The sequence below is a fragment of the Streptosporangium sp. NPDC005286 genome (genome assembly GCF_040607515.1).
In the GTDB taxonomy this organism is placed as follows: domain Bacteria; phylum Actinomycetota; class Actinomycetes; order Streptosporangiales; family Streptosporangiaceae; genus Streptosporangium.
Genome location: NZ_JBEXGU010000078.1, coordinates 1 through 41442, shown reverse-complemented (window position 1 = coordinate 41442; position 41442 = coordinate 1). Strand labels below are relative to the sequence as shown.

Sequence of the window (41442 nt, the reverse complement as noted above, 5' to 3'; positions counted from 1 at the left end):
GCTGGTGACTCCTCCGTCGATGTCGTAGTCGCCCGCCGCGGTGCCCGCGAGCCTGCCGGTGACCAGGTCGTTGGTGCCGCTGACCGTGGTGCCGAGCTGCTTGGCGCCGCTGGAGGTGGTGGCCTGCGGGACGCCGCGCTCCCACTGGCCCGAGGTGGCGGTGTCGGTGCCCGAGGGGTTGGTCGTCCAGCCGGCCGCCGTCTCGAACTCGTCGGAGTAGACGGTCACCGGCGGGGTGCCGGTGCCGCAGTACTGCGACTCCTTGCCGATGATGCGGTAGACGCAGTCGGAGTACTCCAGGAAGCGGAGCACGGCTTCGCGGTTACGGGTGGTCTGCGCGACGATCTGCTCGTCGGGAGGGTAGAAGCCCGGCGAGGAACCGGTCGGGTACATCTCGAAGGTGTAGCTGAAGATCTTGTAGACGCCCCACATCCAGTCGTCGATCGAACCGTCGGTGATGTAGAGGTCACTGGCCTGCTGGGGGGTGTAGTTGTTGGTGGTGGCCATGTTCTGGCCCAGCGTCGCGTGGGCGTCGCGGTCGTCCTGGGTCAGGCCGGGGCCGGTGTCGTTGTAGGTGTAGCCGTACGGCCACAGGATCAGCTCGCCGTAGGTGTGCCAGTCGATGTGCGACTTGATCTGCTGCACGCCGCCGACGACCCTGCTGCGCACCCAGTTGGCCACCGCCCTGACCTCGGGAGCCGACTCGGCCGCGGAACCCCGGTAGGTGTCGCTGGAGCTGGAGCCGGAGGAGCCGCCGCAGCAACCCCACTGGTGGCCCCAGTTGCGGTTGAGGTCGGTGCCCACGTACGACGAGCCGGAGTTGGGCTGCCGGTTCTTGCGCCAGGAGCGGTAGGAACCGGTGGCGATGTCGTACTCGCCACCGTCGGGGTTGAGGTCCGGCATGATCCAGATCTCGCGGGTGTTGACCAGGTTGGCGATGCGGCTGTCGGTGCTGTAGCCGTCGGTGAACAGGTTGAGCAGGTAGATCGCCATCTCGACGGTCATGTGCTCGCGAGCGTGCTGGTGGTGCGTGAACAGCACCTCGGGCTCGTTCTCGTCCGTGTTGACGTTGTCGCTGATCTTGACGGCGATCAGGTCGCGTCCCTCGTACGAGGTGCCATAGCTGATCTTGCGGGCGATCGTCGGGTGGTCGGCGACGATCTGGTTCACCGCGGCGGTCATCTCGGCGTAGTTGTGGTAGCCGGAGTCGGCCGAGGGGAAGTCCGAGCGCCGTTCGGCCCCGGTCGGGGATAAGGACCTGGGAATCCTCGTGACAGTGTGGCCGAGTTTCTTGATCTCGGCGACCTCGGCCTCGCTGGCGGTGACCACGACCGAGTCGGCATCGACCTGATCGATCGCGGCACCGGTGGCCGCGATCGCGCTTCGCTGCTGGGAGGTGCTCGGCCCCTGGACCTTGTACTGGCTGTTCGGTTGCGGCTCGGCCGAGGCGCCCACCCCATTCACACCAAGACATAACAGCGCCAAAGCAGCGAACACCACGATCAGACGGCGTCTCACCTGCGTCCTCCTCAGGCACGCACTCTAGGGATTTGTCGCGTGCCTCCACTGAGAGTCAGACAGGGAGGTTGATTAGCAAAGGCCCAAATTTTAGGAGCCGCACACCCTTCGTCCCGAGATCAGAAGACGACCTCGAACCAGAGCGTCCTGGCACCCTCGGGAGCGTCGTCCTGGATGCCCCAGTTGTCGGCGAGCAGGTCCACCAGGAACATGCCTCGCCCGCCCTCCGCCTCGGGGTCGTTGCGCACGTGCGGCATCGACGCACCGGACCCGGCGTCACAGACCTCGACCAGCACCGCGGCCGATCCCACCGCCACGGTCATCGCGACCTCTCCGCCCCCTCCGGAACCCGAGTGGAGCACGGAGTTGGTCACCACCTCGCTCACCAGGAGAATGACGTCGTCGGACGCGGGGTGTCCCTCGCCCAGAAGCTCCCTGACCCGGCTTCGCGCCATCGACACCGACTCCGGGACCCCTTTGAGGGTCACCGTGGATCGAGGTGAGACGGCCTGCCGTCCGGTCGTCATGGTTGACCTCACTCCCCGACACGCATATCTCATGCACATCGCCGTCTGAGATGGCACACTCACTCACGGTGAACTGTTCTATCAAGGACTGCAATACCTCATGTTGAGATTCCACAGATTTGCTATCAAAGGACGGAGGGAGGTAGATGCGTGGCTTCTCGACGCAGCCCCACGGCCCGTCATCGCCGCCTGATGGCTGAACTGAACCGTCTGCGAAAGGACAGCGGGCTGACACGGGTGGAGGTGGCCGAACGGATCGGCTCCACCGACACCACCGTCTGGAGATACGAGACGGGCCTGACCCGTCCCCGCCCCTCGGACGTGTCGGCCCTCACCGATGTGTACGGCGTGACCGGGGAGGCACGTGACTCCCTGATCCAGATGGCCGTGGAGGCCCGGCGGCGCGGCTGGTGGCATCCCCACCGCCAAGCCCTTAAACCGGGCTTCGACTCCTACATCGGGCTGGAGGCGGAGGCGTCGCTCGTGCGCTCGTACGAGCCGCTCGTCGTTCCCGGCCTGATGCAGACCGAACCGTACGCACGCGCGGTGATCGAGGCGACCTCCATTGTCCAGACCCCCTCCCAGGTCGAGGAGACGGTCTCCGTGCGCATCTCGCGCCAGCAGTTGCTGCACGGACCCGGTGACCCGATCCACCTTGTCGCGGTGCTCGACGAAGCAGTGATCCGGCGTCAGATCGGCGGGCGCGACGTCATGTCGGAGCAGTTGGAACATCTCGTCCACCTCGGCGCGCTGCCCAACGTGGAGATCCGGGTCGCCCCGTTCTCCGCGGGGGCGCACGCGGCGATGGACGGCAAGTTCTGCCTGCTCAGCTTCCCCGAGCCCGAGGTTCCCGACCTGCTCTATCTGGAGCAGGCCTCGAGCGGGCTCGTGCCGGACGACCCGGAGCAGGTCAGCCGATACGCCTCCATGTTCGAGAGCCTCTGCGAGATGGCACTCGGTCAGGAGGAGTCGGCGGCCTTCATCGCCCAGATGGCGAGAAGGTTTTCCTCCCCCTAGCCGTAGAAGGAAGAAAAAGTGCGAGGGTCCACGATGGATCTGTCCGACGCCGAGTGGCGTAAGAGCGGTCGCAGCACCAACGGAGGCGACTGCGTGGAGGTGGCGGTCGTCCCCGGTGATCCGGCCGTTGCCCGACACAAGGCCGACGCCGATCGGCTTTACCTCGTCCGCGACTCCAAGGATCCGGGCGGCCCGGCTCTGGCGTTCACCCGAAGCGAGTGGGACGCCTTCGTCGGCGGCGTGAAGGACGGCGAGTTCGACTGACGGGCCTCCGGGGGAACCGGCTCACCGGCTCCCCCGGAACCTCCCGACCGCGCAGCCCGCCCGCGGCCTCGGCCCGGCGGGCTGTGCGTGTTCGAAGCCCTCAGCGCGGGGGCCGCTCATCGGTGCCCTTGTAGCCGAGGACCCGCATGGCGATCTCGGGGTCCATCGCCGCGGCGAGCAACTGTGCCCGTTCCACGGCGCTGTCACGCTGGGCCTCGGCCCTGGCCCTGGCGGCCCGCGATCCCCGGGTGACCGCGGCGACGATACCCGCTCCCACGATCGCGGCCAGTACGGCGACGAGTACCACCGGGAGCGTGCCGGACTCCAGCGAGCCCGCCTCGCCCATCACGACACTCCCGCCATTGAGCAGGTACACGCCCAGCAGGGTGAAGGCCGCCAGCGCCACCAGGCTGGCCACGACCAGGAGCACCACCCTCAGCCGCCCACCCCGCGGCGCGGGAACGCCGGACGGCGGAGGCTGTGGCAACGGCACGGGCGGTGGCGGTGACAGCCGGGGCACCGGACCGCCGTCACCCCACGGCACGAAGTCCGGCTCGGCCGCGACCGCCGAGGCCGGCCCGGCCGACATCGTGGCGCCGTGGCCGTTGCCCGTCACCACCGCTCCCCGCACGACCGCGACGGCGGGTTCGAGCCTGAGCAGGGCCGCCGGGACGGGCAGGGTGCGCAACACGTGGCTGTGCTCGCGATGCGCCCGCGCCGCCTCCAGGTGATACTCCTCGATCTCGGCGTAGAAGTCGTCCGAGAGATAGACCGAGCCGTCGACCAGCGGCCCCTGCCTCTGCTCCAGGATCGCGACCACGTCGTCACCGTTGAGCGTCTTGTGCGTCTCCAGCGCGTGGGCCAGGCACAGGACGTCTCTCCGGTGCTCCCGCAGCAGTTCCTCGGTCCGGTCCAGCAGGCGCACCAGGTTGAACTCGATGCGCTCACCCAGCACGTCGGGGGCCGGCGACTGCCCGCCACCCGGCGTCTTGGTGAAACCGATGCCACCGCCGCCGGGCTTGGGCATCGACTTGCCTCCCATGATCTCCAGTTCCTGCAGCGCGGGCACCGAGGTCACCCCGCGTCCCATGCCCCAGTGCGCCTCCATCAGCGCGGTGAGGTACGTCGCCGAGAACAGGTCACCCGAGACGCCGGAGGAGTTGTCCTCGCCGAAGAACATCCGCTCCCCCGCCAGTGAGGCGAGCGAGACCATGATGTCGGCCTCGTGCTCGGACTTCCAGCGGGTGAACTGGTCCTCGGGCTTGATGCTCGCGACCATGCCGAGATAGTCGGCGCCCTTCTCTATCGTGGCGATGTCGATCTCGAGGTGGTAGCGGGTGCGGTAGGCCGCCACGGCGTGGCAGGCCTCGTGCACGGCGACCGCGTGCCGCTCGCGCTCGATGTACTCCACGTCCTCGGGCGGCCCGAGTTGCTTGAGCCGTTTGGCCCTGGTCACGTCCGACCAGGTGATGACCTCCCGGCCGTCGCGGATCGCGGTGATCAGCGACTCGTTCACCAGGTCCTTGATCGTGGCACCGGTGGCGTAGGGCGTGATCGTCGCCAGCTTGTCCAGCTGCTCGTCGGTCAGCTCGTGGTCGACCTTGTCGAAGTAGCCCCGGTAGGTGCGGACCCGGCCCGCCTTCGACGGGTAGCCCACCTTGTAGATGCGGTCGATACGGCCCGGCCGCAGCAGCGCCTCATCCAGCGAGTTGGGCATGTTGGTGGCCATCATGACCAGGATCCGGTACTTCGGCGGCGGCTTGGGCCGCATGCCGAAGAGCCTTCTCACATGCCGGTTGACGATGCCCCGGGGCTTCTTCAGGCCCGACAGCTCGGTGAGCAGCGCCTGCAGCGTGCCCGGGTCGCCGCCTCCGCCGCCCATGCCGCCCATCATGAAGCGGCTGCGGCCGGTGTCCGGCTCCTCCCGCTCCGCCGCGCCCTTGCGGGTCAGCAACCAGCGGGTGTCCTCGCTGAGGTAGCCGAAGCCATGGCACCCGGCGGCGTGCGGGGAGAATCCGGGGCCGCCCCTGGGCCCCTGCTGCGCCAGCGAGCCACGCCGTCCGAGGGAGTCGGCCTCGTCGAAGAAGACGATCACGCCCCCGTACCGCAGCGAGAGCTTGCGGAGCTTCCTGAACAGCGACTTCACCTTCAGGATGCCGATGCCCATGAACATGTTGACGAACGCGCCGGGGTCGACGAACACGTACGGCTTGCCGGTCTCCCCGGCCACGGCCTCGGCCATCAGGGTCTTACCGGTGCCCGGCGGGCCCCACAGCAGCAGGCCGCTGGGCACGTAGCCACCGCGCTCCTCGATCGCGTCCGGCCGTTCCAGGAAGACGATGTTCTCCTTGACCCGCTCGACGACGTGGTCCTGGCCCCACACGTCGGTGAAGCGGGTCTTGATGTCGTCGGGGAAGTAGGTCTCCACGCCGCCCCGCGACAGCAGCCAGAACAGGCCGATGAACTGGAAGGCGATGAAGAAGAACGCGAAGGCGAGCTGCGCCATGTACGGCAGCGCCTGCCAGAGCAGCGCGGGCGCCTGGAACAGCGCGAGCGCGGGAGAGGTGTCCAGCACCTCGCCGAGGATGAGGGCGAGCACCGCGATCCAGAACAGCCACTTGATGGCACGTGCCATCCTGAAGCGATTCCAGTCGGAGAAGCGGCGGTGGGTCCAGCGCTCGAAGCCGCCGAACACGCCGCGCGTCCAGAACCGGTTGTATCCGGCGGAGCGCTCGCTGACGAAGAAGTGGAGCTGGCGCAGGAACTCGGCGCCCAGGAGCCAGAAGATCCACGGCGCCGCGACAGCGGTGGTGATCATCGCATCCTGGAACGTCATGATGCCCTCGAATGAGGCCATCTCACTCCACACCAGGATGAAATAAATGATCGTCAGGATGAGGAGGAATTTGATCCGATCCCAGAACGGCATCTTCTTACGCTTGTCGGGATGCGGGTCCGTCGGACCCGAGCCGGGAGCCCGTAGTCCTTCGAAGGTGGGGGGCTGCGGAGGTGACTTCATGTACGGGCTTCTCCTCACCCGGTGAGTCGTTTGACCTTGAAAGATTGCGCGATCCTGTCGAACTCCCCGGCGCGCTTCCGGTAGCAGGCGGCCGAGCAGCGGATCAGCAGGGTGGAGATCTGCTTGCCGTCCGGGGCCAGATAGGAGGTGAGGTCGAAGGTCTCCGTCCCGGCGCCCTCGATCGCGTAGTTGAACCGCACGTGCACCCCGCGCAGGCCGTCTCCGGGCTGGAGCACCTCGTCGGCGAGAAGCTCGAAGTCCTTCAGCGGGTAGCCGGGGATCTCCGCGTACTCCTTGCGCACCGTCTCGGTGACGGGCAGGACGGAGTTGCGCATGCTGTTCAGGGAGAGCGCGTCCTGCTCCTCGGGGAGGAGCTTGGCGATCCGGGCGAAGACGAATGGTTCGTCCTCGGTGCCGTAGCCGAGCAGGTGATCTGGAGACGGCTTGCTGTGGGCGTCGTAGGCGGTCGACCAGATGAGCTGTTTGCGCAGCTGCGCGGTGGCCGATTCGAGGTCGGCTCCGATGGTCGCCTTGTCCAGCGCCGTCTGGTCGACCTTCTGCCAGGCCGCCGGAACCTTGAAGTATGTCTGCCCGTCGTCGTGGCGGACGTAGGTGAACTCCGCACGTGCACATCCCGTGAGCCCGCCGACCATGGTGGAAACAACCGTCATGGCAACCAAGGCGAACCCGGCCCTCGATCTTCTCACCAGGGCTGTACCTCCGCTTTACGGGTTAACGAGGTGGTTGTGCCCGTTTTTTAAGCGCCTCTCTCCTGTCTCGGCTCATTCGTCTTAGGAATCTTGACCAAATCTTTCCGGGAACCTGGCTTCACTTGTTACAAAGCTCCGCCGTTGGCCCCGACACATCATTGAACTCTCAACCTCTGCCGTAGACCAGAGGCGGATGGGCGGTTATTCCACCCCTCGGCCCACGACGGGAATCCGGCCCCCGAGGGAGGCCCAGCCAGAGCAATATCCCTTTTATCCCCTTTTTGCCCATATGTGCTTTTATGGGGGTTTTCTAGGGTATGGGGAAATGAAATTGTGGGAACGGAATGCTCTTCCCACACTCACCGCAACGGGCGTCGACTCTGGTCAATGTCGTCTTTCTCCGTGGTGCGCCGGCGGGGTCCGGCCCCGAGGACTCGAAGAGATGAGACGGACTCCGCAGCAGGACAATCGACAAGGAGTGGTGATCGTGAACAACGCAGTGCGAATGGTCCTCGCCGTGGCCGGAGGTTACCTTCTGGGGCGCGGGAAATACCGACTGGCGGCGGCGCTGGCCATCGCCGGCGTGACCGGCCACCTGCGCGCCGGCAAGGGCGACCTGTTGCAGCAGGGGCTGAAGATGCTCACCTCCTCTCCGGAAGTGGAAAAGATCATCGAAAGCGTTCGCAGCGATCTCCTGGACGCGGGCAAGGACGCCGCCAAAGCAGCGGTGAGCACGCAGATCGACTCGCTGAGCAGCAGGCTGCACGACCGGGCCGAGTCACTGCGGAACCCTGAGCAGGCCGAAGAGGAAGAAGAGGAAGAGGAGCCCGAGGTACGCCGGAAGCGCCGCGGGAAGGCCACGAGAGCCCGTGAGAAGTCCCGGCCGAGGGACGAAGAAGAGGAAGAAGAGCCCGAGGAGGAGGAAGAAGAGGAGCTAGAGGAAGAGGAAGAGGAAGAGGAAGAGGAGGAAGCGCCGGCCAGGCCCAGGAGCCGGGCCCCCTCCCGCCGTGGATCGGCACCGCCGCGCACCAGGCGGGCACCCGCCAGGGCACGGGGGTGATCTCGATGGCTGAGACCTCAACGGACCGGCCCAAGCAGCAGAACGGCCAGGAATCCCCCATGGACCGGCTCACCCACGAGTTCCAGAATCTCCTCGGAGCCGCCGGGGAGCGGGCGCTGTCATCGGTGGGTGACAAGGTCAAGGGCGTGACCGGCCGGTTGACCGGCTACGCCGGAGGCGACGGATCGAGCCTGATGAGCGCCGTGACAGGTGGCGGCTCGAAAGGATCGATGGCCGGGGGCCTGATCAAGGGACTGGGCAAGATGGCTGTCGGCGGCCTGATGCAGAAGATCACCGGAGGCAAGGGCGGAAAGGGAGGTAAAGGCAAGAAGCTGAAGCTGATGAACATCGTCGAAACGATCGACATCGGTGTTCCGGTCCGGATGGCCTACGACCAGTGGACCCAGTTCGGCGACTTCCCGAAGTTCATGAAGAAGGTCGAGAACGTCGACCAGCCGTCCGACGAGAAGCTGCACTGGAAGGCACAGGTCTTCCTGTCCCACCGCGACTGGGAGTCGACGATCATCGAACAGGTGCCCGACAAGCGGATCATCTGGCGCTCGAAGGGTGCAAAGGGGTACGTGGACGGCGCCGTTACCTTCCACGAGATCGCCCCCGAGCTCACCCGGATCCTGCTCGTCCTGGAGTACCACCCGCAGGGCCTGTTCGAGCGCACCGGCAACCTGTGGCGCGCCCAGGGCAGGCGCGCGCGCCTCGAACTCAAGCACTTCCGCCGGCACGTCATGAACGAGGTGCTCCTGCACCCCGACGACCTTCAGGGCTGGCGAGGCGAGATCCGCGACAGCAAGGTCGTCAAGGACCAGGAGACGGCTCTCCGGGAAGAGGAGGAGGCCGAGGGCCCCGAGGAAGAAGAGGAACTCGAAGAAGAAGAAGAGCCCGGCGAGGAGGAAGCCGAGGAAGAGGAGAGCGAATACGAGGAAGAGGAGGAGCCGCCCAGGCGCCCGTTGCGACGCCGCGGTTCCGGCGCGTCCCGCAGATCGGAGGAGGAACCGCCCAGGCGTCCCGCCCGTCGCAAGACGGCCACCAGGGCGTGATCGAAGGAGGTACCGGAGAGGAACACCATGACCATTGTCCAACCTTCGGGGGGCGGAGCGAGCGGCTACCGATCCTCATCGGGTCTGGCCGACGTCATCGAGACGATCCTCGACAAGGGACTCGTGATCGACGCCTTCGTCAGGGTCTCCCTCGTCGGGATCGAACTCCTGACCATCGACGTACGGATCGTGGTGGCCAGCGTTGACACCTACCTGCGTTTCGCGGAGGCGGTCAACCGCCTCGACCTCTCCCAGGTCGGCAGCCAGAAGGGGCTGCCGGAGCTGATGCAGGACGTGACCCGGAGCGGCAGCAAGGCGAAGGTCAAGGGCGCGACGGACGGGCTGCTGGACGCGGCCGGAGAGAAGCTCCGCAGCCTGACCGGCGGGTCCAAGGAGGAGGAGTTCGAGGAGGAAGAAGAGCGCGAACCGGCCCCCCGGCGCAGACGACGGAGGGAAGAGTGAGATGCGCGATCCCAGCGGAAAGTCCGGGACCGCCCAGTCCGACAGGTCGAAGTCCGAAAAGCGCCAGGCACCCGGACGGCGTGGCACCGGTTCCGGTAAGCGGCCCAGGCCCACCGGGTCCAAGAAGTCCGGCGCCCCCGAGCGCGGAGCCAGCTCCTACATCTACGGGATCGTTCCCGCGGACGTCGAGCTGACCCCGGACACCCTCGGCGTGGGAGATCCTCCTGGCCAGGTCCGGCTGGTGCGGTACGGCGAGATCGCCGCCCTGGTGAGCGACGTCCCCACCGACCGCCCGCTGGGCAGGCCGGACGATCTCATGGCCCACCAGCGGCTGCTGGACGAAGCCGCCGCCGAGGTACCCGTGCTCCCGCTCCGCTTCGGGGCGGTGGTGACGGACGCGCAGGCGGTCGTCGACGAGTTGCTCACCCCATACCACGACGACTTTCTCAACACGCTGAACGAACTGGAGGGCCGAGCGGAGTACATCGTGAAAGGGCGCTATGTCGAGCAGACGATCCTGCGGGAGGTCCTGGAGGAGAACCCCGAGACGGCGAGGCTGCGCGACGAGATCCGCGGGCGCCCCGAAGAGGCGACGTGGGACACCAGGATGCGGCTCGGAGAGCTGATCAACACATCGATCGCGGCCAAGCGCGAGGCCGACACCGCCGCGCTGCTCGACGTCTTCACCCCACTCTGCGTCGCCATCGCGGTACGCGAGCCCACCCATGAGCAGGACGCCGCCCATCTGGCCCTGCTCGCGCAGACCGACCGGCAGCCGGAGATCGAAGAGGCCCTGGCCGAGTTCGGAACCCGGTGGGCGGACCGGGTCGGGCTGCGCCTGCTCGGCCCGCTGGCACCGTACGACTTCGTCAGGACCTGAAGGCAGGTGATCGACCATGGACCCACTGGGACTGATCTTCAGTCTGCCGCTCGCGCCGTTGCGCGGGCTGATCCGGCTCGCGGAGCTGCTTGAGGAACAGGCCGAGATGGAACTGCGGAGCCCCGCGGCGGTCAGACGCCGCCTGGAGGAGCTCGCGGAGGCCAGGGCATCCGGCGAGATCTCCGAGGAGGAGGAGTCCATGGCCGCGGAGCGGATCCTCCGAGAGATGATCACCTAGCCCGGACCGCCGCCGGTACGGCCGCGGCGGAGAGCGGAGAGACGACGAGGGGAGCGATCCCGTGCCTGTCAAGCGCAGAACCCGTGCGGAGCGCCCTGCCGACGACTCCTACAAGACCTCCGACGACGAGGCCTTCGACGAGGAGGACACGGAGGAGGAGGACACGGAGGAGGAGCCGGAGGAGGACGAGGAGTCCTACGAGGAGGTCGAGGACGAGGAGGACCTGGAGGAGGACAGGCCGCAGGCGAAGGCCCGCCGTCCGGGACGGCGCTCTCCTGCCCTGTCCGCGGCGACCGCGGGAACGACCGGGTTGCGGAACATCGCCGAGCTGACCTCGAAGGACACCGAGGGGGTGACACAGGTACGACCGACGGAGGGCGGCTGGCTGGTCGAGGTCGAGGTCGTCGAGGACCGGCACATCCCCTCGTCGGGCGACATGCTCGCGCTCTACCAGGTCGAGCTGGGCCCCGAGGGGGACCTGCTGTCGTACCGCAGGGTGAAGCGCTACCGGCGCGGCAGGGCCGACAGCGGCGAGGCGAGCTGACATGGCCGAGGTGGCACGCCCCGGCGGCGCGTTCTCCCAGCCCTACGGCCGGGGAGCGTCCGGCGGGCGGGAGCCCGCCAATCTCGCCGACATCCTGGAGCGGGTGCTGGACAGAGGCATCGTGATCGTGGGTGACATCCGGGTGAACCTGCTGGACATCGAGCTGCTCACCATCAAGCTGCGCCTGCTCATCGCCTCGGTCGACACGGCGCGGGAGCTGGGCATCGACTGGTGGGAGCACGATCCCTGGCTCACCGCGCAGGACCGTGACCTGGTCGAGGAGAACCGCCGCCTGCGCCACCGGCTGGCCGCCGCGGAGGAGGACTGGGAGACCCCGAGGCGCCGCTCCCTGGACAGACGGGGAGAGGGACCCCCCGAAGAGGTCAGGGAGTCGAGGGGTGCCGAAGAGCCAAGGAAGTACCGGGAGCCTCGCGAGCCCAGAAGGTCCAGAAAGGGGGACCGCGATGGCTGAGGCGGGCACGTACCTCTACGCGATCGCCCAGGACCTGGGCCACGCCCTCCCCGCCGGCGTGACGGGCGTGGCCGATGCGCCCGTACGTGCGATCACGCACGAGGGCCTGGTCGCGTACGTGAGCCCGGTGCCCCTGGACGAGTTCGGCGAGGAGCCGCTACGGCGCTCTCTGGAGGATCTGGACTGGGTCGGAGACACGGCCCGCGCTCACCATCACGTCGTGGAGGCCGTCGCGGAGGAGGCCCCCACCGCACCGGTCCGGCTGGTGACGGTCTACACCAGCGAGGAGCAGGTCCGCGACCTGCTGCGGCGCAGGCACGACGACTTCGCCGCGGTACTCGCCCACGTCACCGGGCGCAGGGAGTGGGGGGTGAAGGCGTACGCCGCCCCGGCCGCGGCCGACTCGCCGGTGGCAGGGGAGAGTGCCGCGGAGAGCGGCAAGCCGGGGACGGCCTACCTGCAACGCCGCCGGGCCAGCCTGCGCAACCGGGAGGACGCGTGGCGCCAGGCGGCCGAGCGCGCGGAGCACATCCACGCCACCCTGGCCGCCACCTCCGTCGCGAGCCACCGGCACCGGCCCCAGGATCCGGAGCTGTCCGGCCGCGAGGACCCGATGGTGCTGAACGGCGCCTACCTCGTCGACGAGGATCACGCCGAGGAGTTCGTCGCCGCCGTCGACGGCCTGCGCGGGCAGGGGATCGACCTGGAGCTCACCGGCCCCTGGGCACCGTACTCCTTCACCGTGCTGGATCTCGGCACGACCGGCCGGGAGGTGCCCGATGACACCTGACCGCCGCCCGCGCGGCGCCGCGCTCGCCGCCCAGGGACGCCTGCCCGCCGAACGCGTGGCACTCGTCGACCTGCTCGACCGGCTGCTGGCGGGCGGGGTCGTGGTCAGCGGCGACCTCGTGCTCTCCATCGCCGACATCGACCTCGTCCGCATCTCACTGCGTGCCCTGATCACATCCGTACGGGCGACCGACGCGATTCCCTCCGTGCACCCGCCGGGCGCGGTCACGGTCGTACGGACATCCGACGCGACCACCCCGGCGAGTGCGCTCGACCCACCGGACCACGGGTCCCCACGGTGAACCGTCCCGGCGACGGCCCGCCCACGGAGAACCTTCGCGAGACGGAGGACCCCGGCGTCACCCGGGAGAGGCTCCGCGCCGCCGCGGAGGACCTGCGAACCGCGCGGAGGACATCCGGCAGGGCGCGCTCAGTGACTCCGGCGAAAGGGACTCCGGCGAGCGGGCGGAAGGACTCCGTGAACACCTGGGAGGGCTTCCGGAACACCCGGAGAGCGGCGCGGGGCGGCCGGTGGCGGGTGAACACCGACCCCGAGGCGGTCGAGCGGGACCTGACCCGCCTCGTACTCACCCTCGTCGAACTCGTGCGACAGCTGGTGGAACGCCAGTGCGTGCGCCGGATGGAACAGGGGGACCTGACCGAGGAGCAGGTCGAGGTGCTGGGCCTGACGCTCATGCGTCTTGAGGAGGCGATGACCGAACTGTGCGAACGCTTCGGGCTCTCGCCCTCCGACCTCAACCTCGATCTCGGACCGCTCGGAACCCTGCTTCCCACGGACTGACCCCCGCGTCCCCGGCCCGGACCGGAGACGCGAGGGACGGGGCTCGGCGGCCGGACACCACCGAACCCCGTCCCTCGCGTCTCCCGTGTGCGAAGAGCCCTAGGTCAGGTCCTCACACTTCTTGGCATCGGGGTCGTTGGCCGCCTTCGGCACCCAGCGGACATTGGCGAACGAGGCGGAGAAGGCTCCGTCGGTGTAGACGAGGAACGGGGTGTTGACCACCTCAAGGTCGAGGCCCCCCGCGGCGAAGCAGGCGATAGGGATCTTGACCGTCGCCTTGCTCCCGGCCGGGAGTCCCTGGAAGAGGGAGGTCGCCACCACCTCGGAGAAGCACGGATAGACACAGTGCACGCTGAGCACGGTCCTGGCGGCCGGGGCCTGGTGGACGATCGTGTCGAAGACCAGAGCCGCCTCGGAGTTGAGATAGCCCCGAAGATCGGAGCCGCCCGCCGGGTCCTGCAGGTAGATCTGGGCCGGGCCCGTGCCGCTCCAGGTCGCCTTCAGGCCGTCCTGCTGCACGTTGACGTCTGACTGCACCACGGAGATCTCGGCGTGCGACGCCTGGCCGTCGGCGCCGATCTCGGTGCCGCCCCAGTTCTCCGCCGAACCGATGAAGCTCTTGTAGGGCGCGATGTCGGTCCGGTTGAAGATCTCCAGATCCTCGGTCGCCTCACCGCCGCCGCCCTGCCCGCCACAGCCGAACTCGGGCGCGGTCTCGTCGAGCGTGCCGACCGACCCCGTCTGGCCGTTGCGCAGGCCGTAGCCGAGCGGGAAGAGCGGGTCGTAGCCCTCGGTGCCCGCGTTGAGCGGCGTCTGGCAGGCGCTCTTGGGCCAGGAGTAGGGCAGCTTGCCGGTGAAACCGTCGCGGTACCTGCCCCGGACGAGCACGTCGGCGACGCCGCCGCCCTCGGTGCCCGGCAGCCACGCGGCGACGAAGGCGTCGGAGCGGTTGAGCTCCTTGTTGACCCAGAGCGGCCGGCCGCTGACATAGACGGTGACGACGGGCGCACCCTTGCCGCTGACCCGCTCCAGCACGGCGAGGTCGGCGGGGTAGATCTTGGCGGCCTCCAGCGAGCGCCGCGCGAGGTCCCCGACGCCCTCGGCATACGGCGTCTCGCCGATCACCGCGATGACCGCGTCGTACGCCGAGGGGTCGACGCCCTCGCCGGTCTCGTTGAAGGTGACGTTGGCCGCGCCGAGCGCCTCGCGCAGGCCGCCGAGGATCGTCGTGCCGTTGGGGAAGTCGGCGTTGACGTTACCGGTGCCCTGCCAGGTGAGGGTCCAGCCGCCGGTCTGGTTCTGCAGGCTGTCGGCGCTCTTGCCGACCACGAGGACCTTGGAGTTCGCGGCCAGCGGCAGGACCTTGCCGTTGTTCTTGAGCAGGACCTGCGACTTGCGCGCCGCCTCCCTGGCGAGCTTCCTCGCCTGCAGCGCGTCGGTGGAACCGGCGAAGGCGCGCTTGGAGGGCTTCGGCCCGTCGAGCACGTTGGTGCGCAGCTTCACGCGCAGGATGCGGGTCACCGCGTCGTCGATGCGCGCCATCGGGATCTCACCGCTCTGGACCTGGGCGATCGTGTTGGCGATGAACGCCTTCCAGTCGTTGGGCACCATGACCACGTCGATGCCCGCGTTGATCGCCTGCGGGCAGCTCGCGTTGGTGCACCCGGCGACCTGGCCGATGCCGTTCCAGTCGGAGACGACGATGCCGTCGAAACCGATCTTCTGCTTGAGGATGTCGGTGAGGGCTCGCTTGCTGCCGTGCAGCTTGCCCTCGTTGATACCCAGGTCGGCGTTGGTCCAGCTGTTGAACGACGCCATCACGCTCTGGGCGCCGGCCGCGAGCGCGCTGTAGTAGCCCTGGCCGTGCACGTTGATCATCTCGGCCTCGGACGAGGGGTTGACACCCTGGTCCACGCCCTTGACGGTGCCGCCGTCACCGATGAAGTGCTTCGCGGTGGCGATGACGCCGTCGGAGCCGATGCCGCGCGGGTGCTTGCCCTGCAGTCCCCTGACCGCCTCGTAGCCGTACGCGCGGGTGATCCGGGGGTCCTCCGAGAAGCCCTCGTAGGTACGGCCCCACCGGTCGTCCAGGGGAACGGCGAGGGTGGGCGCGAACGCCCAGTCCTGGCCGGTCGCGCGAATCTGCCTGGCGGTCGCCGCCCCGATGTCACGCACCAGGCACGGGTCCTGCGCGGCGCCCAGGCCGATGTTGTGCGGGAAGACCGTCGCGCCGTAGACGTTGTTGTTGCCGTGAACGGCGTCGATGCCCCAGATGACGGGGATCTTCGTCCGGGTGGCGACGGAGGCGTTCCAGTAGGCGTCGGCGAGGTCGAGCCAGGCCTTCGGCGCGGCGTGCTTGTCACGGTTGGGCCACGCACCGCCGCCGTTGAGCACCGAGCCGATGAAGTACTGCTTGACCTCGTCGGGAGTGATCGCAGTGATCTCCGGCTGGGTCATCTGGCCGACCTTCTCGGCGAGCGTCATGCCCGCGAGGATCTTCGCCACCCGCTTCTCGTCCGACCGGTTCTGATCGATGGCGCTGTCGACCTTGGGCCACTCGGCGAGGGTGGGCAGCTTCTTCTCGATGCGGGCGCAGCCGCGGGCGTCCAGGGCCGGTTTGCCGATCACCGGTTGCCGGCCGCCCGCCGCGGTCTCGGCGCCCGCGCTCGGGATTCCGGCGACACCGGCCGCCAGGACTGTGAGGCTCGCCAGTACCGCGAGCCGGCTCCGGTTGGCGCCCGGCCGGGCGAAGGGTCTGATCATCGAAGGTCCGTTCTCCAGGCACAGCGACGGTCGTGGCGGCCCCCGAGTCCGCACTTCGCAGATCCTTACGCTGTGACGCTGCCGAGTCAATAGTTTCGCGAGAGCGCTCTCTCGACTGAACACCTGTTCGATGCCTGACCCATGGCCTGCAAACCCCGCCCACCAGGCCATTCGCAACGCGATACAGCCACATCACCCCTGACCGGACGGCCCAAACTCCACCCTTCTGAGAGCGCTCTCAGAAGCTGGGCGGGCACTGTCCGAGCCGAGCGGGCCGGTCGGCCGTCAGGACATGGGCCGGCGACCGGCGCTCTCGCGACGGCTCGGACAGGGGCGCCGGGGGCACATGAACCGCGGGCCGGGAACAAGTGCCGGCCGGAAACGGGATCGACGCGTCCTGGAGGCGGGGCGGCGGTGGCCCGCACGCCTCAGGACATGGTGTTGCCGCCGTTGACCGCCAGGCGCTGACCGGTGATGAAACGGCCACCGGGCGAGGCCAGGAAGGCGATCGCGTCGGCCACCTCGGCGGGCACCCCCATCCGGCCCAGCGGCAGCCCCGCGCGGTACTCCTCGACGTCCATTCCCTCATGGCGCTCCACCGGTATCCAGCCGGGCTCGACGGTGTTGACGGTGATGCCGTACCGTCCGAGCTCGTTGGCCCAGGAACGGGTCAGACCGTGCAGCGCCGCCTTGGCCGCGACGTAGTGCCCCATCTCGACGTTGCCCAGGTCGACGACCTCGCTGCCCACGTTGACGATCCGGCCCCGGCCGGCCTCGCGCATCGCGGGCAGCACGGCCCGCAGGATCAGCAGCGGCGCCTTGACGAAGAACCGGAGCTGGTCGAGGTGATGCTCCCAGGTCTGCTCGGCGAGGGGGACCAGCGGCTGGGGCCCGGTCGCGTTGTTGACCACTATCTCGACCGGTCCCGCCTTCTCGACCACCTCCGCGATCCCCCGCCGTACCGACTCATCGTCCGTCACGTCGAAGCGGGCCACGCACGCCCGGCCCCCGGCCGCGGAGATACGCTCGGCGACGGCCGTGGCACCCGCGGTGTCGTGGGCGTAGTTGACGGCGACGGTCCAGCCGTCCTCGGCGAGCCGCACGGCGATGGCGGCACCGAGCCCCCGCGAGGCCCCGGTGACAAGCGCGCATCCCATCCGCTTCCCCTTTCCTGACTTCTCAGGATTTCACGGCTCTCCTGCCACAAGTGAAATCGCCCCCATTGTGGCGGGCCGCGGCACCCACGTGATCCGTGCGCCTTACAGGTCAGCTACGCGGTTCGGAAAGGAGTTCTTCGGGGATCACATCGGGCACGCCGCGCAGACCGGCGAGCGAGACCGCGGCGAGGACCGCGATCAGCACCGCGGCGGCGAGCGAGGTCACCCCGACCGAGGTGACGAAGGCCCGCCTGGCCGCCTCGGCGACGACCTCCCCCAGCTCGGCCGGGAGCGCCGCGGCGGCCCTCAGAGCGGTGGGCAGCGACTCCGCCGCGGCGGCGGTCACCTCGCCCGGCGCCCCCGCCGGGAGCCGGAGGTCGCCCCGGTAGACACCGGTCAGGATGCTGCCCAAGATCGCGATGCCCAGCGCGCCGCCCAGTTCGAAGGAGGTCTCGGAGATCGCCGCCGCGGCACCGGCCCGCTCCCTGGGCACGCTCGCGAGCACCGTGTCGTTGGTGACCGCGAACGTCAGCCCGATGCCCACCCCGCAGACGATCATGGGAACGAGAAAGTAGAGGTAGGGGGTGTCGAGCCCGACCCGGCTGTAGCAGGCGAAGGCCGCGGCGGCCATCGCCAGGCCCAGCGCCACCACCCTGGCCCGGCCCCATCGGGTGATCAACCCGGCCGCCAGCACCCCGCCGACCGCCGCCGACAGGCCACCGGGCAGTCCCGCGAGACCGGCACGCAGCGGCGACCAGCCCAGGACCAGCTGGAAGTACCAGGCGAAGATCAGCGACAGCGCGGACATGCCGAAGATGGCGATGAGGTTGGCGCCGACCGACGCGGTGAAGGCCCGGCGCCGGAAGAGACGAACGTCGATCAGTGGCTCGGCCAGCCGAGTCTGCCGCCGGGCGAACATCACCAGCGCGGCGATCCCCACGACCGCCGCCACCGGTACTCCGGCATCCGTGAGACCATGACCGGCTGCCTCCTTTACAGCGTAGATCAAAGAGGTGACGCCGACGAGGGAGAGCAACACGCTCGCGGGATCCACCCGCCCCGCGGCGGGGTTGCGTGACTCCGGCAGCACGGCGAGGCCCGCGACCACGATGAGCGCCATCACCGGCACGTTGATCAGGAAGACCGACCCCCACCAGAAGTGATCGAGTAGCAGACCGCCGACTACTGGCCCCAGGGCGAACCCCGCCGCGCCCATCCCGCTCCACAGACCGATCGCCGTGGTCCGCTGCCTCGGGTCGGTGAAGACGTTACGGATGATCGACAGGGTGGAGGGCATGATCGTGGCACCCGCCACGCCGAGCAGGACGCGGGCCGCGATGAGCAGTTCGGGGGTGGGCGCGTAGGCGGTCACCGCCGAGGCCGCCCCGAAGGCCGTGGCGCCGATGAGGAGCAGCCTCCTGCGGCCGATCCGGTCGCCGAGGTTGCCCATCGTGATCAGCAGGCCGGCGAGCGCGAAACCGTACGCGTCGCCGATCCACAGGATCTGGGTGGCCGAGGGCCGCAGGTCCGCGACCAACTGGGGAAGGGCGAGGTGCAGGACTGTGACGTCAACGGAGAGCAGCAGCGCCGCCAGGCAGGCGACGGCGAGGGTCGCCCGCCTGCGGCGGTCGGTGATCGGGAGGTGATCGGTCATGCCCGCCATCGTGATCGTCGGCGCTGACGGCCCGCGCACCTCGTGCTGACGGCCACTGACGACCGCGCGGTCGGAGTCACCCGGACATGGTCATGCCTCGAGCATCGAAAGCACCTCGCTCCGCGACATGCGGGTTCCCGCACGCCACTCCTTCTCGTACGCGGCGCCGCCGATCCGGGCGCGGACAGCTGCCGTGACCCGGGCCGCGTCCGGGTGCGCCGCCGCGGCGCCGCTGAGAGCCGTGGCCGCCCCCAGCAGCCGGGCCGCTCCCCGGACGTCGTTCTCCAGCAGCACGACCTCCGCCAGGCCCTCGATCGCCGAACCCGCCACGAGCAGGTAGCGGTGTAGCGCCGGTTCCAGCGCCTCGCGGTACCAGGCCCTCGCCCCGGCCCCGTCTCCGCTCGACGTGGCGATCCGGCCCAGTTCGACGGTGATGCGCAACCGCGTCTCCTCGGCGGCGTACCACTCCTGTGGACACAGGTCCAGTGCCTCGCGGGCGAGGGTGCGGGCCTCGTCCAGCTCGCCGCGGAGCCTGGCGACCTCGGCGAGCCCGTGCCGTACCTTGGCCATCACATCGGGCGTGCCCGCCCCGCGGGCGTACACGGCCGCGCGCAGGTACTCCGCGTGAGCGGTCGCGAGGTCGCCCTCACGCACGATTCCCAGGGCCCTGCGGCAGATGAGATCCGCGATGTCCTCGGCCGATTCGAGCTCCTCGGCCAGCCGGAGCGCCTCGTCGGCCAGCGCGCGCGACGCCGCCACGTCCTGCCGCAGGTCGGCGAGCTCGGCGAGTTCGGCCAGGGTGAGGGCACTGCCCCACCGCTCCCCGATGGAGCCGAACAGCTCCAGCGCGTCCTCGAAGGAGCGCTCGGCGCCCCCGGCGTCGCCGTCGTACAGCTGGAAGTAGCCGCAGCCGAAGTGGGACAGAGCCCGGACCCACGGGTCGGCGATGACCGGGATCCGCGGCAGGTGGGAGCGGAGGTCCGCGACCGGGCCGGTGAACATCGCCCGCAGCATGGCCAGAAACGGCCACCGGTACGGCTGGTCGATCGCCGGAACGAGCGGTGCGGCCGCCTCCAGCAGGGCCAGCAGCCGGGGCGACCGCGACTCGCCACCGAAGGCGACGAGCACGCAGATGGCGTACTCCTCCTCCAGTCCCTCTACCGGGGCCGGCCCGATCACACCGAGCAGGTCGGTGGCCAGGCCCGCGCCCTCCCAGCGGCGGCCCCGCATCCACCAGTACATGGCGAGCCCGGCCAGCAGGCGCAGCCCCTGCCCGGTCCTGCCGGTGTCGATGGCCCAGCGCAGCGCGGCGTGCAGGTCGTCGCGCTCCTCGTCCAGCCTTCGCAACCACTCCAGCTGCCCGGCGCCGCGCAGCCGGCGGTCCGCCGTGGCCGCCAGATCCGTGTAGTACGAGGCATGCGCCTCGCGGCGCGCCTCGGTCTCGCCGGTCTCGGCCAGCCGTTCCGCGCAATACGCGCGGATGGTCTCCAGCATGCGGTAGCGCCCGCCCACCCGCTCGATGAGCGACCTCTCCGCCAGGGAGCTCAGCAGGTCGACGGCCTCGGCCTCCGGCAGCCCGCACACCCGCCCGACCGCCTCCAGCGTCGCGCCACCCACGAAGACGGCCAGCCGCCCGGCCAGCGACCGCTCGTCGTCGTCGAGCAGGTCCCAGCTCCAGGCGACCACGGCGCGCAGCGTCCGGTGCCGGGGCAGCGCGGTGCGGCTGCCACGCGACAGCAGCCGGAACCGGTCGCCCAGCCGGGAGGCCACCTCGGTCACCGACAGGGAGCGCAGGCGTGCCGCGGCCAACTCCAGAGCGAGGGGCAGGCCGTCCAGTGCCCGGCAGATGTCCAGCACCTGCTCGACGTTGGTGTCGTCGACGCGGAAACCGGGGCACACGGCGGCTGCCCGGTCGGCGAGGAGTCGCACGGCCGGGTAGGCCGTGGCCTCCCCGGCGGCTGTGCCGGCCCTCGGCACCGGCAGCGGCGCGACCGGGTGGATCACCTCCCCGGTGATGCCGAGCGCCTCCCTGCTGGTGGCCAGGACGCGCAGCGCCGGGCAGGCGGCGAGCAGCCGGTCGGCGAGCTCGGCGGCCTCCGCCACCAGGTGCTCGCAGTTGTCCAGGACGAGCAGCAGCGGACGGTCGGCCAGCGCCGCGACCAGCCTGGCAAGGGGGGTGGGTACCGGCCGGCCGGGACCGGGGAACAGCCGGGCGTCGCGGACCCCCATCGCCCCGAGGACCGCCTGGGTCACCTCCCCGCCGTCGAAGACGGGGGCCAGCTCCACGAAGCAAACCTCCCCCTGCTCCCCGGCGGCGATCTCACCGGCCAGCCTGGTCTTGCCCGCGCCGCCGGGGCCGACCAGGGTGACCAGTCTCGCCTCGCCGAGCAGCGCGCGGAGCTCGGACATCTCGCCTTCCCTGCCGACGAAGCTGGTCAGCGGGGCCCGCAGACCCGACCGGAGGGGTGGGGCACCGGCGACGGGGGCGCCGGTCAGTTCGGGATCGGCCCTGAGCACCGCCAGGTGCACGGCGGCCAGCTCCGCCGACGGGTCCACGCCGAACTCCTCGCCGAGGATCCGTCTGGCCCTGTCGTAGACCTCCAGCGCCTCGACCTGCCTGCCCGAGCCGTACAGGGCGCGCATCAGCTGCCCGTACAGCCGCTCTCTGAGGGGATGTGCGGCGGTCAGCTCCTGTAGCTCGGCCACCAGCTCACGGTGGCGGCCCAGTTCCAGCTCGGCCTGCAGGCGATCCTCCACGCAGTCGAGCCGGAGCTCCTCCAGCCTGGCCGAGGGCGCCTGGGCGAACGGGAACTCCGCCACGTCGGCGAGCACGGGCCCGCGCCACAGCGAGAGCGCCTCGCCCAGCGGTTCGACCGCCCGCCCGCAGTCACCGGAGGCCAGGAGACGCCGGCCTTCGGCGGCGAGCCGCTCGAAGCGGTGGGCGTCGACGGCATCGGCACCGGCCACGAGCCGGTAGCCCGCCGGGTGGAACTCGATCACTTCCTGGGCACCGAGTGCCCTGCGCAGCCGCGAGACCTGCGACTGCAGGGCATTGGCGACGCCCGCGGGCGGATCGGCGCCGTACAGGCCGCCGATCAGCCGTTCGGTGGTCACGACCTTTCCCACGTCGAGCAGGAGCATCACGAGCAGCGCGCGCATCCGCGGCCCGCCCACGACGACCGCGCGCCCATCATCGAGCCGGATCCGGGTGGGGCCGAGAACGTCGAACCGCATACCCCGATTATCTCGACTTCCCCGCACCCGTACGGTGCCGCGCGGCCGGGGCATCACCCGTCCTCGCGTCCGGAGTTTGGGACTAGGCAAGGGGCGGGGCGTGGGCTAGCTTCTGGACAGGTGTCCAGTTTGAGGAGCGACAATGCCCAGGACCACCGAGGCGCCCCGGGCCCGGCTGTCGGACCGGCAGGCCGAGACCGTGCGCAGGCTCACCGAGGCGGCGGTCGAGGAGGTCGCCGAGCACCGGTACGAGGGGTTGACGGTGCGCGGGGTCGCCAAGCGGGCCGGGGTCGCGCCCGCCACCGCCTACACCTACTTCGCCTCCAAGAACCACCTGCTGGCGGAGGTGTTCTGGCGGCGGCTGCGCGACCTGCCGGAACCGGACCCGCTCCCCGGCGGCTCCCCCGCCGACCGGGCCGCCGAGGCGCTGAGCGCGGTGGCGCTGCTGGTCGCCGACGACCCGGCGCTCTCGGCCGCGTGCACCACCGCGATGCTCGCCGACGAGCCCAACGTCCTCCGGCTGCGTGCCCGCATCGGGCTCCGTGTCCACGAACGGATCTCCGGCGCCACCGACGCCTCCCCCGCCGCCCTGCAGGCCTTCGAGCTGGCCTTCTACGGCGCGCTGGTCCAGGCGGGAATGGGCCACCTCTCCTACCGCGACCTCCCCGGCCTCCTCGCCACCACGGCCAGAACCATCTTCCCCCGGACTGAGGAGTGCCCGTGAGGCCGCAACCGCGACGCGCAGCGTCGCCGACAACACAGCTCGTGTACAGCCCTTATGACTATGCGGTTCATGAGGATCCGTATCCGATCTACGCCAGGCTCAGGGAGGAGGCGCCGCTCTACCGCAACGAGGAGCTGGACTTCTGGGCGCTGTCCCGGCACGGTGACGTGAGCACCGCGTTCAGGGACACCGCGACCTACTCCAACGGGTACGGGGTGTCGCTGGAGCCCACCGCGTGGGGGCCGAAGGCGCACCGGACGATGTCCTTCCTGGCCATGGACCCGCCCCGGCACACCAGGATGCGGGCGCTGGTCTCACGGGGGTTCACTCCGCGCCGGGTGGCCGCCCTGGAGCCGAGGATCAGGGAGATCACCCGGCTGTACCTGGAGCCGGCGCTGGAGTCCGGACGGTTCGACTGGGTCACCGCCGTCGCGGGGCGGGTGCCGATGGACGTGATCTCCGAGCTGATGGGGGTACCCGAGGCCGACCGGCAGGAGCTGCGACGGCTGGCCGACGTGGTGGTGCACCGCGACGACGGCCTGCAGGACGTGCCGCAGGAGGGCATGGCCGCCTCACTGGATCTGGTCGTCTACTACTCCGACATGCTCGCGCGACGCCGCGCGCACCGGACCGAGGACCTGACCAGCGCCCTGCTGGACGCGGAGATCGACGGTGACCGGCTGACCGACGAGGAGATCATCGCGTTCCTGTTCCTGATGGTGGTCGCGGGCAACGAGACCACCACGAAGCTGCTCGCCAACGCCCTGTACTGGGCGTACCTGAACCCGGCGGAGGGTGCCAAGGCGCTGGGCGGGGCGATCGGGCCGTGGGTGGAGGAGACCCTTCGCTATGACACCTCCTCTCAGATGCTCGCCAGGCGCGTCACCGGCGAGGTCGAGATGCACGGTACGCGGCTGCCGACCGGCTCCCGGCTGCTGCTCCTGGTCGGCTCGGCCAACCGCGACGGGCGGGTGTTCCCCGGCCCCGACCGCTACGACCTCGACCGCGACACGAGCGAACTGATCAGCTTCGGCCGCGGCGGCCACTTCTGCCTGGGCGCCTCACTGGCCCGGCTGGAGGCGTGGGTGGTGCTCGGCGAGCTGGCCCGGCACATCACCGGCTACGAGATCGACCTGGCCGCGGCGGAACGGGTGCACTCCGCCAACGTACGCGGCTTCGCCCACCTGCCGATGAGCGTGACACGCCGATGAACCGCCACCGAGGTATCCGGAGCGCCTTCCGCCTCGTGCGACGTCCGAGGAGCCGCCCGCCGGCCGGTGAGCGTGACGCGCCGGCGAGCCGGCGGGGGTTCCCGAGCGCCCCTCACCGGGTTGCCCGCCCGGCGCCCGGACCGCCCGAGCCCCCCGCCACCCCCGATGACCGAGCCGGAGCCCGCGCCGTACACGAGCCGCTGACCATGGAGGTTTCCCATGCCGAGAATTCCCCCGCATCCCGAGCGCAGGCCGGTCCTGGTCACCGGGGCCTCGTCGGGTATCGGCGCGGCCGTGGCCGTGGGACTGGCGGAGGCCGGGTATCCGGTGGCGCTGGGAGCGCGCCGGACGGCGATCTGCGAGGAGCTGGCGGCGAAGATCCGGGCCGGGGGCGGGGAGGCGGTGGCGCTGCCGCTGGATGTGACCTCGGACGAGTCCGTCTCTTTTTTTGTCTCCGCAGCCGAGCAAGCGTTAGGTGAAATAGAGGTGGTGGTCACCTGCGCCGGAGAGGTGACGCCGGAGAACTCCTACCAGACCTCCACCCCCTCCTTCGAGGTTCAACTCCAGCTCAACCTCGTCGGCACCCAGCGGTTCGTGTCCGCGGTGGTCCCCGCGATGGCGGCCAGGGGCCGCGGTGACATCGTGTTCGTCACCTCCGACGTCGTACGCCTGCCGCGGCCCCGGATGGGCGCCTACGTCGCCGCCAAGAACGGGCTGGAGGGACTGGCCAGGGCGATGCAGATGGAGCTGGAAGGCACCGGGGTACGCACCTCGGTCCTGCGCCCGGGGCCGACGCTCTCCGGCATGGGGTCCACCTGGCCCGTGGAAGTCCTGCAACCGGTCCTGGACGACTGGACGAGGTTCGGGCTGGCCAGACACGACCGTTTCCTCAAGCCCCGCGACGTGGCCGCGGCCGTCCTCGCCGTCGTCTCCATGCCCCGCGGCGCCCACATAACCCTTCTCGAAATCGAACCGGAAGCACCCCTACGCCAAGAACACCCATGAGGACGCGCCCACGACATTCCCCTGAGGGACTACCCGTGAGGCCGCGCCGGTGACCGGACTGAGGAGTGAAGGAGCGAAGCGGATGAACGACGAGGGAAGTCACCGGGTAAGAGCGGCCGAACCGCGACGCGCCAGCGTCGCCAATAACAGGCCTGTGGTGTCGGGGAGTGAGCACCTGGAGGAGTTGCGCACCGATCCGATCGGGCTGATGCGGCGGGTGCGGGAGGAGTGCGGGGACGTCGGCGCGTTCGCGCTGGCGGGGCGGCCTGTCGTGCTGCTGTCCGGCGCGGAGGCCAACGAGTTCTTCTTCCGCTCCACGGAAGAGGACCTCGACCAGGCCGAGGCGTACCCGTTCATGAAACCGATCTTCGGGGAGGGCGTGGTGTTCGACGCCCCGCCCGAGCGGCGCAAGGAGATGCTGCACAACCAGGCGTTGCGGGCCACCATGATGCGCGAGCACGCCGAGACCATCGAGCGTGAGGTCAGGGAGCTGGTCGCGCTCTGGGGCGACGAGGGCGAGATCGACCTGCTCGACTGGTTCGCCGAGCTGACGATCTACACCTCTTCCTCGTGCCTGATCGGCCGGAGGTTCCGCGAGCAGCTCGACGTGCGGTTCGCGCGCCTCTACCACGATCTCGAGCGCGGCACCGACCCGATCGCGTTCGTGGACCCGTACGCCGACATCGAGTCGTTCCGCCGCCGCGACGAGGCCAGGGTGAAGCTCGTGGCGCTGGTCCAGGAGATCATGGACTCGCGCGGTCCCGCGGCGCGGGAGGACCGCGACCTGCTGGACGTGCTGCTCTCGGTCAGAAACGAGGACGGCACGCCGCGCTTCGGCGCCGACGAGGTCACCGGGATGTTCATCTCGATGATGTTCGCCGGGCACCACACCACCTCCGGCACCGCCGCCTGGACGCTCATCGAGCTGCTGCGCAACCCGGCGGTGCTGGCGGAGGTGACCGGGGAGCTGGACGCGCTGTACGCCGACGGCTCCACGGTGAGCTTCCAGGCGCTGCGCGAGATTCCGGTGCTGGAGTCGGCGATCAAGGAGGCGCTGCGGCTGCACCCGCCGCTGATCCTGCTCATGCGGGTGGCCAAGACAGCGCAGCGGGTGTGCGGGTACGACATCGAGCCCGGCGAGCTGGTGGCCGCCTCCCCCGCGATCTCCAACCGGCTGCCCGACGACTTCCCCGCGCCGGACGAGTTCCAGCCGGGGCGCTACGCGGAGCCGCGCCAGGAGGACCTGGTCAACCGGTGGACATGGATCCCGTTCGGGGCCGGCAGGCACCGCTGCGTGGGAGCCCAGTTCGCGATGGTCCAGCTGAAGGCGATCTTCTCGGTGCTGCTGCGGGACTGGGAGTTCGCGCCCGCCCAGCCGTTGGACAGCTACGAGAACGACCACAGCAAGATGGTCGTCCAGCTCCGGCAGCCCTGCGCGGTCCGCTACCGCAGGCGGGCCCGATGAGGGTCGTCCTGGATCCCGACCTGTGCCAGGGGCACGCCGAGTGCGAGTTCGCCGCCCCGGAGGTCTTCTCCGTGCCCAGACGCGGCGTGGTGGAGATTCGGCGAGACGCCCTGCCCGGCTCTCTGCCCGACACCCTGCTCGACGCGGTGCGCGAAGCCGTGCGGAACTGCCCGACCCGGGCCCTGCGACTGGAGGACTGATGTATCCCCGCGAAGAGCTGGACGAGATGGTCCGGCTGTGGCTGTCGTCCAACCGGGAGTGCGAGCGCCTCGGCGACTGGAGGCCGCTGGCCTCCCTCTACACCGAGGACGCCACCTACGGCTGGAACCTCGGGCCCGAGCTGGAGTTCATGGCCGTGGGCCGGCGGGAGATCCGCGACATCGCGCTCGGCCAGGAGATGGGTGGTCTCGACGGCTGGCGGTACCCGTACCAGAAGGTCCTCGTCGACGAGGTCGCCGGCGAGGTGGTCGGCTTCTGGAAGCAGGTCGCCGAGGCGACGCGCCCCGACGGCACGCCGTACGAGGTGGCGGGGATCGGCGGTTCGTGGTTCAGGTACGCCGGTGAGATGAAGTGGTCGTGGCAGCGCGACTGGTTCGACTTCGGCAACGCCACCGCGCTGTTCGTGGAGATGATCCAGGCGGGCGTGCTGACCGACGGCATGAAGCGCCGGATGGAGCGCGCCGGTGGCAGACCCGGCGGCTGGTACCGGCTGGGCGGCGCCCCCGTCGCTCTCTGGGACCGCCCGTGAGTCGCCGCCCCGGCCTGCCGCGCCGGACCACGACCGCTCGGGCCCGCCGGGTTCCGGAACGGGCCGCGCCGTCCTCCGATCGTGCGCCGGAGCGGGCTCCGGCCGTAAGGGGGCGGCGATGAGCGGCCGGTTCGCGAGCGTCAACCCCGCCACCGAGGAGGTGGTCGGCGAGGCCCTCGACGGGACGCCCGCCGACATGGACGCGGCGATCGGCGCGGCGCGGGAGGCGTTCGACGCCGGGGTGTGGTCCGCCGACCCGCGGCTGCGTGCCCGCTGCCTGCGCCAGCTGCGAGACGGGCTCGTCTCGCACGCCTCCGAACTGCGGGAGCTGACGGTGGCGGAGGCCGGCTGCCCGGTCTTCCTGACGTACGGCCCCCAGCTGGACGCCCCGGTGGCGGACCTGGGCTGGTTCGCCGACCTCGCCGAGTCCTACGAGTGGTCGCGGGATCTGGGGGTGGGCGCGCCGATGGGCATGACGTCGCGGCGTACCCTGCTGCGCGAGCCCGCCGGGGTGGTCGGCGCGATCACCCCGTGGAACTTCCCGCACCAGATCAACCTGGCCAAGCTGGGCCCGGCCCTGGCGGCGGGTAACACCGTGGTGCTCAAACCCGCCCCCGACACTCCCCTGGTGGCCGAGTTCATGGCGCGGATCGTCCACGAGGAGACGGACTTCCCGCCCGGCGTGCTGGGCGTCGTCACCTCCTCCTCGCACGCGCTCGGCGCCCAGCTGGTCGCCGACCCGCGGGTGGACCTGGTCTCGTTCACCGGTTCCACCGCGACGGGCCGCTCGGTGATGGCCTCGGCGGCGGCGACCGTGAAGCGGGTCTTCCTGGAGCTGGGCGGCAAGTCCGCCTACATCGTGCTGGAGGACGCGGACATCGGTTCGGCCGCGGCGATGGCGGCCTTCGCGGTGGCCACCCATGCCGGACAGGGGTGCGCGATCACGACCCGGCTGCTGCTCCCCCGGGAGCGGTTCGACGAGGGCGTGCACGCCGCGGCCAGGACGCTGGGCAGGCTGGGCGTGGGCGACCCCACCGACCCCGGGACCGTCTGCGGACCGGTGATCTCGGCCGCGCAGCGGGACCGGGTGGAGTCCTACCTGCGGCTGGCCGTGGACGAGGGCGGCGCGTTCGCCTGTGGCGGTGGGCGGCCGCCGGAGCGGGACAGGGGCTTCTGGATCGAGCCGACCCTCGTCGTCGGGGTGCCGAACTCCGCGAGGGTCGCCCAGGAGGAGATCTTCGGCCCCGTACTGGTGGCCGTGCCGCACGACGGGGACGACGACGCGGTGCGGATCGCCAACGACTCGCCGTACGGGTTGTCGGGCGCGGTGCACGGGGGCGACGAGGAGCGCGCGCTGGCGGTGGCCGGGCGGCTGCGGACCGGAACGGTCGGCGTCAACGGCGGGCAGTGGTACGGCGGGGACGTGCCGTTCGGCGGTTACAAGCAGTCGGGGGTCGGCCGGGAGATGGGCGTGCTCGGCTTCGAGGAGTACCTGGAGAGCAAGGTCGTCGCCACCCCTCACGGAGGTCAGTGATGCGTTTCGAGAACAGGGTGGCGATCGTCACCGGCGGCGCGCGAGGAATCGGCGAGGCCTACGTCCGCGCCCTGGCGGCCGAGGGCGCGAAGGTGGTGGTGGCCGACCTGGAGACCGAGCTGGGCGAGCGGGTGGCCGAGGACGTCGGCGGGGTGTTCGTCAGGACCGACGTGGCCGACCCCGAGTCGGCGAGGGCGATGGCCTCGGTGGCCAGGGAGCGTTTCGGCAGGCTCGACCACCTGGTCAACAACGCCGCGATCTACGGCGGGATGAGGCTGGACTTCCTGATCACCGTGGACTGGGACTACTACCGGAGGTTCATGGCGGTGAACCTGGACGGGGCGCTGAACTGCGTGCGCGCCTGCTATCCGCTGATGGGCGAGGGCGCCTCGATCGTCAACCAGTCGTCGACCGCCGCGTGGGTCTACTCCGGGTTCTACGGCCTGGCCAAGGTCGGCATCAACGGCCTGACCCAGCAGCTCGCCCACGAACTCGGCGGCATGGGCATCCGGGTCAACGCGATCGCCCCCGGCCCCACCGACACCGAGGCCACCCGGGCGGTGGTCCCCGAGGGCTACCGCAAGCAGATGGTCGGTGACCTGGCACTCAAGCGGCTCGGCCGGCCCGAGGACCTGACGGGGATGTGCTTGTTCCTGCTGTCGGAGGAGGCGGGCTGGATCACCGGGCAGATCTTCAACGTGGACGGCGGGCAGGTGATCCGGTCATGAGCGGCGCAACGTGGACGCAACCCCGATCGTGTGACCTTCGAATCAACGAGGGGGTTCTCCGTTGAGACTCGGATTCATCGGGCTGGGGCAGATGGGCGCGCCGATGGCCACGCACCTGGCCGGCTGGCCCGGCGGGCTGCTCGTGCACGACATCAGGGCCAAGGCGTGCGCACCGGTGGTGGAGAAGGGCGCGCGGGCCGTGCGGGACCCACTGGAGATCATGGCAGAGGCCGATCTGATCGAGGTGATGGTCCTCGACGACGAGCAGGTACGCCAGGTCGTGCGCGCCGGGCTGCCGGCCGCGAGGGCGGGCACGGTGATCGCCGTCCACTCGACGATCGCCCCGTCCACCGCCGAGGAACTGGCGGCCGAAGCCGAGCCGTATGGCGTGCACGTGGTGGACGCCCCGGTGAGCGGCGGCTTCATGGGCGCGCACCAGGGCAGGCTCGCGGTGTTCGTGGGCGGCCCGCAGGAGGCGGTCGAGCGGTGCGAGGAGCCGTTCGGGCGCTGGGCGGAGCTGGTGCTGCACGTCGGCCCCGCCGGGGCCGGCACCAGGGCGAAGCTGGCGCGCAACCTGCTGCACTTCGCGTCGTTCGCCGCGGCGGCGGAGGCGCAGCGGCTGGCCGAGTCGTGCGGGATCTCACTGAAGGCGCTGGCGCGGGCCGTCAAGCACTCGGACGCGATCACCGGCGGCCCGGGGGCGATCATGTTGAGGAAGACGACGGGACCTGTAACGCCGGACGATCCCTGGTACGACATATTGCTACATGTTAGGACTCTGGGGGAGAAAGACCTTACCCTCGCACTGGAACTGGCACGGGCCAGAGGGGTGGAGACCCCCCTGGCCGCCCTCGCCCTGGAACAGCTGGCCGACGGACTCGGAGTGCCCCATGAGCGATCACGCGGATGACACCACTCCTGACCGTCGGAGGCGCGGATTGGAGATCATGAAACAGGTCTACGGCTGGGATCACGTCGGGGACGGGCCGGGCGACTTCTTCGGGATGACCGTCGAGCACCTGTTCGCCGAGGTGTGGTCCAGGGAGGGGATCTCGACCCGCGACCGGCGGCTGCTGCTGGTCGGCCTGCTCGTCGGGCAGGGCATGGACGACGTCGTCGGGCTCCAGCTGGACGCGGCGCTGAGGACCGGTGACCTCACCCCCGACGAGCTGCGCGAGATCGTCATCTTCCTCACCCACTACGCCGGGTGGCCCCGGGGGGCCAAGCTCAACGGCCAGGTCGAGGAGCTGATCGCCCGCGTCATGAAGTCGTGACCCTCCGCGGGGCCGCGGACCCCGCGCCGGGAGGTCACAACCTCTCGACGTTGGGCCCGCGGCACCGGTTCCGGGTGTCGAGGACGAAGGTGCTCGCCCGCTGGACGAGCTCGTAGTCGAAGCGGTCGTGGTCGGTGAGGACCAGCACCACATCCGCCGCCGCCAGTTCCCGCTCCGAGAAGGCGACAACCTCGACGCCTTCCGGCAGCAGGAAGCAGTCCACATGCGGGTCCGCGGCCCGTACGTCCGCGCCCAGCTTGCGCAGGCCCCTGACCACGTCGATCGCGGGCGACTCGCGGCAGTCTCCGGCGTTCTTCTTGTACGCGAGGCCGAGCGCGAGCACCCGGCTGCCGTTGACCGGCTTGCGCAGGCGGTTCAGCGCGAGGCCGACCCGGCGCACGACCTGGTCCGGCATGTGGTCGTTGATGTCGTTGGCCAGCTCCACGAACTGGAAGTTGTGCCCCAGGCTGCGCTTGACCTTCCAGGACAGGTACGAGGGGTCGATCGGCAGGCAGTGCCCGCCGACCCCGGGCCCCGGGGTGAAGCGCAGGTAGCCGAACGGCTTGGTCGAGGCGGCGTCGATGGCCTCCCAGACGTCGATGCCGAGCTGCTGCGCGAAGATCGACAGCTCGTTCACCAGGGCGATGTTGACATGCCTGAAGGTGTTCTCCAGGAGCTTGCACAGCTCGGCCACCTGCGGCGAGGAGACCGGGACCACCTCGTCCACGATCCTCGCGTAGAACGCCCCGACCCTCTCCAGGGAGGCCCCGTCGATCCCGGAGACCACCTTCGGCGTGTTCTCCAGGCGCCAGCGCGCGTTGCCCGGGTCGATCCGCTCGGGACTGTAGCCCAGATGGAAGTCCTGCGGCGCCCGCAGTCCGGAGCCGTCCTCCAGCAGCGGCAGCAGGTACTCCTCGGTGGTCCCCGGGTAGGTGGTGGACTCCAGCACCACCGTGGCGCCCCGCCGCAGCAGCGGGGCGAGCGACTCCCCCGCCGCGCCGATGTGGCGCAGGTCCGGAACCCCCTCGCGCAGCGGCGTCGGCACGGTTATCACGCAGACGTCGAACCCCTCGGCCGCGGCGTAGTCGGTGTCGGCCAGGTAGCGCCCCGAGCGATGGGCCGCGGACAGCGTCTCGTCGCCGATGTCCTCGACGTAGGACTCCGCGGCGTTGAGCCGCTTGACCCTCCACTCGTCGACGTCGATGCCCACCACGTCGAACCCCGCCTCGACGGCCCGCATCGCGAGAGGCAGGCCGACATAACCCTGGCCGACCACAACCAGTTTCTCTCCCACGGCAGAACCCCCGTCGATTCAAGATGAGAACACCACCTCGACTGTAGGAGTCCCGCTTCCCGCATCTCCGGTCCCGCCTCCGTCCGGGCGTGTCGCCTGGAGTCCGACACCGCTCGGGAACGGTGAACAGCGCCTTACCGACCAGGGCCTGTCCGGTAAGGGGTGACCTGAGGTCGATCGACCCTGCCGGAAGGTCGCAAACAGCGAGAACGGCAGCGGCCTTCGCGCCGCGGCTCCCGACCGGGGGATCAAGATCCGCTCCATCGGGAGCGGCGGATATCCCGAAAAGAACGAAAACCATTTTAATCCTAAATCACACCCCAAAGTAGCGGCGAGTAAATTTTCCATCGGTCACATATCAAGGTGCACCCTTTCCGGTTGCGCGCAAGCTCGCACACGCAGCCCGCTAAGGCACAGTCGTCAGCGTGCCACTTGACCGCTTTCCCCGGAAAGCAATATTTCCGCCTTTCCGCTCAGCATTGACATTTAGCCACATCTTATGATTAATGCAATAAATCATATATAGGCCCGATAAAATCTCAAATTTCATTCATGACGGGCCGCAGGCGACGGACAGCACCGGACGCCTGGCGCAGCACGAGATCAGCGAGGAGTTGTGTCGTATGTCCAAACCCATCCGTGACGCGCTCGGCCAGTCGGCCGGCGCGACCACGATCGACGCCAGAGGCTCTCGGAGCCTGCCGCCCTTCCGAATCCACCCGCGAAATACCGCCCGCGTCCTGCTGAAGGTGGCCGTGGCGGTCGTCCTCGCGATGGGCGCGCTCATCGGCACCCCCGGCAGCGCGAGCGCGGCCGATCCGGTGAACCTCGGTGACGCCGCGTCGTTCGGGGTGCTGGCCGGAGTCTCGATCACCAATGTGAACTCCACGACGATCACCGGCGACCTGGGGGTGAGCTCGGGAACCTCGGTGGTCGGCTTCCCACCCGGCATGGTCTCCGGTTCCAAACAGATAGGGAACGCCACCGCGGCAGAGGCCAAGGCCGACGCGGTCGGCGCCTACAACGACGCCGCCGGGCGCACGCCCGACGCCACGGTGCCCGCCCAGTTGGGCGGGACGACCAGGGGGCCCGGCGTCTACAACTCCGTCAGCGGCAGCTTCTCGATCGGCGGGACCCTCACCCTCGACGCGCAGGGCAACCCGGACGCCGTCTTCATCTTCCAGGCGTCCACCCTGGACACGGTGAACGTCGGCAACATCAGCCTCCAGCGCGGAGCCCAGGCCGACAACCTCTTCTGGCAGATCAGCGGCTCGGCGACGCTGGGCACGTACTGCACCTTCCGCGGCAACCTCATGGCGCAGGGCACGGTCACGATCGGCAGCGGCGCCAACGTCGATGGCCGTGTCTTCGCGCTCAACAACACGATCTCCATCCAGGGCACCACCAGCCTGCCGCGCACCCGCGTCACCGTGCCGAACGATCCGCCGACCACCACGACCCTGACCTCCTCGGCCGATCCGGCGTGGAAGGGCGACCCGGTCACCCTGACGGCGACCGTGAACGCGGTCAGCGGCACCGTCGTGCCCGCCGGCGAGGTGGTCTTCAAGGACGGCTCGACGGTCCTCGGCTCGGCCTTCCAGAACGAAAGCACTACCGCCAGGATCACGGTCCCCAATCTCTCCGGAGGAGATCACAGCATCGTCGCCGTCTACCTCGGGGGTGACACCTTCGACCACGAAGCCCTGATCCACTTCGCCCCGAGCACGTCACAGCCCATCATCCAGACCATGTCGGACAGCCTGTGGGACAACGCCGGGGTGCCCGCGACCGCCTCGCAGCCCGACACCCAGGGGGTCACCCTCGGCGTCAAGTTCAAGGCCGCGACGAGCGGAACCGCGACCGGGATCCGGTTCTACAAGGGCGCCCAGAACACCGGCACCCACATCGGCAGCCTGTGGACCAGCGGCGGCACCCTGCTGGCCAGCGCCACCTTCACCGGCGAGACCGCCAGCGGCTGGCAGGAGGTGAGCTTCTCGACCCCGGTGGCGATCACCTCCGGCACCACCTACATCGCCTCGTACTTCGCTCCCGCCGGCCGCTACGCGACGACCCGCCCCTACTTCGTCTCCCAGTACGTCAACGGTCTGCTCTCCGCCCTCGCCGACGGCGCCGAGGGCGGCAACGGTGTCTACGGCTACGGGGCGGCGAACACCTTCCCCACGAACAGCTACCAGGCGACGAACTACTGGGTGGACGTCGTGTTCGTCCCGTCGGACAGCCTGTGGGACAAGGTGGCGGTGCCCGCCGTCCCGTCGCAGTCCGATCCGCAAGGGGTCGTCCTCGGTGTCAAGTTCAAGGCGGCGACGGACGGGAAGGTGAGCGGGATCCGGTTCTACAAGGGCGCCCAGAACAACGGCGTCCACACCGCCAGCCTGTGGGGGAGCGACGGCGCACTCCTGGCCAGCGCCGTCTTCGCAGGCGAGACCGCCACCGGCTGGCAGCAGGTCAACTTCCCGCAGCCCGTCGACGTCACCGGCGGCACCACCTACATCGCCTCCTACCACACCACGTCCGGCAACTACTCGATGAACCGCCCGTACTTCACCACCCAGTACGTCAACGGCGCTCTCACCGCCCTGGCCGACGGCGCCGCAGGCGGCAACGGTGTCTACACCTACAACGCGAGCAACATCTTCCCGACGAACACCTACCAGGCGACGAACTACTGGGTCGACCCGATCTTCCACAACTGACGCGGCGCTCCCGCGACCGGTGCCCTCGTGGCACCGGTCCGGGGCCAGGGCGGGTCAGGGCGTCCGCTCCCTGAGCGGACGCCACCGCCGGGGGCGTCCCGGCACCGCCGGATCACCTCGGCCGGACCGTCCCCGCGCGGCTGGTGAGTGCGGGTCACCCGGAGGCCGGACCCGTGGGCACCGTGGTGCGCGCGGCAGAGCACGTCGTGCCCGCCCCCGGCCATCGGGTGGGGCGGGTTCGGCGACGGACCAGGACTCTCATCCGCGCACCTGGATCCTGCTGTGATCGCCCACCATGAGCTCGTGGGTGTTGGACACGCCCACCGCGCGGTTGACCTCCACATTGCGCCCGATCAGGGAGTGCGCGATGCGCGAGACGCCCTGTACCGAGGAGCCGTCGAGCACGATGGAGTATTCGATCTCGGCGTTGCCGACCAGGCAGCCGGAACCGATCGAGGTGAAGGGGCCGACGTAGGAGGAGAGAATCTTGGTGTCCGCACCGATCACGATCGGACCGCGCAGGATCGAGTTCTCCACCACCGCGCCCTCCTCGACGACGACCCGCCCGGTGATCTCGCTCAGATCGTCCACGGTGCCCCTGATGGCGGGCTCGACGCGTTCGAGGACGATGCGGTTGCACTCCAGCATGTCCTGGAGGCGTCCGGTGTCCTTCCAGTAGCCGCTGACGAGGTGCGAGTGGACCCGGAAGCCGTTGGCGACGAGCCACGCGACGGCGTCAGTGATCTCCAGCTCGCCGCGCGCCGACGGGGTGATCGCCCGTACCGCCTGGTGGATCGCCGGGGAGAAGATGTAGACCCCGACGATCGCGAGGTCGCTGCGCGGATGCTCGGGCTTCTCCTCCAGCCCGATGATCTCGCCCTGCGGCCCGAGCTCGGCCACCCCGTAGAACTGCGGTTCGGCGACCCTGGTGAGCAGGATCTGCGCGTCGTGGTCGCTCTCGCGGAAGGCGTCCACCAGACCGGTGATGCCGTCCACCAGGAAGTTGTCCCCCAGGTACATCACGAACGGCTCGTCGGCGAGGAACTCTCCGGCGATCAGGACGCAGTGCGCCAGCCCCAGGGGAGCCTCCTGGGGGATGTACGTGACGTCCAGCCCGAACCGCGAGCCGTCGCCCACGGCGGCCCGGATCTCGTGGCCCGTGTCGCCGACGACGATGCCCACGCCGGTGATGCCGGCCTGCCGGATCGCCTCAAGTCCGTAGTAGAGCACCGGCTTGTTGGCCACCGGGACCAGTTGTTTCGCCGAGGTATGGGTCAGCGGGCGCAACCTCGTCCCCTTGCCGCCCGCCAGAACGAGTGCCTTCAACGTTCTTTTAGTCCTTCCACGAAGAACACATGACCGTGCGCCATATTTCCGCCGAAGTTTACTGGGAACCGGAATCAGCGTTTCCGCACCGGCTCGCCTCTTTACCGAAGAGCGCATGGCATGTTGCCGATTTCACACTTTTCCTCGATCAGAGAACACCCAGGCCCGGTTTATCGCATAACTCAGCGGTGGACTCGTCACTATCACCACCCCCTGGGCCACCATGATCGGGATCCCGGCGAACTCCACCAGGAGCGGGACACCGATGACGGACGCCGCGAGGAAGCTCAGACCGACCAGGTAGAAGCGCAGGTAGCCGGTGAGCCAGGGGTCCCCGGAACCGCGGAAGACCACCAGCCTGTACCCGGGGTAGACGATCACCACGGTCGTCAAATGACTGACCACGACCAGGAAAAGATAAGGGACGCGATCTTCAGCAACCATTAATCCCAGGCCAAGGAGACCACAATAGACCATGGCCGTCACGGCGCCGGCGAGCAGGTATGTGATGCGGTGGCCACCAAAGGCCGAGATCGCAGCCAGCCGCCCGAAAAGCGAATTCTTGCCATCGGCGGCTCTGCCTTCAACTTCAACCATGCGACGGGCGCTCCGGGTCGTGATCCGACAGTGGGGTTGAAAAAGGATTGTAGTGGGTGGCGAAAAACAATCGGGGGATTAATGTCGGTGTCGGTGGTTATTCCGTGTTACCGCTCCGCGCGGACCCTCCCGGCGCTGGTGGACAGGCTCGTGCCGGTCCTTCGGGGCCTGTCCGTCCAGCACGAGGTGATACTCGTCGTCGACGGAAGCCCGGACGACACCTGGGAGACCGCCGTCGAGCTGGCCCGCCGGTTCGACGCCGTCCGGGCGATCCGGCTGTCCCGGAACTACGGGCAGCACAACGCGCTGGTCGCCGGCATCAGGGAGGCGGTCTTCGAGGTCATCGTCACCATGGACGACGACCTGCAGCATCCGCCCGAGCAGATCCCCCTCCTGCTGGCCACCCTCGAAGGCGACCGCCTCGACCTCGTGTACGGCATCCCGCACCACGAGGAGCACGGGTTCCTGCGGAGTCTCGCGTCCCGGTCCGTCAAGGCCGCCATGGCCGGCGCGCTGGGCATCCGCACCGCGCGTACGATCAGCGCCTTCCGTGCCCTGCGCACGCAGACGCGCGACGGTTTCACCGACCTGTCCGGGCCGCACGCGTCGATCGACGTGGCCCTGTCATGGGCCACCACACAGGTGGGCTCCGTCGGCGTGCACATGAACGAACGCGACCACGGGCGATCGAACTACACGCCGCGCCTGCTGATCGGGCATGCGATGAACATGCTCCTCGGCTACAGCACGGCTCCGCTCCGCGCGGCGAGCTACCTCGGGTTCCTGGTCGGCATGATCGGCCTGCTGCTGGGGGGCGCCGTCCTGTGGCGTTTCGCCGCGGGCGACACCACGGTGGCCGGATTCACCACCATCGCCTCGATGGTCGCGCTCTTCTCGTCCGCCCAGTTGGTGTCCATCGGACTCCTCGGTGAGTACATCGGCCGCATTCACGGAAACGGCATGGGCCGCCCGACATACGTGGTGCGCGAGCGTGTCGGGTCGTCCGCCGTCACTCTTCCCCCGCGATCCGGCGGTCCCGGCCTTCCCGCGCGTACGGGAGCCGGTCCCGGACCAGATGAACGGTGAGGAGGGTCTGGACCGGCTCGAATCCGTACCTCGCCCATGCCCGCTGCACCCGCGTGTTGTGCCCCTGGGTGGAGATGACGAGTTCCGTCGCGCCACGCGCCAGCGCGCGGTGCTCGACGGCCCTGAGCAGGTGGGCGTAGCGGCCACGCCCCTGCGAGCCGGAGATCACCCCGGCCAGCAGGATCTCCGTCCGGGAACCTTCCTCCTCCAGCGTGGCCAGCCCGAGCACGCGCGGACTCTCCGCTCCCGCGCCTCGATCCTCCAACGCCAGGCACCTCCCCTCGGCGCAGGATCTTTGTGCCCACTCCTGATAGCCCGCCAGTGCCCCGGCGGCGTCGAACAGCGGATTGGCCAGGTAGTGGTTCCCGTACGCGCCGAAGATGTCGGAGACCAGCGCCTTCACCGCGGTGGGGTCGACCAGCTCCGACGTCCGCAGGTCAGGCGACGGAGCGGGCTCGCGCCCCTCCCCCGCGCGCAGCCGCCAGTACACGAGGGAGTCCGCGAACACGGCGGTCCTGCCGAAAGCGGTCAGCTTCGCGAACCAGTCGACGTGTTCGGCCGGGTACCGGAGCACGACGACGTCCGCGGCCGATCCCAGGAGCGCCTCGGCGACCGTGGAGAACGGTGTCCCGGACTCCGCGGGGACGGTGAGCCGCTCCACGGAGCATCCGAATCGGGCCGATTCCAACGGTGACTCCACGGCCCGTACGGCCCGCGACCCGATCACGTCGCACCAGGCCATCAGCTCACCTCGTAGGACCGGACGGCGTCGATCACCCGTGCCACGCCGGCCTCGTCCAGATCGGCGAAGAGCGGCAGCCGGACGAGCCGGTCGGCGACCCTCTCCGTGACCGGGCAGCCGCCGGGGGCCACCCGGCCGAACCGCACCCCCGCCGGTGCGGCGTGCAGCGGCTGGTAGTGGAACGTCGCCTGCACGCCTCTCCGCCGGAGGTGGCCGATGAAGGCCTGCCGGCTCGCCATATCCGGAAGCAGCAGGTAGTACAGGTGCGCCGGATGCGCGCAGCCGTCAGGGATCGCCGGCTGGGCGATCCCGTTCCTGACCGTCCAGTCCGCCAGGCCCTCGTGGTATCGCCGCCAGACGGCGTGGCGCCGATGCTGGATCTCGTGGAACGACTCCAGCTGGGAGGTCAGTTGCGAGGCCAGGACGTCGGACAGCAGGTAGCTGGAGCCGATGTCGACCCACCGGTACTTGTCCACCTGGCCGCGGAAGAACCGGCTGCGGTCGGTGCCCTTCTCCCTGATGACCTCGGCACGCGCGACGAGATCCGCGTCGTTCAGGAGCAGCGCGCCGCCCTCCCCGCACTGCACGTTCTTCGTCTCGTGGAAGCTCTGCGCGGCCATGCTGCCGAACGATCCGAGCGGCCGGCCCCGATAGGACCCGCCCAGGCCATGGGCGTTGTCCTCGATGAGGGCGAGGCCGTGGCGGTCGCAGAGTTCGGCGATCTCCTCCATCGCGCACGCGATGCCCGCGTAGTGGACGACCACCACCGCCCGCGTGCGATCGGTGATCGCGGCTTCGATCAGCCGCTCGTCGATGTTGAGCGTGTCGGGCCTGCAGTCGACGAAGACCGGGACCGCTCCGCGCAGCGCGTAGGCGTTCGCCGTCGACACGAAGGTGAACGACGGCATGATCACCTCATCGCCGGCCTGGAGATCCAGCAGGATCGCCGACATCTCCAGCGCATGCGTGCAGGAGGTGGTCAGCAGCGCCTGGCCCGCCCCGGTGATCTTGACAAGGAGCTCGGCGGCCCGCCGGGTGAACGGCCCGTCTCCGCAGGTGGATCGCCGTCGCACGGCCTCCCCCAGGTAATCCAGCTCGTTCACCGAGATGTGCGTCCGGTTGAAGGGGATCGTCTTCAGATCGGTTACGTTCACCGCCGAAGTGAACAACGAGGAGACCGTACGACACGCGTTGCGCCGTCCTTCCTTGGCGATCCATTACGCAAGCCTTAGGTCACCCCACCTTGTCCGCAATCCGGTAGACGGCGCAGTCGCCGGAGCGGAACCGGAGTTCCGCGAAGTCCCCGATCCTGGAGGTCTGGCCGGTGTGGCGCTCGTCGACGAAGAGCCAGCGCACCCCGTAGCGCTCGCGCAGCCGCCGGATCGCGGTCGCCGAGGGCGCCCGGAAGGCGGCGTCGTTGAGGGCGAGCCGCTCACCGTCCCAGAACGGCAGGTACTCCGGCGGGAAACCCGGTCGCCAGTGGCTCATGTTCGCGGCGGTGTAGGTCCAGCCCTCGGCCAGCACCCGCCGCTCGGACAGGGCGGCCACCCAGAACTGGCGGGTGTCGCACGGATCCTCGTATCCCCAGCGGCAGTGCGCGTCCGTGGCCACCAGGTCGTCCGGATCCGAGTGGGCGCGCAACCACCGGCCGGCCTCCAGGGCACCCAGCGGAACCGCCTGCACCGCCACCGGCGGGACCTCCGCGAACGTCCGGGTCCCCGGGGGGCCTTCACCGACCGGGAGAACGCGTGCGAACCAGGCGGCGGGCGGCCCGACGGCCGCGAGCATGACGAGTGCGAAGGCCCAGGCCCGGAGGCCACCGCGCCCGGTCACCACCAGCACTACGGCCACCAGCACCGCGAGGGCCAGCAGCACCGCATAGGGCAGGTACAGCACGGTGTCCGGCTGCCCCGGCCTCAGGGGGGTCCGGACATCGCACAGCACGCGGATCAGGCAGGCCGTCATCACCCCGGCACCGACCGCGCACCCGACCGTGGTGAACCGTACCCGTGCGAGCCGCACGATGACGGAGAGCCCGTAGGCCGTGACGATCATCAGATAGGGGTAGCCCGCGCCGAAGAAGTAGAGCTGGCCAAGGTGGGGGTGCCCGAGCAGGAGCACCGCGGCGACGCACGCGGCGCCCATGCCGAGCAGGAGGATCACCGCCGGTCGCAGGAGCAGTCTCGGCCTGCACAGCAGCCCGAGGATCCCGCACCACGTGACGACCAGGCAGAGCACGTACAGCACGGTGACACCGAGCACCGACAGCGTCGGCGGCTCGACCGCGCCGACGTGACCGCTCAGCTCTCCCCAGGTCCGGCGCAACAGGGAGAGAGGGTCGACCATCATCCCCTGCCGTGCACCGCCGAACAGTGTCACCTGCGCGAAGAGGAAGCAGGCCACGGTCATCCCGAGCGCGGTGAGCGCGGGCCACGGCGCCCGGCGCCACCTGATCACCTCCACTCCGGCGACGGCGGCCAGTCCCGCGGCGAGCGGAGGCAGATGGGTGGCCTTGGCACCCATGACGGCCATGACGAACACGCCGAGCAGGAGCCACCTGCCGAGGTCGCGTCTCCGCCTTTCGAGAAGGTCGACGAGCAGCAGGACGACCGGGGCGAACAGGAGGGCTCCGAAGGTCTGGGTGGGCCCCGTCCAGGACTGGAAGCCCCTCCAGGTGAACATCCCGATGTTCACCCCCAGGTAGAGGTTCGGGGCGGTCATGAACAAGGTGCCCGCGATGGCCAGGAGTGCGGCGGGGCGGGAGCCGGTGAGACGGCGGGCGATCATGGACAGCAGGACGATCAGGGCGAACATCATGGGCAGCATGCC

General features: G+C 69.6%; 38 protein-coding genes. 24 read left to right on the top strand and 14 right to left on the bottom strand.

Features of this window, described 5'->3' with window-relative positions; all coding sequences use genetic code 11:
- Positions 1 to 1518: M14 family metallopeptidase (locus ABZU75_RS25965; protein ID WP_355559196.1), on the bottom strand; the 1518-nt coding region annotated here is incomplete at its 3' end.
- Positions 1519 to 1637: 119 nt separating this feature from the next.
- The gene (locus ABZU75_RS25960) at positions 1638 to 2045 is read right to left on the bottom strand and encodes an ATP-binding protein (RefSeq protein WP_326641744.1); all 408 of its coding nucleotides are present in this window, start codon (positions 2043 to 2045) and stop codon (positions 1638 to 1640) included.
- A gap of 192 nt (positions 2046 to 2237) precedes the next feature.
- Here ABZU75_RS25960 and ABZU75_RS25955 point away from each other — a divergent pair, with 192 nt between their 5' ends.
- Positions 2238 to 3062 carry a helix-turn-helix transcriptional regulator gene (locus ABZU75_RS25955; protein WP_355559192.1) on the top strand — a complete coding sequence of 275 codons (825 nt, stop codon included), beginning with the start codon at positions 2238 to 2240 and terminating at the stop codon, positions 3060 to 3062.
- 33 nt (positions 3063 to 3095) lie between these two features.
- The gene (locus ABZU75_RS25950; protein WP_030922935.1) at positions 3096 to 3326 is read left to right on the top strand and encodes a DUF397 domain-containing protein; all 231 of its coding nucleotides are present in this window, start codon (positions 3096 to 3098) and stop codon (positions 3324 to 3326) included.
- 100 nt (positions 3327 to 3426) lie between these two features.
- Here the strand turns inward: ABZU75_RS25950 and ABZU75_RS25945 are convergent, their stop codons facing one another.
- Together ABZU75_RS25945 and ABZU75_RS25940 are read right to left on the bottom strand one after the other, a co-directional pair.
- Entirely contained in the window at positions 3427 to 6345 is a 2919-nt protein-coding gene (locus ABZU75_RS25945) for an AAA family ATPase (protein ID WP_355559189.1), read from the bottom strand.
- Between the two features lie 14 nt (positions 6346 to 6359).
- Positions 6360 to 7016, bottom strand: coding sequence for a hypothetical protein (locus ABZU75_RS25940; protein ID WP_350952810.1), 657 nt, complete (start codon positions 7014 to 7016; stop codon positions 6360 to 6362).
- 520 nt (positions 7017 to 7536) lie between these two features.
- Here ABZU75_RS25940 and ABZU75_RS25935 point away from each other — a divergent pair.
- The 10 genes from ABZU75_RS25935 (at position 7537) to ABZU75_RS25890 (ending at position 13357) form a co-directional block, all read left to right on the top strand.
- Positions 7537 to 8115 (top strand): hypothetical protein, encoded by a 579-nt coding sequence (locus ABZU75_RS25935; RefSeq protein WP_355559185.1) that lies wholly within the window; start codon positions 7537 to 7539, stop codon positions 8113 to 8115.
- 5 nt (positions 8116 to 8120) lie between these two features.
- On the top strand, positions 8121 to 9170 hold the full coding sequence (locus ABZU75_RS25930) for an SRPBCC family protein (RefSeq protein WP_355559182.1): 1050 nt from the start codon (positions 8121 to 8123) through the stop codon (positions 9168 to 9170).
- 27 nt (positions 9171 to 9197) lie between these two features.
- A complete protein-coding gene (gvpJ, locus tag ABZU75_RS25925; protein ID WP_355559179.1) occupies positions 9198 to 9632 on the top strand; it encodes a gas vesicle protein GvpJ in 435 nt (144 codons plus the stop codon).
- Position 9633: 1 nt separating this feature from the next.
- Positions 9634 to 10512, top strand: a complete 879-nt coding sequence (locus tag ABZU75_RS25920; protein WP_355559176.1) for a GvpL/GvpF family gas vesicle protein — start codon at positions 9634 to 9636, stop codon at positions 10510 to 10512.
- Positions 10513 to 10528: 16 nt separating this feature from the next.
- Complete coding sequence (locus ABZU75_RS25915) at positions 10529 to 10750, top strand: gas vesicle protein GvpG (RefSeq protein WP_350916352.1); 222 nt, start codon at positions 10529 to 10531, stop codon at positions 10748 to 10750.
- A gap of 61 nt (positions 10751 to 10811) precedes the next feature.
- Positions 10812 to 11294 (top strand): gas vesicle protein GvpO, encoded by a 483-nt coding sequence (gvpO, locus tag ABZU75_RS25910; protein WP_355559172.1) that lies wholly within the window; start codon positions 10812 to 10814, stop codon positions 11292 to 11294.
- A gap of 1 nt (position 11295) precedes the next feature.
- A complete protein-coding gene (locus ABZU75_RS25905) occupies positions 11296 to 11766 on the top strand; it encodes a gas vesicle protein (protein ID WP_355559169.1) in 471 nt (156 codons plus the stop codon).
- A complete protein-coding gene (locus tag ABZU75_RS25900; protein ID WP_355559166.1) occupies positions 11759 to 12556 on the top strand; it encodes a GvpL/GvpF family gas vesicle protein in 798 nt (265 codons plus the stop codon). The genes ABZU75_RS25905 and ABZU75_RS25900 overlap by 8 nt, the downstream gene beginning before the upstream one ends.
- Positions 12546 to 12857: a gas vesicle protein gene (locus tag ABZU75_RS25895; protein WP_355559163.1), complete on the top strand. Its 312-nt coding sequence runs from the start codon at positions 12546 to 12548 to the stop codon at positions 12855 to 12857. Before ABZU75_RS25900 ends, ABZU75_RS25895 begins: the two co-directional genes overlap by 11 nt.
- A gap of 176 nt (positions 12858 to 13033) precedes the next feature.
- Positions 13034 to 13357 (top strand): gas vesicle protein K, encoded by a 324-nt coding sequence (locus ABZU75_RS25890; protein ID WP_350952796.1) that lies wholly within the window; start codon positions 13034 to 13036, stop codon positions 13355 to 13357.
- A 99-nt stretch (positions 13358 to 13456) separates the two neighbouring features.
- Here ABZU75_RS25890 and ABZU75_RS25885 read toward each other — a convergent pair whose 3' ends face one another.
- The 4 genes from ABZU75_RS25885 to ABZU75_RS25870 form a co-directional block, all read right to left on the bottom strand.
- A complete protein-coding gene (locus ABZU75_RS25885) occupies positions 13457 to 16120 on the bottom strand; it encodes an exo 1,3/1,4-beta-D-glucan glucohydrolase (protein WP_355559159.1) in 2664 nt (887 codons plus the stop codon).
- 428 nt (positions 16121 to 16548) lie between these two features.
- Positions 16549 to 17277: an SDR family oxidoreductase gene (locus tag ABZU75_RS25880; RefSeq protein ID WP_355559156.1), complete on the bottom strand. Its 729-nt coding sequence runs from the start codon at positions 17275 to 17277 to the stop codon at positions 16549 to 16551.
- A gap of 109 nt (positions 17278 to 17386) precedes the next feature.
- Positions 17387 to 18931, bottom strand: a complete 1545-nt coding sequence (locus ABZU75_RS25875; RefSeq protein ID WP_355559153.1) for an MFS transporter — start codon at positions 18929 to 18931, stop codon at positions 17387 to 17389.
- A gap of 90 nt (positions 18932 to 19021) precedes the next feature.
- Positions 19022 to 22165 carry a BTAD domain-containing putative transcriptional regulator gene (locus ABZU75_RS25870; protein WP_355559150.1) on the bottom strand — a complete coding sequence of 1048 codons (3144 nt, stop codon included), beginning with the start codon at positions 22163 to 22165 and terminating at the stop codon, positions 19022 to 19024.
- Positions 22166 to 22307: 142 nt separating this feature from the next.
- Here ABZU75_RS25870 and ABZU75_RS25865 point away from each other — a divergent pair, with 142 nt between their 5' ends.
- From ABZU75_RS25865 to ABZU75_RS25820, 10 genes are all read left to right on the top strand, one after another.
- Positions 22308 to 22889 (top strand): helix-turn-helix domain-containing protein, encoded by a 582-nt coding sequence (locus tag ABZU75_RS25865; protein ID WP_355559147.1) that lies wholly within the window; start codon positions 22308 to 22310, stop codon positions 22887 to 22889.
- A 41-nt stretch (positions 22890 to 22930) separates the two neighbouring features.
- Positions 22931 to 24100, top strand: coding sequence for a cytochrome P450 (locus ABZU75_RS25860; protein WP_355559144.1), 1170 nt, complete (start codon positions 22931 to 22933; stop codon positions 24098 to 24100).
- Positions 24101 to 24319: 219 nt separating this feature from the next.
- Positions 24320 to 25105 carry an SDR family oxidoreductase gene (locus tag ABZU75_RS25855; RefSeq protein ID WP_355559141.1) on the top strand — a complete coding sequence of 262 codons (786 nt, stop codon included), beginning with the start codon at positions 24320 to 24322 and terminating at the stop codon, positions 25103 to 25105.
- Positions 25106 to 25187: 82 nt separating this feature from the next.
- Positions 25188 to 26570, top strand: a complete 1383-nt coding sequence (locus ABZU75_RS25850; RefSeq protein ID WP_355559138.1) for a cytochrome P450 — start codon at positions 25188 to 25190, stop codon at positions 26568 to 26570.
- Complete coding sequence (locus ABZU75_RS25845) at positions 26567 to 26770, top strand: ferredoxin (protein WP_355559135.1); 204 nt, start codon at positions 26567 to 26569, stop codon at positions 26768 to 26770. Before ABZU75_RS25850 ends, ABZU75_RS25845 begins: the two co-directional genes overlap by 4 nt.
- Positions 26770 to 27318 carry a hypothetical protein gene (locus tag ABZU75_RS25840; protein WP_355559132.1) on the top strand — a complete coding sequence of 183 codons (549 nt, stop codon included), beginning with the start codon at positions 26770 to 26772 and terminating at the stop codon, positions 27316 to 27318. Before ABZU75_RS25845 ends, ABZU75_RS25840 begins: the two co-directional genes overlap by 1 nt.
- On the top strand, positions 27254 to 28852 hold the full coding sequence (locus ABZU75_RS25835) for an aldehyde dehydrogenase (RefSeq protein WP_355559129.1): 1599 nt from the start codon (positions 27254 to 27256) through the stop codon (positions 28850 to 28852). The genes ABZU75_RS25840 and ABZU75_RS25835 overlap by 65 nt, the downstream gene beginning before the upstream one ends.
- The gene (locus tag ABZU75_RS25830) at positions 28852 to 29580 is read left to right on the top strand and encodes an SDR family oxidoreductase (protein WP_355559126.1); all 729 of its coding nucleotides are present in this window, start codon (positions 28852 to 28854) and stop codon (positions 29578 to 29580) included. The genes ABZU75_RS25835 and ABZU75_RS25830 overlap by 1 nt, the downstream gene beginning before the upstream one ends.
- 61 nt (positions 29581 to 29641) lie before the next feature.
- The gene (locus ABZU75_RS25825; RefSeq protein ID WP_355559123.1) at positions 29642 to 30490 is read left to right on the top strand and encodes an NAD(P)-dependent oxidoreductase; all 849 of its coding nucleotides are present in this window, start codon (positions 29642 to 29644) and stop codon (positions 30488 to 30490) included.
- Between the two features lie 37 nt (positions 30491 to 30527).
- Positions 30528 to 30854, top strand: coding sequence for a carboxymuconolactone decarboxylase family protein (locus tag ABZU75_RS25820; protein WP_245651864.1), 327 nt, complete (start codon positions 30528 to 30530; stop codon positions 30852 to 30854).
- A gap of 34 nt (positions 30855 to 30888) precedes the next feature.
- Here the strand turns inward: ABZU75_RS25820 and ABZU75_RS25815 are convergent, their stop codons facing one another.
- The gene (locus tag ABZU75_RS25815; RefSeq protein WP_355559118.1) at positions 30889 to 32148 is read right to left on the bottom strand and encodes a nucleotide sugar dehydrogenase; all 1260 of its coding nucleotides are present in this window, start codon (positions 32146 to 32148) and stop codon (positions 30889 to 30891) included.
- A gap of 623 nt (positions 32149 to 32771) precedes the next feature.
- On the opposite strand from ABZU75_RS25815, the gene ABZU75_RS25810 reads away from it, so the two are divergent.
- Complete coding sequence (locus ABZU75_RS25810) at positions 32772 to 34862, top strand: DUF4082 domain-containing protein (protein ID WP_355559115.1); 2091 nt, start codon at positions 32772 to 32774, stop codon at positions 34860 to 34862.
- 258 nt (positions 34863 to 35120) lie between these two features.
- Here ABZU75_RS25810 and ABZU75_RS25805 read toward each other — a convergent pair whose 3' ends face one another.
- Positions 35121 to 36188, bottom strand: a complete 1068-nt coding sequence (locus ABZU75_RS25805) for a glucose-1-phosphate thymidylyltransferase (protein ID WP_355559111.1) — start codon at positions 36186 to 36188, stop codon at positions 35121 to 35123.
- Between the two features lie 132 nt (positions 36189 to 36320).
- Positions 36321 to 36785 carry a GtrA family protein gene (locus ABZU75_RS25800; RefSeq protein WP_355559108.1) on the bottom strand — a complete coding sequence of 155 codons (465 nt, stop codon included), beginning with the start codon at positions 36783 to 36785 and terminating at the stop codon, positions 36321 to 36323.
- A gap of 93 nt (positions 36786 to 36878) precedes the next feature.
- Here ABZU75_RS25800 and ABZU75_RS25795 point away from each other — a divergent pair, with 93 nt between their 5' ends.
- Complete coding sequence (locus ABZU75_RS25795; protein ID WP_355559105.1) at positions 36879 to 37871, top strand: glycosyltransferase family 2 protein; 993 nt, start codon at positions 36879 to 36881, stop codon at positions 37869 to 37871.
- Here the strand turns inward: ABZU75_RS25795 and ABZU75_RS25790 are convergent.
- From ABZU75_RS25790 to ABZU75_RS25780, 3 genes are all read right to left on the bottom strand, one after another.
- A complete protein-coding gene (locus ABZU75_RS25790) occupies positions 37795 to 38613 on the bottom strand; it encodes a GNAT family N-acetyltransferase (protein WP_355559103.1) in 819 nt (272 codons plus the stop codon). The genes ABZU75_RS25795 and ABZU75_RS25790 overlap by 77 nt on opposite strands.
- Positions 38613 to 39767: a dTDP-4-amino-4,6-dideoxygalactose transaminase gene (gene rffA / locus ABZU75_RS25785; RefSeq protein WP_355559100.1), complete on the bottom strand. Its 1155-nt coding sequence runs from the start codon at positions 39765 to 39767 to the stop codon at positions 38613 to 38615. The genes ABZU75_RS25790 and rffA overlap by 1 nt, the downstream gene beginning before the upstream one ends.
- Before the next feature lie 79 nt (positions 39768 to 39846).
- The coding region (locus ABZU75_RS25780; protein WP_355559098.1) for a hypothetical protein at positions 39847 to 41442 on the bottom strand (1596 nt) is incomplete at its 5' end.

Coding starts and splice junctions, on each gene's coding strand:
- ABZU75_RS25820 (WP_245651864.1), top strand. CDS start 30,528: ATGAAACAGGTCTACGGCTGGGATCACGTCGGGGACGGGCCGGGCGAC.
- ABZU75_RS25800 (WP_355559108.1), bottom strand. CDS start 36,785: ATGGTTGAAGTTGAAGGCAGAGCCGCCGATGGCAAGAATTCGCTTTTC.
- ABZU75_RS25955 (WP_355559192.1), top strand. CDS start 2,238: ATGGCTGAACTGAACCGTCTGCGAAAGGACAGCGGGCTGACACGGGTG.
- ABZU75_RS25920 (WP_355559176.1), top strand. CDS start 9,634: ATGCGCGATCCCAGCGGAAAGTCCGGGACCGCCCAGTCCGACAGGTCG.
- ABZU75_RS25875 (WP_355559153.1), bottom strand. CDS start 18,931: ATGACCGATCACCTCCCGATCACCGACCGCCGCAGGCGGGCGACCCTC.
- ABZU75_RS25905 (WP_355559169.1), top strand. CDS start 11,296: ATGGCCGAGGTGGCACGCCCCGGCGGCGCGTTCTCCCAGCCCTACGGC.
- ABZU75_RS25850 (WP_355559138.1), top strand. CDS start 25,188: ATGAACGACGAGGGAAGTCACCGGGTAAGAGCGGCCGAACCGCGACGC.
- ABZU75_RS25840 (WP_355559132.1), top strand. CDS start 26,770: ATGTATCCCCGCGAAGAGCTGGACGAGATGGTCCGGCTGTGGCTGTCG.
- ABZU75_RS25950 (WP_030922935.1), top strand. CDS start 3,096: ATGGATCTGTCCGACGCCGAGTGGCGTAAGAGCGGTCGCAGCACCAAC.
- ABZU75_RS25830 (WP_355559126.1), top strand. CDS start 28,852: ATGCGTTTCGAGAACAGGGTGGCGATCGTCACCGGCGGCGCGCGAGGA.
- gvpJ (WP_355559179.1), top strand. CDS start 9,198: ATGACCATTGTCCAACCTTCGGGGGGCGGAGCGAGCGGCTACCGATCC.
- ABZU75_RS25880 (WP_355559156.1), bottom strand. CDS start 17,277: ATGGGATGCGCGCTTGTCACCGGGGCCTCGCGGGGGCTCGGTGCCGCC.
- ABZU75_RS25845 (WP_355559135.1), top strand. CDS start 26,567: ATGAGGGTCGTCCTGGATCCCGACCTGTGCCAGGGGCACGCCGAGTGC.
- ABZU75_RS25930 (WP_355559182.1), top strand. CDS start 8,121: ATGGCTGAGACCTCAACGGACCGGCCCAAGCAGCAGAACGGCCAGGAA.
- ABZU75_RS25900 (WP_355559166.1), top strand. CDS start 11,759: ATGGCTGAGGCGGGCACGTACCTCTACGCGATCGCCCAGGACCTGGGC.
- ABZU75_RS25945 (WP_355559189.1), bottom strand. CDS start 6,345: ATGAAGTCACCTCCGCAGCCCCCCACCTTCGAAGGACTACGGGCTCCC.
- ABZU75_RS25865 (WP_355559147.1), top strand. CDS start 22,308: ATGCCCAGGACCACCGAGGCGCCCCGGGCCCGGCTGTCGGACCGGCAG.
- ABZU75_RS25790 (WP_355559103.1), bottom strand. CDS start 38,613: ATGGCCTGGTGCGACGTGATCGGGTCGCGGGCCGTACGGGCCGTGGAG.
- ABZU75_RS25810 (WP_355559115.1), top strand. CDS start 32,772: ATGTCCAAACCCATCCGTGACGCGCTCGGCCAGTCGGCCGGCGCGACC.
- ABZU75_RS25895 (WP_355559163.1), top strand. CDS start 12,546: ATGACACCTGACCGCCGCCCGCGCGGCGCCGCGCTCGCCGCCCAGGGA.
- ABZU75_RS25960 (WP_326641744.1), bottom strand. CDS start 2,045: ATGACGACCGGACGGCAGGCCGTCTCACCTCGATCCACGGTGACCCTC.
- ABZU75_RS25940 (WP_350952810.1), bottom strand. CDS start 7,016: ATGACGGTTGTTTCCACCATGGTCGGCGGGCTCACGGGATGTGCACGT.
- ABZU75_RS25870 (WP_355559150.1), bottom strand. CDS start 22,165: ATGCGGTTCGACGTTCTCGGCCCCACCCGGATCCGGCTCGATGATGGG.
- ABZU75_RS25885 (WP_355559159.1), bottom strand. CDS start 16,120: ATGATCAGACCCTTCGCCCGGCCGGGCGCCAACCGGAGCCGGCTCGCG.
- ABZU75_RS25915 (WP_350916352.1), top strand. CDS start 10,529: ATGGACCCACTGGGACTGATCTTCAGTCTGCCGCTCGCGCCGTTGCGC.
- ABZU75_RS25855 (WP_355559141.1), top strand. CDS start 24,320: ATGCCGAGAATTCCCCCGCATCCCGAGCGCAGGCCGGTCCTGGTCACC.